Below are 51,949 nucleotides of genomic sequence, written 5' to 3' on the forward strand. Positions count from 1 at the left end.
GAGCGTGACGGGTTACTCGGAGGAGAAGGCGGCGTCGAAGGCGGCGGCAGGCGGGGTGATGGCGTTGAGCGAGCGGATGTAGGCGAGGGATTCCGGCGCGCCGTGCAGCCGGTCCATGCCCGCGTCCTCCCACTCGATGGAGATGGGGCCGTCGTAGCCGATGTGGTTGAGCGCCCGGAAGCACGCCTCCCACGGCACGTCGCCCCGGCCGGTGGACACGAAGTCCCAGCCGCGCCGGGGGTCGGCCCAGGCCAGGTGGGAGGACAGGCGGCCGCGCCGCCCGTCGCGGGTGGCCACCCGGGCGTCCTTGCAGTCCACGTGGTAGATCCGGTCGGCGAAGTCGAGGATGAAGTTCGCCGGGTCCAGGTCCTGCCACACCATGTGCGAGGGGTCCCAGTTCAGGCCGAAGGCCGGCCGGTGCCCGATGGCCTCCAGCGTGCGCACCGTGGTGTGGTAGTCGTAGGCGATCTCGCTGGGGTGCACCTCGTGGGCGAAGCGCACGCCCACCTCGTCGAAGACGTCGAGGATCGGGTTCCAGCGGTCGGCGAAGTCGGCGTACCCCGCCTCGATCATCGACGGCGGCACCGGCGGGAACATCGCCAGCGTGTGCCAGATCGAGGAGCCGGTGAAGCCGACGACGGTCGTGACGCCGAGCGCGGCCGCCGCCCGGGCGGTGTCCTTGATCTCTTCGGCGGCGCGCTGCCGTACGCCTTCGGGCTCGCCGTCGCCCCAGATGCGGGCGGGCAGGATGCCCTTGTGCCGCTCGTCGATGGGGTGGTCGCAGACCGCCTGGCCGACCAGGTGGTTGGAGATCGTCCACACCCCGAGGTTGTACTTGGCCAGGGTCTCCTTCTTGCGTTCGATGTAGGAGTCGTCCGCGATGGCCTTGTCGACCTCGAAGTGGTCGCCCCAGCAGGCGATCTCCAGGCCGTCGTAGCCCCATTCGGAAGCCAGCCGGCAGACCTCCTCGAACGGAAGGTCCGCCCACTGCCCCGTGAACAACGTGACCGGTCTCGTCATGAATCCTCCACAGTCGTGAAGCGGCTGCTCAGCCGCGCTCTGCTCGACGGCCGCCGGCGCCCGCGGACCGCCCTCGAAGGACGGAGCGGGGTCGGTGCCGGCGGCGATCGTCTCCGAAGTCCTTCATCTCATGGACGAAGGCGTGCTCGTAACCGAGGCCGTGACCCGGCGGCCACCGCGCCCCGGCGTACGGGTGGCCGGCTCGGTGACCTGCACCCGCCGGAATCCGTGCTCGGCGCTGGGCGACCATGCTGCGCCACGTCTGGGAACGGGGCCGGCCCGTGAACGAGTAGCCGACCGTGCCGATCCCGATGACGGGTCTCAAGACTCGAACCCGAGGGGCAGGTACTGGGCGGCGTTGTCCTTGGTGATGGTCTCCGAGGCCAGCGTGATCGACTGCGGGACCTGCTGCTCCAGCAGGTCGCTCATGCCCTTGCCCTGGGCGATCAGCCGGGCGATCTTGATCGCCGAGGCGGCCATGGTCGGAGGGTAGGTGACGGTGGCCTTCAGCACGCCGCTGTCGGCCTGGATGTCACGCATCGCGTTGGCCGAGCCCGCGCCGCCGACCATGAAGAACTCGTTCCGGCCGGCCTCCTTGATCGCGGCCAGCACGCCGATGCCCTGGTCGTCGTCATGGTTCCAGATCGCGTCGATCTTCTTGTGCGCCTGCAGCAGGTTGCTGGCCACCTGCGTGCCGGACTCCACCGTGAACTTGGCGTCCTGTTGCGCGGTCACGGTGAAACCGTACGTCTTCAAGGCGTCGGCGAAGCCCTTGCTGCGGTCCTGGGTCAGCGGCAGCGTGGCGATGCCCTGGATCTCCAGGATGACCGGGTTGGAGACGCCCTTGTCCTTCAGCGTCTTGCCGACGTGGTGGCCGGCGGCCACACCCATGCCGTAGTTGTCTCCCCCGATCCAGGCCCGGTACGACAGCTTGTCCGGGAAGATGCGGTCCACGTTGACCACCGGGATGCCCGCGTCCATGGCCTGCCGGGCGACCTGGTTGAGCTGCTGGCCGTCGTTCGGCAGGATCACCAGCACGTTGACCTTCGCCTGGATCAGCGACTCCACCGCCGAGATCTGCTGGTTGATGTCGTTGGTCGGCTCGACCGGCTTGAACTCGACGTCGGTGTACTGCTTGGCCGCGTCCGCCGCGTTCTTGCTGATGGCGGCGATCCAGCCGTGGTCGGCGGCCGGGGCCGAGAAGCCGATGACGACCTTCTCACCGGGGGTGTCGTTGCCGCTGCTCGCCGAGGGAGCGGCGGCCGGCCCGCTCGCCTGCGCCGCCTGCGGGGTGGCGGCCGGCTCGTTGCTGGTGCACGCGCTGACCAGGGCGCCCGCGCCGAGGGCGGCGCCGCTGAAGAGGAAGCCGCGCCGGGCGACGTTCTTGTCCATCTGTTCTCTCCTTGCTGAAGCCGGAAGGGTGACGGTCCGGCTCTGGTGTCAGGGGTGTGTCTTGAGGCTTCACCCGAACCGCCCGCTAGCGCGGACGTCGGACGGTGACCGCGGCACACGGGCCTCCCTCGGTTCGGTGTGGCCGTGCCCCGCCCGCCTGATGGCGCCGGTTGGCACCACCGCGGCAGCACCGAGGTCGGCGTCAACGGTGCCGGTGCGGCTCGGACGGCCGATCAGGCGGGCGGGACGTTCTGGGCGGAAAAGGGCACTGGATGGAAAGGGCGCTGGGTGGAAAAGGCACTGAGGTGGAAAGGCGCTGGTCAGAGAAGGCACGGCAGGGTAAGGGCACGGCGGTGCCCGTCCGCTCGACGGCATACGCCATGGCCGCGGCACGCGGAATGTGCCGAGCCGGTACGGAACGGAACGGTCAGGCGGACGGGGCGGTCAGGGGCGGGCTGTTCAGGGGCGGGTCGGGACCGCGTGGCGGGCGCGCGGGTCAGGGTGAGTGGGGCGACCAGGCCGTCGGGGTTCCCTCGATCACCCCGATGGCCGGAGACATTCGGATGGAGATGCTGGTGGGGTCGGACAGCGCTCGTTCGACGACGACTCCGGCCGCTCCGCGTGAGGCGGCGCCGAAGCCCAGGTCGGAGGCGGCGAACCGGCAGCGCTCGACGGCGTCGCTCATGCCCATGCGGGCGAGCTCCCGCCGCGCCGCGGGGATGAGCGGGTCGGCGAGCCGGGCGAAGTAGCCGCCCAGCACGATCACCCGCGGGTTGAAGAGGTTGATCAGCATGGCCGCTCCGATCCCGAGCCACCGGCCGACCTCCGCGACGGCGGCGTCGACGCGGGGATCTCCTTCGGCTCGCCGCTGCTCGATCTCGGCCAGGCGCTCCTCCGGGTCGCGGACGACCTGCGGGCCCGTGCCGTACGCGCGGTCGGGCGTGGCCATGCGGACCAGCGCGGCCAGCCCGACCTTGGTCTCCCAGCAGCCGACGCGGCCGCACCGGCACCGCTCGCCGGACGGATCGATCATGACGTGGCCGACCTCTCCCGCGAAGCCGTCCGCCCCGCCCAGGAGCCGGCCGCCGGAGATGACGCCGCCCCCGACGCCCACCTCGCCGGTGAGGCAGACCAGGTCGGAGGTGCCCGCCGCGACGCCCGAGGTGTACTCGGCCAGGGCGGCGAGGTTGGCGTCGTTGTCCACCGCGATGGGGATGTCCCCCGCGATGTCCGCTTGCGACAGCCGCTCGGCCACCGCCACCCCGCGCCAGCCGAGGTTCGGGGCGACGACGACGGTGCCGGTGGTGGTGTCGATCAGGCCGGGGACGGCCACGGTGATCCCGGCCGGCGTGACCCCGAGCCGGTCGAGGTCGGCGACGGTCCTCTCGACCATGCGGGCCAGCTCGTCCAGTGAGCGTCCGGGGCCGGAACCCATGGCGTCGAAGCCGATGCGCCGGTCGATGAGCACTCTTCCGGCCAGGTCGGTGGCGATCGCGGCGATGTAGTCGACGTTGACCTCCACGCCCAGGGCGCCGACCCGGGAGCCGTCCAGGCCGAGCGCGACACCCGGGCGGCCGACGGAGCCCGCGTACTGCGGCCCCATCTCCTTGACCAGTCCGCGCGCCTGCAGCTCGTTCACCAGGCTGGTGACGGTGGCCTTGTTCAACCCGGTCGCGACGGCGACGGCCGACCGGGAGCACGGGCCGCACGCGCTCACGTGACGCAGCACGAGGGCGAGGTTGGAGCGGCGCACGGTGGCCTGGTCCGCGGGGGCTCCCGCGGGTCCGCCGCGACTCGCCGAGTCGGTCGCGTGGCCGTCGGCCCGGTCGTGGTCCACGCTCCTCCTCGATTAGTGCGGATGGCTAGCCGAATTAAAGGGGGCGGCTTCTGAGGACACAAGGCTGAAATCGGTTGCAATTTCGGTAACGTTCCGGTAACTGGCCCGGGAATGGCCGCTGAAGTGCACGGAGATCAGCGATGCCAACTCGTTACGAATGTGAGGGGTGCACGGCCGGACATTCGCGTGTTACAACTCCGATTAATTGATCTCGGAGACAAACAAAGGGGCAGGTGGTGCGCATGACGTACAAGCCGCCCAACCGCGCTCCGGGCGGCGCTCCGCCGGCGGGTCCCGCCGCGCTGCGCCGGGCGAACCTGTCTCTGGTGCTGCGCGAACTGCGCGAGCACACGTCCCTGTCCCGCGCCGACGTCGCCGAGGCGACCGGGCTGCATCGGGCCACCGTCTCCAACCTCATGGCCGAGCTCCTGGAACGGCGCCTGGTACGCGAGGTCGGCGTCGAGCACGTGGGGGCGGTCGGGCGTCCCAGACGGGCGGTGGCGCTGCACGGGGCGCACGTCGGCGCCCTGGGCATGGAGATCAACGTCGACTACATCGCGGTCCACGGCACCGACCTCAGCGGCCGGGTCCTGGTCGAGCGCCGGGTCGTCTACGACGCCATGGGCAGCGGCCCGGACAGCTCCGTCCGCCGGCTCGGGCTCGTGGCCAAGGAGGCCGTGGAGGCGATGCGGCGGGCCGGAGCGGCCCCCGCCGGCATCGCGGTGGCCGTCCCCGGGCTCGTGGACGTGGCCCGCGGCGTCGTGACGCTCGCGCCGAACCTCTACTGGCACGAGCTGCCCCTGGCCGACCAGCTGAGCTCCGTGCTCGGCCCGCTGCGCGTGCCGGTCCGGGTGGACAACGACGCGAACCTCGCCGCGCTGGCCGAGTTCACCTCCGGCGTCGCCGCCGGCACGCCCTACCTGGTGTACCTCACGGGCGAGGTCGGCGTCGGCGGGGGAATCATCCTGGGCGGCGAGCTCCTGCGCGGAGCGGACGGATTCTCCGGTGAGGTCGGGCATCTGCAGGTGGACCCGCACGGCACCCAGTGCGGCTGTGGCCGCATCGGCTGCTGGGAGACCAAGGTCGGCCTGGCCGCGCTCGTACGGGCGGCCATGCCGGAGCAGGCGTACGGGCTGCCCGGCATGCCGGTGCCCGACCCCGGCGAAAGGGTGGCCGACATCGCCAGGGGCCTGGCCTCCGGCGACCAGCGGATGACGACGGCGGTGGCACAGGTCGGCGAGTGGCTCGGGCTCGGCGGCTCGATCCTGGCCAACCTGTTCAACCCGCGAGTGATCGTCATCGGCGGCTACTTCGCCTCGCTGGCCGAGTGGCTGCTGCCCCACGCGCAGGACCAGCTGCAACGGCTCATGGTGGCCGCTCCCGCCGCCCAGTGCCGATTCGTCGCCTCCACGCTCGGCTTCGGCGCCGCCTCCCGCGGCGCCGCGAGCATGGTGGTCAGCGACATCATCGACGACCCGACGACGATCATGGATTCGCCACCCAGGCCGGCACCTTACTGACGGCCCCCACAAACCTGGAGACGGCACCCTCCAGCACCCGCAACATCCGCTACCACCAAGTGGCAACAGCGCGGCGGCGCGCGCCTTGCCTGACGTCCCCCCGGTCAGGAAGGGTTTCCATGTCACCACGTCATCGAACGTGGGCCAGGCTGCTCAACGCGGCCCTGCCAGCACGCGGACGACGCCCGAGGCGTCGAATCGCGACGACGATGGCCTTAGCCATCATCGCCCCCTTCATCACGCTCCTCGCGGCGCCCGTGAGCGCCGAGGCCGCCACGGCGGCGGAGCCCGCGTTCAAGGTGCTCGTCTTCTCGAAGACGACCGGCTTCCGGCACGACTCGATCCCCGAGGGCATCGCGGCCGTGCAGAAACTCGGCCAGGAGAACAACTTCGCGGTCGACACCACCGAGGACAGCGCGCTGTTCACGGACCAGAACCTGGCGCAGTACCAGGCCGTGGTCTTCATGTCCACGACCGGCGACCCGCTGGGCACGCAGGACCAGAAGGACGCCTTCCAGCGCTACATCCAGGGTGGCGGCGGCTTCGTCGGCGTCCACGCCGCCGCCGACAGCGGGTACAACTGGGCCTGGTACGGCAAGCTGGTCGGGGCGTACTTCAAGCAGCACCCGGCGATCCAGCAGGCCACGGTCAAGGTCGAGGACCCGGCGCACCCGTCGACCAAGGACCTGCCGACGACCTGGACCCGTACCGACGAGTGGTACGACTACCAGGCGAACCCGCGTGGCACGGTCCACGTGCTGACCTCGATGGACGAGAAGTCCTACACGGGCGCCACGATGGGCGCCGACCACCCGAACACGTGGTGTCAGGACTACGACGGCGGCCGTTCGTGGTACACCGGGCTCGGCCACCTCAAGGAGAACTACAGCGAGCCCAACTTCCTGAAGCTGCTGCTCGGCGGCATCCAGACCGCCGCCGGCGCGGTCAAGGCCGACTGCTCGGCCTCGCAGAGCTCCAGCTTCGAGAAGGTCACGCTCGACGACAACACCTCGAACCCGATGATGGTGGACGTCGCCAAGGACGGCCGGGTCTTCTACATCGACCGGCTCGGCGAAGTCAAGATCATCAAGCCGGCCGGCGGCACGGTGACGGCGGCGAAGCTGAGCGTCTTCACCGCCAACGAGAGCGGCCTGCTCGGGCTGGCGCTCGACCCCGCCTTCGACTCCAACCACTGGGTGTACCTCTACTACTCGCCCACCGGGACGAACGTCGACCGGCTGAGCAGGTTCACCGTCACCGGTGACACGCTGGACCTGACGAGCGAGAAGAGGATCCTCGACGTCCCGGTGCAGCGGGCCGAGTGCTGCCACCACGGCGGCGGCATGGTGATCGACCCCAAGACCGGCGATCTGTGGCTGGCCACGGGCGACAACACCAACCCGTTCGCCTCCGACGGCTACACGCCGATCGACGAGCAGTCGGGCCGCTCCAGCTGGGACGCCCAGCGCACCGCGGGCAACACCAACAGCCTGAGCGGCAAGCTGCTGCGGATCCACCCCGAGGCCGACGGCACCTACACCATCCCGGCCGGAAACCTGTTCGCGCCGGGCACGGCGAAGACCAAGCCGGAGATCTACGGCATGGGCCTGCGCAACCCGTTCCGCATGGGTCTCGACCCCAAGACGGGCCACATCATGCTCGGCGAGTACGGCCCCGACGCCAACTCGGCGAGCTCCACCCGGGGTCCGCAGAACACGGTCGAGTGGAACCTCGTCTCGAAGCCGGGCAACTACGGCTGGCCGTACTGCGTCGGCAACAACACCCCGTACGTCGACTACAACTTCGCCACCAAGCAGTCGGGCTCGCCGTTCAACTGTGCCGCGCCGGTCAACGACTCCCCGAACAACGACGGCCTGGCCGGCCTGCCGCCGGTGGTGCCCGCGACGATCTGGTACCACTACGCGGCCGACCCGCAGAACTTCCCGGAGCTGAGCGGTGGCGCGCCGATGGGCGGCCCGGTCTTCCGCTCCGACCCGAACCTGCAGTCGGACGTGAAGTGGCCGGCGTACTGGGACGGCAAGGCGGTCTTCGGTGAGTGGAACAACGACAAGGTGTGGTCGTTCCAGGTCGACGAGACCGGCACCAAGCTCGTCGAGATGAACCCGATCCTCGGCTCCCTGACGTTCAAGAAGCCGATGGACATGAAGTTCGGCCCCGACGGCGCGCTGTACATGGTCGAGTGGGGCTCCGGCTTCGGCGGCGACAACGCCGACTCCGGCATCTACCGCATCGAGTACACCAAGGGCACCCGCCCGCCGATCGCCCGCGCCACGGCGGACAAGACGGACGGGCCGCTGCCGCTGGCCGTCACGTTCTCCAGCGAGGGCAGCCGGGACCCCGACAGCAAGACGCTCACCTACGCGTGGGACCTCGACGGCGACGGTGACACCGACTCCACCGACCCCGATCCCTCCTTCACCTATGAGGAGGGGGGCGACTACAGCGTGGTCCTGACCGTCACGAACCCCGACGGCAAGACCGCCACCGCCAGCGTGTCGATCAGCGCGGGCAACACCCGTCCCACCGTTTCGGTGGACGTCCCGCCGAACGGCGCCTTCTTCGAGTTCGGCGACCAGGTGAAGTTCAAGGTCACCGTCACCGACCCCGAGGACGCCACGATCGACTGCGACAAGGTCCAGATCCAGGCGATCCTCGGCCACGACAGCCACGGCCACCCGCTCGACCAGCTCAAGGGCTGTGAGGGCGTGCTGCAGACCCAGCAGGCGGGCCACGGCGAGTACGACAACCTCTTCTACGCCATCGAGGCCAGCTACACCGACGAGGGCGCGGGCGGCGCCAAGCCGCTGACCGGGCGGGGCCAGGTCCTCCTGGAGCCCAAGCGCAAGCAGGCCGAGCACTTCTCGCAGACCGGCCGGGTGGCCGACGGCAAGGGCACCGACACCGCGGGCGTCCAGGCGGAGACCACGAGCGACACCCAGGGCGGCAACCAGCACGTCGCGTTCGTCCAGGACGGCGACTGGTGGTCGTTCGACCCGGTGAACCTGTCGAACGTCACCGCGATCCGGCTCCGGGCCTCCTCGGGCGGCGCCGGCGGGACCGTGCAGGTCCGGGCGGGCAACCCGGCGACCGGAACGCTGATCGGCTCGGTCGACGTGACGCCCACCGGCGGCTGGCAGACGTTCACCGACGTCACACTCGACCTGACCGGCGCACCGACCGAGAGCGGACCGCTGTACTTCGTGGTGCGCAAGCCGGCGACTGCGGCCGACAACGCCTACCTGGCCAACTTCAACTGGGTCGACTTCGTCGGCAAGGGCGCCACGGACAACCAGCATCCGGTCGTGACCGCGACGGCGACCCCGGCGACGGGCGTAGCCCCGCTGAAGGTCGACCTCAAGGCGACGGCCACCGACCCCGAAGGCGACCCGATCACCTACAAGTGGAACTTCGGGGTGAACGGTGCGCCGGAGCCCACCACCGCCGAGGCGAGCCACACCTACACCGCGCCGGGCACCTACACGGCCGTGGTGACCGTGTCCGACGACAAGGGCGCGTCGGCCACCGCCCAGGTCCCGATCAAGGTGGACGCGCCGGCCACGGTGTGCTTCACCGGCCGCTCCGACGACTTCCCGGGGAACCAGCTCGACCGTGACCGCTGGTCGGTCATCCGGGAGAACCAGGACCTCAAGGTCGCGGACGGCAAGCTCGTGATCCCGACCTCGACCACCGACATCTACGGCACGGGCGGCAACACGCCGAACATCGTGGTGCAGCCGGCGCCGTCGGGGGCCTGGACCGCCACCGCCAAGCTCACGCTGGACGCGCGTGACGCGTACCAGCAGGCGGGCCTGATCATCTACGGCGACGACGACAACTACGCCAAGATGGTGCTGCAGGCGCGCTCGACCTCGGGTTCCAACCACGCCAGCCGTATCTTCCAGTTCATCCGGGAGGAGAACGCCGCCCCGAACGAGGTGTCGCAGAGCAACACGGCCAACCTCGGGGACTCCTACCCCGACACGGTGTACGTGCGGTTCGTCAGCGACGGCGGCGACATCACCGCCCACTACTCCTCGGACGGCACCACGTTCACCGCGATGCCGCAGACCAAGTCGCTCGCCGGGATCACCAACCCGAGGATCGGCCTGCTCTCGCTGGCCGGGGCCGATCACCCGGTGGTGGACGCGTCCTTCGACTGGTTCCACATCACGCCGGACGACAAGGCGACCGGGCCGGCACCGGACGACGAGTTCGACGGCACCGCGCTCGACGCCTGCCGCTGGAACGCGATCGTGCGCCCCGACGCCACGGCGGCGCGCGTGAGCGGCGGCAAGCTCGAGCTGGACACCCCGCAGGGTGACATCTACGGGACCGGCAACAGCGACCCGAAGAACCTCATCCTGCAGAAGGCGCCGAGCGGCGACTGGACGCTGGAGACCAAGGTGGACGCCTCGGCCCTCAGCGAGCAGTACCAGCAGGGCGGCCTGATGGTGTACGCCGGCGACGACGACTACGTGAAGCTCGACTTCCTCACCACCAACTCCGCGGGGTCGACGGTGGCGCGGAGCATCGAACTGCGCAGCGAGGTCGGCGGCACCGTGCAGAACCCGCAGCCGCAGGTGAACAACCTCACCACCGGCGTGTGGTGGCTGCGGCTGAAGAAGGAGGGCGGCACCTTCACCGGCTCCTACTCCTCCGACGGCCAGACCTGGACGGATCTCGCCGCGCCGGTGGAGAACAGCGCGGTGGCCACCGGCGCCAAGGCCGGCGTGTACGCCATCGGCACCAACCAGTCGGCGTCGAAGACGGTCACGTTCGACTACTTCCACCTGACCAAGGGAGCGTCGGGCGAGGATGAGACCGCGCCGGTGACGACGGCGACGACCGATCCGGAGCAGCCGCCGGCGGGCGGCACGTTCACCGGTCCGGTCTCGGTCACGCTGACGGCCGCCGACGAGGACGGCGGCAGCGGGGTCGACAAGACCGAGTACCAGCTCGACGGCGGCGGCTGGACCGCCTACACCGGACCGGTCACCGTGACCGGCGACGGGCAGCACGAGCTGCGCTACCGCTCGGCCGACAAGGCGGGCAACGTCGAGGAGGCCAAGACGCTGACGCTGACCATCTCGGCGTCCTCGTCGCAGGTCAAGCTGACGGTCTCCGCCTCGTCCCGCTGCATCGGCACCTCGGCGTACGTGGCGGTCACGGCCGTCAACGGCTCCGACGTGCCGGCGACGGTGACGCTGACCACCCCGTTCGGTTCGAAGACCGTGGCCGGCGTGGCCCCGGGCAAGCAGGCGTACCAGTCCTTCAACAGCCGGGCCGGGCAGATCGACGCGGGCACGGCGACCGTGAAGGGGACCGCGACGATCGGCGGCGAGCAGGTCACCTCGTCGTACGAGGCCGCCTACCCGGCGCTCAGCTGCGGCTGACCGCGCCGGCGGTGACCACGGTCCAGGCGACCGGGACACCGCCCCAGCAGAACCGGGGCCGGCCGGCCGATCAGCCGGCCGGCCCCGCCCCCCATCAATGGAGCGAAGACATGAAGATCAACAGGACTACGCAACTGCTCGCCGCGGCGGTGCTCGGTGTCGCGCTCGCCGGCGTCGGCGCCGGCGTGGCCGGTCCCGCGGTGGCGGACGACGACCCCGAGAAGGGCATCGACGTGTCGGTGACGATCGAGCCCAACACCACTCCCGGTCAGGTGTCCATGACCGTCGCCGACAACGGCGGGGTGTCCCTGCAGGAGGACGGCTCCAACGCCGCCGCCCGCCAGTTCGTCGGCACCCTGCCGACGGTCACGGTGACCGACAGCCGCCGTCCCGAGGAGATCCCCGCCGGTGACTTCTGGGCGGTCGTCGGCCAGGCCAGCGAGTTCACCGCGACGAGCGGTTCCGCGCCGCCCATCGGCCCGCAGTATCTGGGCTGGCGGCCGCGCCTGCTGAGCGACTCCTCCACCGGGGCGGTGGAGGCCGGTGAGCCCGTCTCCAGTGTCATCTCCGACGGCTCCGGAGCGCCCACCGTCGGTCTGCAGGGCCAGGAACTGCTGGTGTCGACGGCGAACTCCGCCGACGAGATCGGCACCTGGCAGGTCAACGCCGACCTCGCGCTGCGCACTCCCGCCGACGTCGCCGCCGGCGAGTACCACTCGACACTGACGCTTTCGCTGTTCAACCAGTCCTGAACCGGAGGCAGGACGCCATCGCACGCTGTGGGCGGCCGGGGCCTGTGCCGGCCTGGAACAGGCCCCGGCCGCCCACGATGAGACTGGAGACACCTCTGTTGACCACAAGCCGTAAGCGAGCCGCCCTCGCCCGCCTCGCCGCCTTACCCGCTCTCGGCGTTGCCCTGCTGGTCGCCACTCCGTCCGACGCGGTGGCGTCGGCCGCCCCGTCCGGCGCCGACATCACCTGGTCGGTGGTGCCGGCCAACGCCGGCGGTCCCGACGGCCGCAGCGTCATCGACCTCGAACTCGCCGGCGGCCAGCAGGTGGTCGAGCACGTGGCGGTCATCAACCGCTCCACCCAGCCGGTCGACTTCGCGATCGACGCCAACGACGGCTACCTGACCTCCAAGGGCTACTTCGACATGCGGCCCTCGGACACCGCACCCACCGACGGCGGCTCCTGGATAGCGGTCCCCGAGAAGGTGACCATCGCCGCCGGGGCCACCTCCGTCGTGCCGGTGACGGTGTCGATCCCGCAGAACGCGACGCCGGGGGACCACCCCGCGGGTGTGACCGCGTCCCTGGAGACCGTCTCCGGCCAGGTACGGGTCCAGAACCGGGTGGGCGTCCGCCTGAACATCCGCGTCACCGGCGACTTCGTGGCCAAGGTCGCCGTGACCGACGTGCGGGCCGGGTACACGGGATCGTGGAACCCCTTCGCCGCCGGATCGGTCGAGGTCACCTACACCGTGGCCAACGTCGGCAACGTCCGGCTGGTCACGGACAACCGGGTTCTGACGTCCACGTTCGTGGGTGAGAGCAGCTGGAGCGACCCGTCCGCGGCCAAGGCCAGGGAACTCATGCCGGGCGGCAGCCGCACGTTCGTCGCGCGGGTGCCGGGCGCCTGGCCGCTGGGGCCCGTCGGCACGACGGTCACGGCGATCCCCTCCCCCGCGGGCCAGCCGCTTCCTGGCGTCACCGCCGAGCGGGTGGCGATCGACACCACGGTCTGGGCCCTGCCGTGGCCGCAGCTCGGCTTCCTCGCCCTGCTCGTCCTCGCCTTCCTCGCCATCCGGCTGATCGCCGCCCGGCGCCGCAGGCGTATCGAAGAGTTGATCATGCTTGCCGCCCGAGGCGCGCCTCAGCAGGCGTGAGCACCATCGACATCCGCCCTCAGGAGGTGGCCACCATCAACCGACTCAGGCAACCGCCCCCGGTACGGCGTGCGATGCGGGGCCGCGTGCTCGCCCTCATCGCCGCGTTCACGCTCGGCGCGATCGTCGCCGGCGGTGCGGTGTTCGGCATGACCCGGCCGAGCTCGATCGAGCGGACGGCCGATCGCCTCCGTGCCGAGTCCGCCCTCCGCGACAAGACGCAGATCAAGACCCTGACGGAGCTGGCCCGCAGCACGCGGGCCCGGCTCGTCCCCGTGCTCGACGGGCTGGGCCGGGCCATGCCCGCCGACGGCACCGCGGGGCCCGTCGCGGTGACCGCCGCCGACGTCGAGACCTGGCAGCAGGCGGCGGCCGCGGCCGTCCAAGGCTTCGCCGACCCGCCGTCCGGTGAGACCGCCACCAACGTGGCGCGGTCGAGTCTCGCCTCCGCCGTACGGCAGATCGCCACCACCGTCGACACCTACGCGGCCGCGCGGGACCTCACCGGACCGGCCCGCACCGCCGCCATGGACCTGGCCGTACGGCAGCGCGCCGACGCGCTCTTCACCTGGTCGATCGGAGCCACCGCTCTCGACGCCGTGAACATCGACGCGGGCTACGGCCACCAGCACGTGTTCCTACCGACATCACCCGGCGAAGGGGCGCTCACCCCCGACACCGAACCCGAGGGGAGTCACCACTCGTGAAGAAGGCACCGGCATACGTCCTCACCGTCCTGCTGGCCGGGCTCGCTCTGGTGCTCGGCGCACCGGCGGCCTCCGCGCACGGCGGACCCATCGAGCTGGAGGTGACGGGGGACGGCGCCGACAACGTCAACGTGCTGGTGACGTACAAGAAGGACGGCCATCCCGTCACGGAGATCGTCGAGGCGACGCTGACCGCGACCTCGGCCGACGGCCGGTCCTTCGGCCCGGTGCCGCTCCGGTCGGCGAGCGAGGGCCAGAACCTCTACCGCTCCGCCGAGCCGCTGCCGAGCGGGGAGTGGCGGGTCACCGTGACCGCCACCGAACCCTCCAAGGCGAAGAAGACGGTGAAGGTGAAGGCGGGCGTGGTCGCCGCCGTGCCCGTGAACGCTCCCACCCCGGAGCAGGCGACGGCGCCCGCGCGGAACAAGGCCGCCGCGGCGTCGACCGTGGTGGACGACGAAGGCGCGATGGGGACTCCGCTCAAGATCGGGATCATCGTCCTCGCGGCGCTGGCCGCCCTCGGGGCCTGGATCGGCCTCGCCTGGCGGCACAACCGCGCGGGTGTCCGGCGCTGAAGGACCTCGGCGACGGCCACGCCGGCTCGGTGCGAGAGTTGACTTCTGTCATGCGGGACCCGTGACACAGCGCACTGACCCCCGCCGGGCGGAAGGCTCATGCTGAGCGCCATGACCATTCGTCGATTCAGCACGTTCGCCTCGCGGCTGGGAGCCGCGACCCTGGCCGCCGCGCTGCTCGCGGCGGGACCCGCGGCCGCCGCCGAGGACGGCGGCCTCGACCGGCAGCGGCTGCGCCAGACGCTGGACGCCATGCACGAGGCCGGCATGTACGGCACCTACTCGAGCGTCGTGGACGGCCGGCGGAGCTGGACGGGCGCCGCGGGTGTCGCCGACGTCGAGACCCGCCGCCTGACGCGTCCCGAGATGGTGCACCGGGCCGGGAGCGTCACCAAATCGTTCGTCGCCGTGGCCGTGTTACAGCAGGTCGGCAAGGGCGCGATCGAGCTCGACGCGCCCATCGGCCGCTACCTGCCGGACCTGGTCCCGGGTGAGCGCGGGCAGCGGATCACCGTACGCATGCTGCTCGACCACACCAGCCACATCGCCAACCACACCGAGGTGATCTTCCCGACGATCGAGAGCCTGGACGCCAACCGCTTCCGCGCCTTCCCGCCGGAGGAGCTGGCGCGGGCGGGGCTCGGCGCCCCCGCGACCGGGCAGCCGGGGGTGACACCCGGGGCGTACTCGAACACGAACTTCGTCATCGCCGGCCTGCTGCTGGAGAAGGTGACGGGCACGAGCGCCGAGCGGTACATCACCGACCAGGTCTTCCGCAAGGCGGGGCTGCGGCACACGTCGTTCCCGCGTACGCCGTACCTCCCTGGGCCGAGCTCCAAGGCGTACGAGGCGCTGTTCGGCTACTTCGACCCGCCCAAGGACTACAGCGTCTACAACATGTCCTGGGCCTGGACGTCTGGTGCGGTCGCCTCGACGATGGAGGACCTCAACCGCTTCTTCCGGCTGCTGCTGCGCGGCGAGCTGCTCGACGCTCCCCTGCTCGCAGAGATGCAGAAGACCGTGCCCATCCGGTCGTTCTCGGGCGCCGTGTTCGACTACGGTCTCGGGATCTACCCCCTCGACCTGCCGTGCGGCAGGTTCTGGGGGCACGACGGGAGCATCCCCGGCATGCAGACCTTCGCGTTCTCCGACGCCGACGGCGGCCGCCAGTTCGCCTTCGGCACCAATCTGAGGAACTACCAGCAGCTCGACGAGAGTGGTAGTCCTGTCACGCACGCCATCGACTTCGCGCTCGGGGACCACCTGCTGGAGGCGGCGTGCGGGCCTGACGCCGGGGTGGCGACCAGGGCGGCCCTGCCGCTCCCGGCGATCGGCGTGGACAGGGGCACCGCCACCCCGTGACCGGCGGCGCGGCGCGGGGCGGGTCATCCGCTGCGGCAAGGTCGCAGCGGGCGGGTCACCCGCTACGGCAAGGCCGCCGCCTCCGGTCTTGCCGTCGTCACCATGGCCTGCCTCCCGCGCGGGCTGTGATCATTCGCAGGCAGGTCCTAGGCTGGCGGGGGTGACGGGATCGGCGGCGGGCGCGCGGACGCAGGAGCAGATGCGGCAGCGGAACCTGAGCGAGGTGCTGCGGTGCGTCCACAAGGACGGGGCGGTGTCCCGGGCCGCGCTCAGCCGCCGGATGGGCCTCAACCGCAGCACCATCATGGACCTGACCGCCGAACTCGCCGCGGCCGGGCTCGTCCGCGAGGGCGCTCCCATCGGGCGGGGCCGCGCCGGGCGCCCGTCCATCGTCGTCATGCCCGAGCGGGGGACGGTGTACGGGCTCGCCTTCGACGTCGCCGTGGATCGGCTGCTCGCGGCCCGCGTCGGGCTCGGCGGCCGGGTCCTCGACCGCCGCGAGGCCGTGCGCGCCCGCGCCGGGGTCGACCTGGAGGACGTCGTCGGCGTCCTCGCCGCCTTCGGTCGCGAACTGGTCGTCGGGGCCGGTCCGGGCGCGTTGTGCGTGGGTGTCGGCGCGTCGTACTGCGGGTTGATCAGGCGCGCCGACGGCACGGTCCGGTACGGGCCGCACCTCGGCTGGGTGGACCAGGCGTTCGGCGCGGAACTCGCCGCCGGGCTCGGCCTCGGGCTTCCCGTCGAGGTGGGCAACGAGGCGCACCTGGGTGCGATCGCCGAGCACGTGCGCGGCGCGGGAAGCGACGTCGACAACCTCATCTACCTGCACGGGGACGTCGGCGTCGGCGGCGGGATCATCGTCGGCGGCAAACTCCTGGACGGCGACGCGGGCTACGGCTGCGAGCTCGGGCACATGCTGGTCAACCCGTTCGACGGGCGGCCCTGCCTGTGCGGGTCGCGCGGCTGCCTGGAGGCCGAGGTGGGGGAAGAGGCGCTGCTCGACTACGCGGGACGGTCCGACGAACTCGTCGGGCGCGACGGCATCCGGGCCGTCGTCGCCCTCGCCGGGGCCGGCGACGCCCGCGCGCGGGACGCCCTCGACCGCGTCGGCGACTGGCTCGGCGTCGGCGTCGTCAACCTCATCAACCTGTTCAACCCGGCGCTCGTGGTCTTCGGCGGGATGCTCCGCGACGTCTACCCGGGCGCCGCGCCACGCGTGCACGCCCGGATCGACGCGCATGTCCTGCCGGTGTCGCGCGAACGTGTCCGCCTGGCCGTGACGGCCCTCGGCGACGACACCACGCTCGCCGGGGCCGCCGAACTCGCCTTCGCGAACCTCCTGGACAACCCCCTCAGCACCTTGGCCGCCCTCCGCTGACCCCGGTCACCTTCCCGCACCGTCCGCGGATGGGTGCTGGCACCCATGCCGCCGCCTTCCCCCGGCGTGCTTTCATCGTGCCGACCGCAGGTACGGCGACGCAGAATCGAGGAGTCGGACGGTCCGGGCCCACGGGCGCGGCCGGGACCGTGAGGCTCGTGGAGGCGCAGGGTGGGGCGAAGCAGAGGGTTCGTCGGGTACACGAGCGCGCCCCTGCGCGGCCTGGCGCTGGCAGGGCTCGCGCTGCTGGGACCGCCGCTCCTGGTCGTGATCTTCGTGGGCGCGCACGCGGGGCTGCCGTCCCCGGCGTTCTTCGTCGAGCACGGGCGCCGGCTGCCGACACTGGCCCGGCGGCTGGCCGCCCGGTGGGGTGGCGTGGAGATCGCCTCGCCCTACCGTCCGGCTCCGCCGCCGCCCGTACGCGATGCCGACGGCTGGTACCGCGACGGCGACGCCCTGTTCCGCTCGGCGTTCCTGCCCGCCTACCTGGCGCGGCTGCGGTGGATCGGCCGCGATCCGGCGACCGCGCGCGACCTGTCGTGGATGATGCTCAACCCGCTGGTCGGCGGCGTGCTGGCGGGACTCGCGCCGGCGCTGATCGGCGGCGGGGTCGCGGCGGTGTGGTTCCACCGCCCGGCCGGCGCCGCGGCGATGCTGCTCGGCCTCGCCCTCGGGCCCCGGCTGCTGCACCTGCACGCCCGCTGGACCCGGGTGCTGCTCGCGCCGTCGGCACGCCGCGCGCCGGGTCGCGTCGCGCGGGCCGTCGGGGCGGGGGCCGGCGCCGGGGCCCGTCTGTGCGCGAGCGTCGTGCTGTCCGGGGTGGCGATGGTGTTCGCCGTGGCCCAGGTGGTGTCGATCGGGCTGATGCCGATGCGGCTGTGGCCTGAGACGGTGCTGGGCTCGCGTCGTTTCGTGTCCTGGCGCCGGGCCCGGATCGGCGAGTGGACGGGCGTGCGGATCGCCGAGCCGTACCGCCCCGAGCCGCCGCTGCCCGACCCCGAGCCGGACGGGTCGTACCGGCTGGGGTGGGGGCCGGTCGGGACGGTCCACCAATCGCGGGGAGCCGCCGTGCGGGCGCGGCGCTTCGGATGGATGGTACGCGACCGGGCCTCGTGGCGGGATCTGGCGTGGTTGTTCCTGGAGGTGCCCGTCGCCTCCGTGCTCTTCGCCGGGCCGGCCGCGCTGATCGTCGGCGGGCTGGCCGGGCTGTGCTGGCTGTGGTTGTGGGCCGAGGGGCTGGGCCTCCTCACCGGGCTGACGTGGTCGCCCGACGACCTGCTGCACGCCGCCGTACCGGCGTTGGCGGGCGTCCCGGCTCCGGTGGCCGGCCTGGTCGCCGCCGCCCTCGGCCTGGCGGTCGCCCCGGCGCTGCTGCGCTGCCATGCCCTGCTGAGCCGGTCGCTGCTCGGCCCGACCAGGGCGGCGCTGCTGACGAGCCGGGTGGACACGCTGACCAGCAGCCGCGCCCAGATCCGGGACGCCCAGGCGGCCGAGCTGCGCCGGATCGAACGCGACCTGCACGACGGCGCGCAGGCCCGGTGGGTGGCCGTCGGGATGACGCTGGGGGCGGCGGAAGGGCTCATCGATCGGGATCCCGAGGCGGCCAGGGCGATGATCGCTGGCGCCAAGGACATGTCGGTGATCGCGCTCGGCGAGCTGCGCGAGCTCATCCGGGGCATCCATCCGCCGGTGCTCGCGGACCGCGGGCTCGCCGACGCCGTTCGCACCCTGGCGATGGACGCTCCGCTGGAGGCGGAGGTTCGCGTGCGCCTGCCGGGCCGGGTGGCCGCACCGATCGAGGCGGCGGTCTACTTCGCCGTGTCCGAGTTACTGACCAACGCCGCCAAGCACGCCACCGCGACAAGTGTCCTGGTGGAGCTGCGCCACGCGGACGGCGTGCTGACGGTCACCGTGGCCGATGACGGGCGGGGCGGCGCCGCGGCCGGGCGCGGTGGCGGGCTGCACGGCATCCGCCGTCGGCTCGACGGCTTCGACGGAGTTCTGATCCTGTCCAGCCCACCGGGCGGACCGACCGTTGCCATCTTGGAGATCCCATGCGCGTTGTCCTCGCCGAGGACGTCTACCTCCTCCGGGAAGGGCTCACCCACCTCCTGAGAGCTCACGGCGTCGAGATCGTGGCCGCCGTGGACACCGGCGAGGAATTACTGGACGCCCTGGCCACGCACCGGCCGCACGCCGCGATCGTGGACGTGCGCCTGCCGCCCGGCTACACCGACGAAGGGGTGCGAGCCGCCATCGAGGCCCGCACCCGCCATCCCGGATTTCCCGTCCTGGTCCTGTCGCAGTACGTCGAGCAGATCTACGCCCGCGAGCTGCTGGCCGACGGCGCCGGAGGCGTCGGTTACCTGCTCAAGGACCGGGTGTTCGACACGGGCCACTTCGTCGACGCGCTGCGCCGGGTCGCGGCCGGCGGCACCGCCATGGACCCGGAGGTGATCTCGAAGCTGCTCGGCGGCACCTCTCCCCTGCACCCGGTCGCGTCGCTGAGCCCGCGCGAGCGCGAGGTGCTCCAGCTCATGGCGCAGGGGCGGTCGAACGCCGCCATCGCGGGCCGGCTCTACGTCAGCGAGGGTACGGTCGGCAAGCACATCGCCGCCATCTTCGCCAAGCTCGACCTCGAGGCCACCGACGACACCAACCGCCGGGTCCTGGCCGTGCTGGCGTTCCTCAACCACGCACGGCCGGGGCCGCCGGACCCCGCTGGGCCTTGATCAACGGGTGGGCCGGACCGACAGGGCATGCCGGAACACCCCGCGCGGGTCCCAGCGGGCCTTCACCCGCTGCAGCCGCGGGTAATTGCCGCCGTAGTAGAGCGTGGACCAGGGCACGCCGGAGGTGTTCCACGCCGGATCGGCCAGATCGATGTCGGGATAGTTGACGTAGGCGCCGCCGTTCGCGCCGCCCGGGACCGGTACGCCGCCCGTGTCGGCGTACATCGCCTGGTAGAAGCGCCGCACCCACGCGATGCTCTCGGCGCCCTCCCCTTCCGTCCAGGTGCCCAGATAGAGCGCCTTGAGGATCGAGTCGCGCTCGGCCATGGCGGTCGCGCCGGGGGCCACGGTGTTGACCTGCCCGCCGTACGACGCCAGCAGCAGCACCCCGCTCGAAGAGGCCGGACCGGCCACGCTGAGATGGTCGTAGGCGACCCCGATCTGCCGGTCGGTGAACCGCCGGCGCAGCTGGGCGGATTTGGCCTTGAACCTCCCGGACTCCTGGTCGGCACCGAGCGCTTGCGTGCTGACCGCGTGATACCACGGCAGCCGTCGCACCGGAGGGATGTACGCCCGCGCCCCCACTCCCCGCGTCAGCGCCGCGAAGTACTCGGTGAGCAGGCGTTCGGCGTTCGGAACGGAAGCGTCCATCATGGTCGGCAGGATCATGCCGCCGGGATCCGCCCCCTGGGCGCGGCTCTGGACGATCAGCGCGCTCCAGAGCCCCGCGTACGGCGAGCCGGGGGCGCTGTTGCGCTCATGCCACTCGCCGTGGTTGCGCAGCAAGGTGGTGAAGGACTCCCTGGTCATATCGCTCCACGACCAGGCCGGAGGGCAGACCAGCAGGGCGGGCGGCGGCTTGGGCAGCAGCGCACGGGGGTCCCTCCCCTTCGCCTTCGGGTCGCGCATCCAGTAGCGCGTCACGACGCCGAAGTTCCCGCCTCCGCCGCCCGTGTGCGCCCACCACAGGTCATGGTCGGGGTCGGACGGATCCCTCGTGGCTACCACCGCCCGTGCCCGCCCCGAGCGGTCCACCACCACGACCTCCACGGCATGCAGGTAGTCGACCACCGCCCCCAACCGGCGCGAGTGCTGGCCGTAGCCGCCGCCGGCGATGTGGCCGCCGGCCGCCACCCCGCCGCACTGGCCGCCGGGAATCGTCACCCCCCAGCCCAGGTACAGCTTCCGGTACACCTGCATCAACGTCGCGCCCGCCTCGATCGCGAACGCGCCGCGCCTGTCGTCGAAGTACACCTCCGACATCTCACACATGTCGATCACGACCTGCGCGCCGTCACCGACGAAGTTCTCGTAGCAGTGTCCGCCGCTGCGCACGGTGACCCGTTTGCCGGCGCCGACAGCCTCCTCCACGGCCCTCTCCACCTGCTCGGTCGAGCCGACCACGTGGAAGTACTCCGGTCGGGGGGTGAACCGCTGGTTCGTCCGGCGCACGGCGAGATCCTCATAGCGCGGGTCACCCGCGGCTACCCGGACCGGCCCCAGTTCCTGAGCCCCCGCTCTGGAAGGCGGGCCGAGGCCCAGCACCGCCGTTCCGCCGACTGCCGCCGCCCCGCCCATGAACCCGCGCCGGGTCACCTTGCTCACGATCGACCACCTCCTGCTCGCAGCTGAAATCCGTGCGTTGGCAACGCTAGGAGCGTGGTCACCGGGCGGGGAACCGCCTTGGCACCCGTCTGAGATGGGAGATAACCCCCAGTCAGCCGGCTGTGGCGGATGCCGTACGGGCGCCGCCGGTTTGACGTTGACGCTGCGTCAACTTCTAGCATCGGGGCCATGTCGATCACTGTTCTTGACACCTACGCCGCCATGCGGCGAATCCTGCTGTCCCCGGTCGCGGACCGCGTTGACCTGCTGCGTTCGATGCTGGAGGCCAACAAGGGTATGTACCGCTACCACCCCGGCGAGCTTGACCTGGTAGCCGTACACCTCCAATCGTCCGGGTTCCCCATCGACCGCGACGAGGAACGTTGCCTGGCGGCGCTCGAAACCCTGGCGGCGGCCGGGGCCTGGGAGCGGATGCAACGCGCGCTCGACAACGCTCTCGCCGTACTGCTGGAGGCGACGCCGGGGCTGGAGGCCCCGGACATCACCGTGCTGTTCGTCCTCGGCGATCCGGGTGACGAACACTTCATGGGTCCCTGCCTAGGATTGACTGGGTTCGGCGGCATCTCGGGCAACATCGCCATCACGTGCTGGCCCTTCCCCGAGAACGTGGAGCGACTTGAGGCCACCGCCGTGCACGAACTGCACCACAACCTGCGGTGGAGCCCGGGCGGGGTCGTGTGGGACCCGATGACCGTCACGGTAGGCGAGCACATCGTTGGTGAGGGCCTGGCCGACGCCTTCGCCCGTCAGCTCTACGGCGACGAGCTCGGCCCCGCCCGCATCGGCGTGCCGCACCTGCACGACGACGAGGTCTTCGCCAAGGTGCTCACCGGACTCGACGTGACAGGCATGCACAACTTCACCGCCTGGGTGCACGGCGACCCCGGCGCCGAGCACCTCGGCGTCACCCCGGTGGGACTGCCGATGGGCGCCGGGTACGCCGCCGGCAACCGGCTGGTCGACACCTACCTGGCGGCGACCGGGCGGACGGCGGCGCAGGCCCTGCACGCCGACAGCTCGGAGATCATCGCGACCACGCTGCGCCGCGGGTGACACTGGGACGATGGAGTGGACGATCCAGGAGCTCGCGGCAAGGGCCGGCATCACCAGCCGCACCCTGCGTCACTACGACCGCGTCGGGCTCCTGTCGCCGTCCCGGGTCGGCGCGAACGGGTACCGCTACTACGACTCGGGCGCGGTCGCCCGGCTACAGCGGATCCTGCTCATGCGCCGGCTCGGCATGGGCTTGCCGGCCATCGCCAAGGTCCTGGCGGACGAGGTGGACACGTGCGACGGGCTCCGCGGCCACATCGCCGCGCTGGAGGAGGAACGGGACCGCATCGAACGCCAGATCCGTTCGGTGCGTCACACGCTGGAGGCCCTGCAGGCGGGGGCGGAACCGCGGATGGACGTCATGCTGGCGGGGTTCAACGACCACTACAAGGACGAGGTGATCTCACGCTGGGGCGAGCGCGCGTTCCAAGTGAGCAACGACTGGTGGCACGGCAAGACCCTCGACCAGCAGCGGGCCTGGAAGCAGGACACCGAGGACCTCGTCGCCGCATGGGTCGCCGCGGCGAAGGCCGGGCTTTCCCCGGCATCGGAACACGCTCAGTCGCTGGCCGCCCGGCACGTCCGGTGGCTGAGCCAGATCCCGGGTACCCCCACGGCCGACGGCGACCGGGAGCGCTCGATCGAGATGGTGAAGGGCCTGGGGGACATGTACGTCGACGACCCCCGCTTCACCGGCATGTACGACGACGCCGCGGGGGCGGCGTTCGTCCGCGACGCACTGCACACGTACGCGCGGACCCGGATGTAGCTCGTGCGGTCCGCGGACCGCGACGGCAGGCGGTTCGTGGGAACGCCACGGCCTGAGCGCCTCGTCACCTGCGGGCCGTACCCGCACATCGGATGACGATCAACGATCACCGTCCCGCAGGGCGTCCTGGTCGCGGTCGCCGTCTCCGTCGTCGAGATGCTTGCCCACTTCATGGTCGCCCGGGCGGCGGGTATCCTGCCGTCGATCGTGGCGCGGGCGAGTTAACCGATCTGTGCGTGGCTGGTGTACGAAGTCGTTGATCGAGCGGAGGTTGAGCTGCCTGCCGACGTTGTGACCGGGTTCGTTGGCGGTGGCCTCCTTGGGTGCGTGACCGTCGAAGGCGATTTCCAGACGCCAGCCGTCACGCCGCAGGATGACCGTAGGGCCGGAGGATCGCGGAACGGTCTGCACATCCCAGCCGAGTCGGTTTGCCCGGTGGGTGAGCGCGTGTGGATTCACCGATTCGTACTCCTTATTCGAACGGGGTCCAGCGGAGTTGACCTACGGGCTGTCACGGGAACTGATGCGATGGGTGGGCGGTTGGTCGATCCCTTCTATCGAGAGGACGGTCGAAAGTCCGGTTTCGGTTCCATGGCGAGCTTTGCTGGGCGGATCCTGTTGCCGCATCACCGCGTTGGACCGCCGCCGTAACCCCGGGATCGGGCCCCGCTCGGCCACGGATCGGTGAGGTCTCCACGCGCCATGGCGATGGCCTCCTGGCTTGCCTCCCAGGGGCAGGCGCAGCCGGCCCAAGCCCCGCCTGGACGCAGACGATCCCTAAAGGGTCAGCCATGAATGGCGCTCGGCGTGCGTCGTCCGCGACGCGGATCCCCGTCTGAGGTTAGACAGGGAAACGGCGCCCTACCTGGGGCGATGTGGAGCGACGGAGTCGGGGGCGAGATGGATTCCGCTGTGATGGTGCCCACCGGGTTGCAGGAGGCCGTCGAGGCCCGCGTGGTGGAGCGTAGCGAGGAGCGCCGCCGGAGGATCGAGCTCCTCCAGGAGCCGGGCGGGATCGCCATGGCCGACGACCCGGCGCGGATCGCGACCCGGATCGACCGGCTCAGCCGCTATCACCCGGATGTGCGTCCGGTCAGCCCGGCGGCCATCGCCGCGCACGAGCCGGCGGCGATGGCGGCGGCCGGCGCGATCCTGGAACGGATCATCCAGACCAACGACCTGCTCGGCGTGGCGTACCTGGAGGGCGGCGTCGCCGCCGCACGGGCGGTGGGCCGGATCACGATCCGCGACCGGCGGGGACGGCTCGCGGGGTACGGCACCGGCTCGCTCGTGTCGCCGGAGCTGCTGCTGACCAACCATCACGTCCTGAGCGAGGCCGGCACCGCCGAGCCCAGCATCGTCGAATTCGACTACCAGGACGGTATCGACGGCCGGCCGCGCCCGCTACGGGACCTGCCGCTGGACCCGGGCCGCTTCTTCCTCGCCGACGAAGGGCTGGACATCGCGCTCGTGGCCGTCAAGGCGAGCCCGGCGCAGCTGGCGTCGTTCGGGTTCAACCCGCTGGTGCAGGCGGAGGGCAAGGCGATCGTCGGGGACTTCGTGACGATCATCCAGCACCCACGGGGCGAGAAGAAGCAGATCGCCCTGCGAGAGAACCGGATCGTCGACGTCAAGGACCTGTTCCTGCACTACGAGAGCGACACCGATCCGGGCTCCTCCGGTTCCCCGGTCTTCAACGACCAGTGGGAGATCGTCGCCTTGCATCATGCGAGCGTGGCGGCACCCGGGCATGCGGAGCTCGGCGGCATCGTCAACGAAGGGATCAGGGTGAGCCGGCTGCTCGCCTTCCTCCGCGACCAGCGGCTCCCCTCCACACAGCAGGCCCTGCTCGACAGGGTGTTCGCCGAACAGATCAGACTGACCGGCACCACGCCCAGGGAGCCGCGCCCGCCGCTTGACGGGGCGGCGAGTGACGGGGCGGCGAGTGACGGGGCGGCGCGTCCGACGCCCGCTGGAACGGCGCGGCCCGGCCATGACGGGTGGACGCCCGATGGGTGGACGCCTGACGGACCGGTGCCCGCCGGAACGCCGGCTGAGGGAACGCCGGCTGAGGGAACGGTGCGGCCGCCCTCCGATGGGACGGCGCGGACCCTGGCGGTCACGGCGCCGTTCGACCTGTACATCCGGTGCGAGGCGGCCGATCCCGGCAGACAGTCGCCGACGCAGGAGGCCGTCTCCATCGATCCCGACTACTCCACCCGCCGGGGCTACGACCCGGCCTTCCTCGCCGGGGGCCATCGCGTCCCGCTGCCCGCCCTGCATCCCGACCTGGTGCCGCTGGCGGCGGTCAACCGGTCTCCTTCACCCGCCGCCGGCCCTCCGTACGTGCTGCCCTACCACCACTTCAGTGTGGTGTTGAACAAGCGGCGGCGGCTGGCGTTCTTCACGGCGGTCAACATCGACGGCAACGCCAGTGTCCGGCTGCGCAGGGAGCCCGACCGCTGGACCTTCGACCCGCGGGTGCCCGAGGAACACCAGGCCGGTGAGGAGATCTACCGCGCCAACCCGCTCGACCGCGGTCACCTGGTCCGCCGCCTGGACCCCGCGTGGGGCCCCTCTCGCGGGGTCGCCAAGCTGGGCAACGACGACACCTTCCACTTCACCAACTGCGCCCCGCAGCACGCGGACTTCAACCAGAACCAGACCACCTGGGCCGGGCTGGAGGACTACATCCTGGAGAACGCCGACAACCGGGACCTCACGGTGAGTGTCTTCACGGGGCCGGTCCTGGCGGACGACGACGATCCGTACCGGGGGGTTCAGCTCCCCCGCCAGTTCTGGAAGGTCGTCGTCATGGTGAAGCGGACCGGCGAGTTGTCCGCGACCGGTTACCTGCTCAGCCAGGAACGGCTCATCAACGGCCTGGAGGTCGTGCCCGAGGACTTCTCGTACGGCGAGTACAAGACCTTCCAGGTGCCGGTGCGGCGAATCGAGGGCCTCACCCGGCTGTCGTTCGGTGACCTCGCCGCGGCGGATCCCCTCGACCGCATGGAGGCGGCCACCACCGCGAAGGAGATCTCCGACCCACGTCGGATCCAGCTGTGAGCCTGTCCGGCGGCAACCTCGAGGTGTCAGCGCGGCTTGCCCCACGTCGGGTACGGCAGCGCGAATCGCAGCCACACGGTGACCGTGGTGTTCCTGACCACCTGGACACCCGGTTGAGGGTGCTGACGAGCCACGATGCCCTGCGTGGGAGGTGACTCGGGATCGATGTGTCGAGCGTCCAGATCGACGTGGGCACGCGAGGCCTCGAGCCGGGCGTCGTTGATCGCCATGCCGGTGAGGTCGGGGGTGATGGTCATGTGGCGTGGCAGCGGCCAGAAGGGCGGCCGCGGTGAGCGTGACCCCTCCCGGTGGGGTCCACGGCACATCGCTCGTGGACATGCCGTGGCGCGGGTCGAAGAAGCAGGCCGGTCGTCGCTCGGGAAGCGGGTTTCCGGTACGGCGCGCGTCCAGGAGCGCCAGCGTGAACCTGCCCTCCATCAGGCATTCGGTCACGGCGCTCACGTCCTCCAGGCGCACCACCCGCGCGACCGTTCTCTTCGCGGTCTCGTAGCTGTCGAGAGCCTTGATCATGTCCGCTCTCATGTCCTCGTCGGCTTCGGGTTCCCCGGGCGAGAAGTCCAGCTGATCGAGCTCCTCGCCGAAGCTGGTGATGTCCTCCTCCACGGCGGCGAGTACCCGCTCCAGCTCTGCCCGGCGGGAGAGAATGCGGGACCTTCTTCGCAGGAATCCCAGTGGCCGGCAAGGCAAGCACAGCCAGGGCGAGCGCGACGGCAATTCCCACTTCGGGATTCATCCGGCCTCCGGGCATCGTTGCCGATGCCGACCAGGCTTCCCGGCTCACCCGCTGTCCACGGTAGTTCATGAGCACCGGTGTGTCCCACTATCGTCGTACTGGATCCGTACAAGATCGACGGCAACAGCGCCAGGGATACGGCCGTGAGGATGGCCGGCGGCGCGCCCGTACAGACAAGGAAACCGTATGACCACCACCGCGCTCATCGTCGGAGACCTGCAGGCGGGCATCGTGGACAACTATCCCTTCGCTGCCGGCGTGCTCCCCGTCGTGGAAAAGGTGCTCCCCGCGGCCCGAGCCTCCGGAATCCCGGTGATCTTCATCCGTTTCGGGCTCCGGGCCTCAGGCCTCGATGTGGCCGCGGGAAACCGGTTGATCAGCGGCCTGCACGGGGCGGGGACGCTGTTTCACGAAGAATCCCCCGAGACGCTCGTGCACCCGCGCATCGCGCCGCTGCCGGGCGAGGCCGTCGTCCTCAAGCGCCGCGCCAGCGCCTTCGCGGCGACCGACCTCGATCGGCTCCTGCGCGCCCAGCACATCGACTCGATCGTGCTGACCGGTGTCGCGACCGGCGCGATGATCGCCGCTACCCTCTACGACGCCTCCGACCGCGACTACCACGTGACGGTGCTCAGCGACGCCTGCGCCGACGCGGAACCGGACGTGCACGACTTCCTGATCAACCGCGTCTTCCCGGCCAGGGGTGCTGACGTCCTCACCGGCCACGAGTGGACCGCCCGCCTGTGACCGGCCCTCGGCCGTGGGAGCGCCGGACACCCTGCTGTACTACAGCGGCGACTACACCGACGCCGCTTCCTCCGTACTGCACCCCACGACGAGGACCTGGCCAAGGAGACGAGCGTCGACACGGCCTGGCTCGCCCCGCTCCACGACCTGGTGAGGCGGCGGCTGAGGCGGGCCACGGCGATCACAGCATCTCGGCCCTCACCGAGGTGCTCAGGCAGCCGACACCGCGGCGATGACGGGACCGACCGTCCAGCCGGCCGGACTGCCGCAGCCCCTGGCCAGGCCGCGGGTGCGGGCGACGATGGCCGTGACCCCGCCTCAGCGTTTGAGGACCTGGAGAGGATCGCTCTGCACCAGGCCGGCGTCCGGCTGGAGGACGACGTAGACCATCAGCGCGACCGCGACCACCTGCGGCAGCACCCCGCTCAGGCGCGCCGGCCAGCCGACGAACCCGTAGAGGGCGGCGAGATCGTTCCTGGTGGTCGTGGGCCGGCGTTCGAGCCGGCGCACGGTCTTGACGTCGATCGCGATGGCGGCCATGGACAGCACACCCCAGACGAGCAGCGAGCGTTGCACCGTCCAGACGGCGGGGTCCTGGCCGATCAGCCGCGACACCAGCTGGTGCCCGAGCGCGGCGACGACATAGCTCACGGCGATCGGCAGGACCTTGATCGCGCCGGCCCGGCCGGGCAGATGCCGCCACAGCAGGCCGAGCAGCAGGCCGGGAACGGACCAGAAGAGAATCTCGTGGAGGATCAGCGCGGGCACGCGCAGCCCGCCGAGGGGCTGCCCGCCGGCGACGCTCCAGTACGGCGTGCTGAGCTCGGCGTACAGGAACCAGATCGCGGGAACGCAGCCCAGCGCGCCCGTGATGGCGGCGGCGAAACGGGCCGTCCGCCAGGGGTCGAGGTGGGGCCCGTACGCGAAGGCCAGGCGTACGTAGTCGATGTCGTCCGTCGCGGGCTCGTCCCGCTCATCCTGCTCCGCGCGGGAGGAACGGTAACGCCTGCGGGCCTCGTCGAGCAGCGCGGCGTGCTTCTGTACCGCCGAGCCGGGCAGCCGTTCCACGGCGGCGCGGACCGCCGGCCGGTTCAGCGGCGCCCATGACCGGCTGCAGGCCAGCGCGAGCCAGAGCACGAGCCCGGCCGCGACCACGGACAGGGGCAACGAGGTCCCCAGCAGACTGTCGGTCCAGTCGAACGTGGCCGCCGCGAAGACCCAGATGACCAGCGCGAGGTCGCGCCCGGCCGCGAGCGGGCCGTGCACCGCGGTTCTGGCGTGCAGTTGCGCGATCACGGCGAGGATGGTGACAGCGGCGAGCAGGTCGGTGAGTGTCAGCGCCAGGTCCCAGCTGTACCAGGTGACGCCGGTCACGAGCTCGTCGAAGGGCTGCACCTTGTCGTGGAGCCAGTTCGAGTACGGAACACGCTGTGCGTGATGGTTGACGAAGACCGCGATCGCCGCGGTCGCGATCGCGAGCCCGCCGAGCACCACCCAGCGGCGGACCCGCCCCACCTGTTCGTCCAAGGGGCGATCGCGCATCACGTGGAGGAGCTGGAGCACGGTCATGACGACGGTCAGGGTGACGATGTAGGCGTTCAGCAGGATTCCGGACTCGTCGGCGACAAAGGGACCGAGGACCATCAGCACGATTCCCCACAGGGGGATGCGGAACGCGCCGATCCTGGCCACCACAACGATCATGGACGTCCAGAAGAGCACGTCGAGCAGGATGTACAGCTGCCTCCAAGGCTCCGTGTCGAGGATCCCCCCGGTGTCCAGCGCGTCGTAGAGGACCATGTCGGCGACGACGGCGAGCGACACCACGACCTGCAGCAGGAGGATGCGGTACGCCCGGCGGGAGGTGGCCGCCAGGTACCGCCGGCTGTCGGAGCCGGCCGACCGTCGCGGGTGCTCGGCCCGCCAGGGCTCCTCCGCGCGCGCCCGCCGGACCGCCACCAGGGCCCAGGCCAGCACGGCGGCATAGGACAGGTGTTCCATGGCGAAGGCCCACGTGCTGCCCGGGACCTCCGCCATGGCCACCACCGCGCGGGCCTGGAGGTCAGGCGTCAGGGTGAGGACCGGCTGCTCCCGTAACGCCGTCTTGTCCGTCCAGGTCAGGACGCCGGCCCGGGCCGTGTCCGGGGTGAGTCCCGGGTCGGAGGTCCAACCGGCAGGCAGGTGTACGTCGATCCGCTCCCAGGTCGCCCGGTCCAGCGCCTTGGGGGCGGCGAGAGTGAGGCTCCACACCGCGGGTGTGAGGTCCGTACGCCAGGGGCCGACCGCGGTGGCCGTGCCGGCGTTGTTGGCGGAGGTCTCCACCTCGTCCGCGACCGTCACGGTCGAGTCGCCGATCTCCACCGTGGGAAGGTGCCGCCGCTCCTCCCACTCGCTGCCGGATTCGCCAGCGGGGCCGAACAGGCAGCGCATGGCGTGCCGGTATCCGGCCGATTCGGGATGGGCGAGCAGGTCGCCGGTCCACGGCCAGCTCACCGGTATCGAGACGGTGAACCGGCTGCGGATCGACGGGATGTCCACGTGGTCGGCCACGACCGTCAGCCTGGCCGTCATCCTCGCGTCCGCCAGGACGTCCGCGCGGCAGCCGGCGGCCGTGGCCGGGTGGTTCACGCCGGTGTCGACGATCGCCATCACCGCCCCGGTCAGGGCGAGCGCGGAGAGCAGGAGGGACGCCAGGAGGGCCTTCTCCCCCGGTTTCCACGGGCGCCGGTCCGATCTCCGGATCCGGGTGGGACGGGCGGCGAGGCGGGTCCGTGCCGGGAACGGACCCGTACGCAGGCGGCGCAGCATGAGGCACATGCTGACGGCGAAGAGGTGCGGCGCGGACCCGTCGATCACGAATGATTCGGAATCGTATCCCGGCGGTCACCATGGCTCCCGCCCTCACCACGGTGCGAGCCGCGGGACGATCACGGTTCGCAGTGAGCGAAGCCGCAAAGGTCAGGAGCGGCCGACCGTCGCCCTCACCCGCAGCTCGACGGAAGCGTCCTGGCACTGACAGGTCTCTGGGTGCTCAATGGGCTGATATTCGGGAAACGTCGCCTGCCCCTCCCCGATCTCCCGCCCGGACTGGTCACGTACGACGGCTTTGACTGTCACGCGTGAATAGTCCTGGAGCTTTCCCGGCAGTGAGACGCCGAAGGCTGGGACCGCAGCAGAGGGCGCGCCGGTGCCGGTGGGCACCACCCAGGCGCCTTCCTGGCATGGCCCCCGTCCGTCGCACAGCTCGTAGGTCCGCCCCGCCGCCAGGATCGCCTGGTCCGCGATGAGTCGCACCCTGTTTCCAGGGCACGGCCCGCACAGCACGGGGCTGCCGCGGCCGGCGAGCAGCACGGCGCCCACCGCGGTCATCGTGAGCAGCGACAAAGCGTACGGGGGCGGCGCGGCGACCACGGTCTCCTCCTTGCGGCGAACGAAGCTCACCGGCGGGCAACTCCCCCGAATCCTCCCTCTCTTGGCGTCAAAGCACATCACATCCGGAGCCGCCGCGCTGTGCGCAGGAGCACCAGGCCAGCGGGTAGATGTGCGCAGAACGATCGAAGGCCAGGGGCGATGGTGGGGAAGGCCGGATTCCGTGCTCGCCGAAGGCCGGGGGGCACCCGCGATCCGCAGCAGCCAGACGCATCTGGGCGGCCGTACTCCTCCTCCTCGCGCTGATCGCCACCGTCATGGCGGCCCCGGCCGGCGCGGCACCCTCACATCCCCCAGCCCGAAGGACGAACACATGATGTACCGGCTTCGCGCCGACGCGCCGCCGCGGCATCCAGCCGCCGTGGCGCAGCCGCGCACGCTGGTGACGGACCCGGCAGGCCTCTTCACCGAACTCGCCCGGCTGAACCTCCCGTACGGCGACTACGTGGTGTGCGGTTCCGCCGTCCTGTACGTACGCAATCTGCGGACCTGCATGGGCGACCTGGACGTGCTGGCCCGCGGCGCCGCGTGGGGCATCGCGCTCGCCCTCGGGGTCACGCCCAGGGCGGCCCCGTCCGGCCACGGGCAGGTGATCAACCACCCGGCGTTCGCCATCGAGTTCGTCGACCGCTGGACGCCCGGATGGTCGACGCACCGCCTCATCGAGACCGCCGATCTGATCGACGGGATCCCGTTCATGCGGCTGGGCGACGTCCTCGCGTGGAAGGCATCCGCTCGCCGGCCCAAGGACCTGCCGGACATCTCCGCCATCGACAACCTGCGGCGGCTGTGGAGCGAACCTCTGACCGGGCCGGTATCCGGCCGGCCGCTCCAGGGCCGGCCGAGCTTGGCGGTCCCGGCATGACGGCGCACCGTCACCGCTGACCGAACCCCGTCCCCCTCTTGATCTCACCCGGCGCGTTCGTCACCCGCCATCAGTAGTGGATTGACGGAATTGCGCCTTGCGATGGCCGCAGCGACACTACACTTCTCTTTGTATGCGATCGATAACTATGAGCAATCTTCGGTCGTGTGGCAGCGCGTGTTGCGTGCGCAGCTGCCCGTGCCGCCCAGACCTTGCGACACGCACCTCGAGCAAACAGCCGAGCCCGCTGGTGGGGAGACCAAGGGGCCGGTGACGGAGGCGGATCCGCAGGCCATCGACGTGCGGGCGGGACGCCGGAGGGGGCGTCTCGTCCGGTCCCCTCACGGAGAGGGCGGAGCGGCGCGGTGGGTGGCGTGACGATTGAGGACGGCCGGCGACCGGGCACGCTGGTGGTGTCCGGGGAACTGGACATCGTCGGCAAGCCGGCGCTGTGCACGGCGGTGCGCCGGGCGCTGCGGGAGCGGCGGGCCGATGTGGTGCTGGATGTGGCCGGGGTGTCGTTCATCGACGCGCAAGGGCTGTCGGCCCTGGTGGTGAGCCGGCTCATGGCCGTACGGGCGGGAGGGCGGTTGCGGCTGGTGGCGGTGCCGGTGCTCATGGCCCGGCTGCTGCGGCTGACCGGGCTGGATCGCGTCCTGCTGTGACCTTCGCGGTTCGCCGCCGGGCCGGAGCCGGTCGCCCACCCGCGAAAGTCCTCACAGTCCTGGCGCGGCGAGCACGGCACTGATCGCCGCGCTCAGCAGCAAGGTCGCGCCCATGATCGGCCCGGCCGATCGGCTGGTCGGCGTGGTGGCGCCGCGCAGGCTTCGTGCCGCCGCACCGAGCGCGACCAGTTGCACGACACCGACGACCGCCACACCGAGGTCCTCCAGCAACAGCGCCAGGGGCAGGAAATGCGCCGCCACGACCAGCGCGACCCACCACGCCATCCACCGGGACGCCCCGCGCCTGGCCAGCACGAGGCACCCGGCTCCCGCGGCGACGACCTCTGCCGCGACCAGGACGCCGAACCAGGCGTACTTCCCCTCCAGCGCGCTCGGCTGGTCCCAGTTCGCGGCGGTCAGCACCCCGAAAGCCACCGCGAACCCGACGCCCAGCACCGACCCCGCGCCCAGCCAGATCCTCCAGCGGCGATCCGGGTCCTCCTGAGCCCAGCCGAACCACACGAAGGCCATCAGTCCGAACCACGCCGTCGTGAAGCACTGGTCGCGTAAGAACCCTGTCAGCATCAGCACTCATTTCCCGTGGGCGACCGTCGGAGGGCGGAGCGGAGCGTTCACGTCTGGCGAAACGCATGCCACACCCTAGCGATCTCTCCCATGAGCGCGTGACGGCGCCGCCTACCGCGTGTCTCCGCCGCTCTTCCTGGCGGATCTCGCGATGTGCCGCTCGGCCCAATAGACGACGTGATCGGCTACTCGCTCCCATTGGGGGGCGCCGAGGGAGAAGTGCGGCATGCGGGCGAACTCCTGGTAGTCGGTGACCGCACGGGACTTGCGATAGCGCTGGTAGGTCTCCCGTACGAGCGTGACGGGGACGGTGTGGTCGGCGCCGCCGGCGATCAGGAGCAGCGGGGCGCGGGTGTCGTTGTGCACGTTCACCCTGGTGGCGGGGTGCCGTCGCAGGTTGGCGGTGGCGGCCTGGAACAGCGGCCGGCCGGGGGCGGGCACGTGGTAACGCTGGTAGATCGCCTCCGACTCCTGCGCGGTCAGCGTGTTGGTGAACGCGTAATGGAACCGTTTGGCGCTCAGCGCCACGGTCCTGGAGCGGTTGCCGGGGTTGGACAGGACCGGGAAGGCCGAACGCAGGCTGCTGATCGGCAGCCGCCACACGCCCTGGATCGGGGCGGGGTGGATCGCGACGCCGGCGACGCCGAGGCCGCGGTCCAGCAGGATCTGCGTGATCAGGCCGCCGAAGGAGTGGCCGACGATGATGGGCGGCCGGGTCTGCTCGCGGACGATCTTCTCGTAGAAGTCGGCCACTTCGGTGACGCCCAGGCCGTTCATGACCTCCGGGTTCTTGCGCAGGGCTTCGACCTCGATCTCCATGCCGGGCCAGGCCGGGGCGGACACCTGGTGGCCGAGCCCGGTGTAGCGCTCGATCCAGTGTTCCCAGGCGCGCGGGGTCAGCCACAACCCATGGATGAGGACGATGGGGGGCTTGGTCTCTGTGTTGTCGGTCATGGGGCTCTCCTGCAAGGTCATTGGTCAGGCTGCCGGCAGCCGTGGAGGTCGCCGGGTGCCGGCCACCTTCAGGGGATGGGGGTTGGCTGCCACGAGTGCCTCCGAGATCCGTGTCGTCGCCTCCAGCGGACAGCAGTACGCGGCCCGAGGAAACGGGCAATACACGCGAGGCTCATCTCCTCAGCTGATAACCGGAGGAGACCGACATCACCCCGTCACGGGGTACGATAAGGAAACCGAGGACTCTTCGAGCGTTGGCACTCAGGTCGGCGTCGCCCGCGGCGAACCACCACCGGCCCTTCGACGGGCCCGGACAGGTCAGGCGAGCATGACGTCGACGCTTCTTCCTCAACCGGCACCGCTCGGCTCCCCCTCGTCGTCTGTCCCGCAGGTTGATTCCGCGGCACGGCTCACCCTCCACCCGCTGCCGAACCACCGGTCCGTGGTGGACGGAGCCTGGTGGCCCCACTCCTCCGACGCGGCGGCCGAACTGCCCGGCCTCATCGCCGCCGCCGACCGGCTGCTCGATCGGGTCACGCTCCGCATCGGCGTCCATGGGGATGCGTGGCAGAACATCCCGCCCCGCGTTCCGGCCCGCGGGCGGCAGGTCCGCATCGGCTGGTTCCGCTACACCGACCCGCGCGTGATCACTCTCAGCTTCGCCTCGGGCGATCCGGTCGTCTTGCTGGTCATCCCGCCGGGCACGCCAGCCGGGGCCGCCGAGGCGACGCTCCGGCTCTCCGCCCAGGACATCGCCGGCCTGGCGCTCGACGGCATCCTCGACAGGGTGAACGAGGGCCGGACGGCCACCTCGACCGGCGAACGGTCAGCACCCGTGTGACCCCACATACCGCCTGCCGGCCGGATTGAGCGGCTCAGGGCACCGCCGGTAATGGCGGCGGGCCGATCTCCGGCCGGCAGGCTTCCCATCCGTTCCAGTTTCTCCAACGAGGAGACGCCCATGACCGTCATCGACACCGCCTCGCTCGGTCAGGGCAGGTTGGAGAGATGAAATCAGCGCCAAGGGGTAGGGGGCATTCCCCCTGTCAGCTCCTCACTACGGCGCGGTGAGCCATTTTCTGTGACACGACCCCGGCGCGCGATCACGGCCGGATCCCGCCGACGTACCGGGTGCGGCCATGAACGCCGCGCGCCGCTGGGCCGGCCGGATGGCGGCAGGCTGGGAGCGTGCGAGGAGCCGGCACGGCTGGCTCGATCACACGGTCCGCGCGCTGATCCGCTACGACAAGGCCGACGCCGGCCGGCTGTCGGCCGCGCTCACCTACTACGCCTTCTTCGCCACTTTCGCCCTGGCCCTGCTGGGATTCGCCATCCTCAGCCGCATCCTGGACTATCCGCCGGCGCTGACCGAGATGCAGCGCTACCTGAGCGACACCTTCCCGCGCCTGGACGTGCAGGCGTTACGCAACGCCGGAGGCACGGCCGGGCTGGTGGCCTGCGTGGTGCTGCCGCTGACGGGCCTGTTCTGGATGGACACGCTGCGCTCGGCGACCAGGGCGATCTGGCGGCTCGAGGAGTATCCGGGCAACTTCTTCCTGCGCCAGGTCATCGACCTGGGCATCGTGGCCGGGCTCGGGGTGCTGCTCTCCCTGTCGCTCACCGTCGCCTTCGCCGCCGAGTGGGTGCTGACCTGGCTCGCCGTGAGCACCGTGGGTGTGGACGCCACCCCGGCCCGGGGGGTGCTGTCGGTGACGGCGTTCGTACTGGGACTGGCCGTCAACACCTTGCTGGCCATGGCGCTGCTGACCGCGCCACCACGGCTGCACCTGCCGCTACGGCGGTTGATCGCGCCGGCGCTCGTCATCACGATCGGCCTGGAGATCCTCAAGACGCTCGGCCAGGCCCTGCTCAACCTCACCGCCGCCAACCCCGCCTACCAGGTCGTCGCCGGGGCGGTGGCGATGCTGCTCTTCCTCAAGGTGCTCAACCAGCTCATCCTGTTCGCCACCGCGCTGGCGGCCACCAGCGCCACCGGGGACGTCACCGACCTGGCCACGCGGCCAGACCGATCGGGACCCGCGTAGGCGGGCCGCGCCGTCCATACCGAGGTCAGACGGTGGGGCCCAGCCCGGCGATGCGCTGCTCGCGCACGTCCTGCAACGCCCGCAGGTAGCCGATCTCCAAGGCGCGGCAGATCAGGTTGTTCATCTCGGCGGAGCCGTCGAGTCGCCCCCAGCTGGAGAACTCGTTGGACACCGCCTCGTCGGCCACCCGCTCGTCGCCGGCGTCACCGGGACGTGGCCCGTCGTAACGGATCCGGCCGATGAACTCGCTCCATTCCTCCAGCTCGGCGCGCGCGTCATCGTCGTCGTTGCTCATACTGGCCATCGTGACCCATGATCACTCTCTTCGCGAGCCATCCGGCGTACTCGGCGATGCTGCGCTCTTTGATGAGCCACTGCCAGGACCGCCGCCAAGGCGGTGTCCGCCCCTTCATTGGAGACAGCTTCTTGGGAGGGAGGCCCCGGCATCGTGCAGGGTGATGCCGGGGCGCGACGTCGTAGGTCGGCGCCAGTCGGGTCGCTGGGGACCACCGCGTGAGGTCGGGGGGAGTGCCCACGTAGCGGGCACTCCCCCGTGATCTCCTACGCGGTGTCCAGACCGGAGTGAGCGGCGGGCTCCCGGCTCGGGACGGCTGTGCCGCCGGGGTCGGCTCCTGGGTCGGCTCCTGGGTCGGCTCCGCCGAGATCGAGACGGAAGGGCGGGTACCGGTCGGTCATCAGGGCCGCGTAGCCGGCGACCCGCAGCCCCCAGCGGTTCAGACCGAGGATGAGATCGAACAGTGGCCGGGGGTACCGGCCGGTGACGGCGAGTGCGACCCCGGCGATCAGGACGAGCAGTGCGACCAGACCGCCGCCGCCCCAGCTCCATATCTCGCCGCCGGCCTGCCGGCTCAACCACGCGCTGCCGCTGAACAGGATCCCGACGACCAGGAGGTGCGGGACGGCCAGGAGCCACTTCACCAGAACGAGACCGCGGTGCAGCCGCGCCGGGTACTCGACGCGCAGTCCGGCCGGGTATCCGGGGATCTCCCGCAGCGCGAACGGCGGGTAGCGGTCGGTGCCGAGCACGTTGTAGGCGTAATAGCCCGCTCGCCAGCTCCAGCGGAGAACACCGACGTTGAAGTCGAAGATCGGCCGCGGAAACCGGCCGGTGATCACGATCGCGACCAGCGCGATCAGGGTGAGCAGGCAGAAGGCGATCCACAGCGGGATCAGAATCAGCACGTGCGGAACGATCAGCAGCCATTTCACCAGCCATAACCAGCGGGACAGAGAAACGTCCTGCTGGGCGTGCACCCGGATCGGGTACGGCCGGACCGCGGGTGTGGGGGCTCGCGTGGCGAACGGGGTTGTCGAGCTCATGGTCGGTTCCTCTCTTGTCAGAGAGCCGGAGGAAGGCGGGGGTCGCACATGAGCGCCCGGCTACGGGCGTCCCTGGTCGCGCCGAGGGACCGGGTAGTGTCCGTCTTCGTCGGAAGTCGGTGAACGCCGGGAACGGCGCCGCGGCGCAGGCTCAGGTTACGGCGGGTCGCGCGGGCTCGAGATCGGTGAGGCGGCCACCCTCGTTCTCCCAGGAGGCCGAGCCGTCGCGGCCGGGTGTGCCCTCGTCCGCGGCACCGGGCTGGAGGATGTCAGCGGGACGGACACCGACCGTGCCTGCGGCGGCGAGCGTGAGCGCGGCCATGGCCTGGACGTTCGCGGTGCCGGGGGGAATGACCAGCAAGGTGATGGGCGCGGTCCCCGCGACGCTCAGGGTGATCAGGTGTGGGTCGGCGCTGAGGAACCAGCCCACCCTGACCTGGCGGCCGCGGGCCGGGATGCGGGCCGGGATGTTGTCCCATGCGTCCCGATACAGGCCCACACGCAGAACGGCCCTGCCAAGCCGCTCGTCGACGGCCGAGATGAGGGCGGGCAGCTCGCCGGCGGTGTCGCGGCTGCGGGGCCACCACGCCCCGTCGACGGTGCCTCTCCGGTCAAGGAGGGCGTTCAGGCTGAGCCTGAGCGCGGAATGAGCCGGGGGGACGGCAGCGGTAATGGGGTTCGACGGTGTGCGGAATGTTGTTGTTGTCATCATCGCTGCCTGGCCTGTCAAGCCCGAATCATGGGCCGGAAGTGGTCTATCGCCGCGGGCGACGCCAACTGAATGCCAACGCACGAAATGTCCTCGGTATTTTCATTGTACCTCTTTTCGCGAGAAAAAGGAACGAAATCAAGTCGTTATCGGTGAAATCAGCACGGTTATCGATCGTGGTGATAACAAGGTCGGCGATTACTTGTTTCCTGCTCCCGGTCCGGAGAGCATCCTTGGGACAGCTCGGAGCCCTGCATATTGCCGTTTCGAGCGATGAGCAAATAGCCGGTCCAAATATGGAGGAGCCATGAATCGTGTCATTGTCGTGGGAGCCGACGGGTCGGAAGCCGCGACCGCGGCCGTCGAATGGGCGGCCGACGCCGCCGCACGCGCGGCCACCCGGCTCCGCATCGTGCACGTCGTGGACCGCTCGCCGTACGAGATCGCCAAGTTCTCCACCCCGGACCAAGGTGATGCCATCGCGCTCAGCGCGCAGAGCGTTCTGAGCGAGGCAGAGGAGGTCGCGCGCAAGCGACAGCCCGGCCTCGACGTCGCCGGCGAGCTCCATGAGGGTGCCGCCGCCGCGGTGCTGCGTGGTCAAGCCGGCAACTCCGCCGAGATCGTGATCGGCGCCAGAGGCCTTGGTGGCTTCCCCGGAGCCGTGCTGGGCTCGGTGAGCACCCACGTGGCCGGGCACGCGCACGGTCCCGTGGTCGTCGTCCGCGCGGCTCCCGACGTCGCCCATGGGGAGGTCGTCATCGGGCTGGACGACTATCACGCCGGTGAACCGGCCCTCGCGTACGCTTTCGAGCAGGCGATGCTCCGCGCGAGCAGGCTGCGCGCCGTGTACGCGTGGCAACCGCCGCCCCACGCCCACATCCCCGAAAGCGCCCATGACCTGGACGAGATCCACGCCGCCCAGTGTCGGACCGCTGCCGGCATCCTCCTGGGATGGCGGCAGCGATATCCGCAGGTCCAGGTGATCGAGGACGTCCGGCGCGCCCACCCGGTCGACGCCCTCGCCCGCGCCTCCGAGAAGGCGGATCTGGTCGTCGTGGGCTCCCAGGGCCGAGGAGCGATCGGCACCGTGATGCTCGGATCCGTCACCCTCGGCGTCCTGCACCACGCGCGCAGCTCCGTCGTGGTGGTACGGCCATGACGGCGCCCTGGCCGGAGACCTGAGCCCCGGCCGGCGGCCGGCAGAGCAGGTCAGCCGGCAGGATCGCTGCTGACCAGCGGCTCGGGCGGCGCCGGCGATACGTCGGACCGGGCTACCGGGCCGAACACGAGCTTGTCAGATGGCGGCGGCAGCCTGCTCTTGCCTTCGTTGCCGGGCCTCGGCACGGGCACGAGCGGGAGCGGCGGCAGGTCAGCGGTTTCGTGGTGGTGTTCGTGTTCGTCGTCGTTGTGCAGGTTCATGTCGTGTCACCTTTTCGCGAGACGGTCCGGGGGTCTCCCTGGAGCGTCGGCTGGTCGTAGCGGGTGCCCTCGGCGAGCTGAGGGTGGTGTTCGCCGGTGTCGTCGAGAAGGTCCTGGAACAGGACGTGGTAGTGCACCATGGCCTGTCGCAGGTCCTCGGTGGAGACACTGCCTTGGGCGGCGCGGGCGCTGATCTCGTGGGCCTGCCGGTAGCGGTGCAGCGTCCGGCCGTGCACCACCGGCCATTCCGGTTCCCGGTTGACGAGGTCCTCGGTGGGATATCCCCGTTCGGTCATGGTGGCCGTGACCAGCCGGTGAGCCGCGCTCATTGCCGGGCCCGGCGCGATGGCGAACTGCTTCTGGATCGTTGTCCAGCGTTCGATGCAGGCCTGCCGTGACTCGGAGGTGAGCGGCTTGATGTCGAGGGTGGCGATTCGCCCTGGCCGGGCTCGTGGATCCTGCTCGGCCCCGCTGCGGTCGTCTGCTTCGTTCGGCACGGCCTGGTTTCGGCGGGTGACGTGCCGGAGAATGCGTTCCCAGCGCTGCTGCACCATGACGAAACCGATGGCCGCGACCAGGATCGCCACCACAGCGACCGCGACGATTGTGGTCATCGAGGGCATGTCTGTCTCCACGAGTTGCATGAGGATCCGGTCAACCGTCTCTCCCGGCTGGTCAGGGCGGGCGACTACCGGGAGGTCCGTGGCCGCGAGCTCGCCTGGCGGCGTGGCCTACCGGCTCTTTCCGATTCGGGCGTGGCCGGTGGTCGATGGCATCCTGCCGGCTGCGGGCGGTCGACTGGCTCCAGCGTGACCCGGTGCGGAGCAAGGCCAGCAACAATCCGAGAGCACCGCCGAGCATCAGGACGATCCCCGCGCCACGCAGTGCGAATCCGCCCACCGACCCGTCGTCCGGCGCGAAGGTGAGGATGGCGCCGAAGGCGATGACCGCGATGGCTCCGGCGATGACCATCACGCGAGCTTTCCGCCACAGCCGGGGCGCGAGCTTCGCAGGGCGCTCGGCGGGCTCATCGGCGGCCTGCCCGGCGATTCGAGCGTCTGCCGGTGATCAGGTGGTGGCCGGGCGGCACGACTGCCGGCATTCCGGCCACGGCACCGGCGACCGGTCCGAGGATGTTCCAGGCGATGATGTCCATGGCCGTACTCCTCTGGCGGTGCATCGATGGCTGCACGGGATCGGTCTTCCGGACCGGTCGAAGCAGGGGGCCGCGGTCCGGCAGGCTCACGCCGAGTGCTCGTTCCAGCCGCTGGATCTGCCGGCAGAGCGGCTGCCAGGCTCGCTACCGTGGCGGAGTGGGAACGTCCTTGCTCGCGACCTGGCGACGCTGGTTACCGGTCGCGCGGCCGAAGCGCCGCCTGACCCAGCCCTTGAGGGCCTGTACCTTGTTGTCGATCTCCCATCGCAAGCTCATCGCGCTTTCCTTTCACCGCGCAGCTCGGTCATCCGGCCCGGGCGTGGATCTCGTTGATCCGTACACGTCCATGAGCCATGAGCCTGCGGATTCGCCGCGGATACGCGGCGTAGAGCCCCAGTGTGCTTCCCGGCCGACGATGCGGAAACGAGCAATCACGGTCGCGGTTATCACTGGAATCGATGAGCATTCTCGTACGCGGGACGCGGCACAGGACTGGGGCGGTGGCCTCGCCCGGCCGATCACCACGACAACGCGACACCGGTGGGCGGCCATGAAGGCGGCGAAGCCGCAGGCTGCATCGATCAGTCTCCTGCCGGGGCGCGGGCGGGTGGTGGCGGGCCGGCGCGGCGGCGCTGGGTGCGCTCGTGGTCGGGCCAGTGCACGTCGCTCACCCAGCCGGCCCGCTCGAACAGGCGGATCATGGCGGCGGACGGGTCGACCTGGCCGCGATCCACACCGTGCCGGGCGCAGCTGGGCTCGCTGTGGTGGCCGTTGTGCCAGCTCTCGCCGAAGGACAGCAGGGCCAGCGGCCACACGTTGGTCGAGCGGTCGTGGCGCCGGGTCTTGAAGGGCCTGTCGCCGATGACGTGGCAGAGCGAGTTGACGCTCCAGGTGACGTGCTGGAGCAGCGCGATGCGGATCAGCCCGGCCCACAGGAAGGCGGTCAGGCCGCCGTACAGGGTGCCGGAGAACGCCCATCCGGCCAGGAACGGCAGCGCCAGCGACAGCGCGCACAACGCGGGGAAGGCCCGGGCGACGCGTCGCATGGCCGGCTCCGCCAGCAGATCCGGGGCGTACCGGTCGGCCGGGGTCCGGTCGTCGGTGAACAACCAGCCCAGATGGGCGTGGGCAAGCCCCCGAAGCTGCCCGCGCAGGCCGGTGCCGTACCGGTAGGGGGAGTGCGGATCGCCCGGCCGGTCGGTGAACGCGTGATGGCGGCGGTGCACGGCCACCCAGTCGATCACGTTCCCCTGGAAGCCCATCGACCCGGCGACCGCCAGCGTCACGCGCAACCACGGCCGCGCGGTGAAGGAGGCATGGGTGAGCAGCCGATGGAACCCGACCGTCACCCCCAGACCGGTCACCACGTACAGGATCGCCGCCAGCAAGAGGTCGGTGAACGTGACTCCCTGCCCCCATGCCAGGAAGATCGCGACGCCGAGCGCGATGAACGGCAGGACCACGATCGCGGCCGTCAGCCCCACCTGGGCCCTGCCGGCAGGAACGTGCTCTTCCGCCCCGGGGAAGGGCGACGTGCCGTCGTAGTACTGGCGGCGTTCCGCCGCCTGCTCGGAAATGGTCACATGGCTTCTTTCGTCTCGTCTACACGGTCCGGCGGTGCACGTAGCACCAGCGCCAGGTCGACCTCGGTCCCAGGGTGGCGACCACCGGGTGGTCGGTCTCCTGGTAGTGGGCGCGGGCGTGGCCGCCGCGCGAATCGTCGGAACAGGCCACCCACCCGCAGGTCAGGCACACCAGTAGCCGCATCCAGGTCTGTCCGAGGGCCAGGCATTGCTTGCATTCGGGCAGTCCGTACACCACAGCCGAGAACTGGTCGACGTGATCGCAGCGTGGGGCCTGACCGTTCAGGCCCGAGCGGTCGGTGGCGTCTGTTCCTTGTATGTCCAGGGTCATGACGACCCCCTCACGGTGACAGCGACGCAAGCTGCGCCGTCTGGTCACCGACCAGTCAAGGTGACCCGCGAGCGGACGGAAACACGCAATCCCAGCTAAGCTCATCAGCTACCGCGATAGCGAGCCTGCAGCACGTTCCCGATATGCCGTGGAATTCGACGCCGAACGCGCCACGGAAGCCGAGTCGGTCTTTGACCGTCCGCATGGCATGCCGTTCGAGGCGCGTAGAGCCGGGCATTCGGGAACGCCGCGTCCGCGCCGCTTTCGCACCGGGTCCGGGCCATCTTCTGAGACGGCCGCAGCCCGTCATCCCTCCCTTCTGGCGAGCGCCTGCTCGGCCTCGGTGCTGAGCAAGCGGGCGGCGGCGGCCACCTCGGCGAGCTGACCGGGCGTCATCGCATCCAGGCAGGCGGCGAGCCGCTGCCGGTCATCGCGGCACGCCATGCTCACCGCGCGCCGAAAGGCGAGCGTGCGCGCGGCGACGCCAATCTCCTTCAAGACCTCGGCCAGTGCCTGAACCATGTCGGCGTTCGGGTCCGGCGGCCGCGAAGGTCGGGCATTCAACGTCGTTCACCTTGCCGTCCTCGATCCCACGACACACGCCATGAGGGGCAGCCGTCGAACCGGCCCGGTCGCCATGCCGGCGTCCACGGGGTGTTCACACCTGGTGATAAGCAGGACACAGATTGCCGCCTTCCGTCTGGTCGACCCTCTTGGACGATCACATCACGGCACCCGACTGCTCTGCTCACGACGGCCACAGCGATCGTGTTCATGGCCGCCTCCCCCTGGCCGCGTCGTCCCCTACCACCCGACCGCAGGAGACAGCATGACCACCGCGACGATCTCACACCAGAACGAATTCCGACCGGCTCCCGCACATCACGCCGCTCGTCGAGCTCGCGGGCCCGCGGATCGAGGGCGATCCGCGGGTCCGCCACATCCCGGCGACCGCGGTGGCCGACCACACCCGAAAGGCGTTTTCGCGAAAGTCCAAACTCTTGTCGGCTACGGGACTCCAGTCGGCGATGGAGGGAAGTTGACCTCCGAAGCAGACGAATTTGGTCCCTTTCGGGAGGCAGAGTGAGAGATCGTGATGGCGGGCGGTCCATCCTGGTGGGCTACGACGAATCACCGGGAAGCGAGCAGGCGTTGCGATGGGCGGCCGAGGAGGCGCAGCTAAGGGACTGTCCGGTACTGGTCTGCCACGCGTGGCAGTGGCCATACCCCTTGCGCCCCATCAGCGAGGAGATACTGGCGCAGGTCGAGCACGTCGCCACCACCGTGGTGCAGAACGGGGCCGACCACGTACGCGAATATCGGACCGGCATCAAGGTCCGGCCGCTCCTGACCAAGGGCCCGGTCTCGGCGGTGTTGCTGGAGGCCGCGCACGAGGCCGAACTCGTGGTGCTGGGCTCCCGGGGGGTGGGCGGATTCGAGGACCTGAGGGTGGGGTCGGCGGCCGTGCAGGTGCCCGCGCACAGTGCCCGGCCGGTGGTGGTCGTCCGCCCCGCGGCCGAGCCGGCGGACCAGTACGGCGCCCGGATCGTTGTCGGCGTCGACGGCTCCCCCGCGAGTCAGGAGGCCTTCGGCTTCGCCCTGCGCGAGGCAACCTTGCGTGGCGGCACGGTGACGGCCGTCTGCGCTTGGTGGGATCCCGGCGCCCTGCCCGGGCCTGACCGGCTCCCCTTCGTGGACGCCGCGGCGGTGCGGGCCGGAGCGGAGACCCGCTTCCAGCAGGTGGTGTCGGCGCTGACCGCTCAGTACCCGGACGTGCCGGTGACCACCGAATTCGTGGCCGAGCGGCCCCCGCGCGCGATCGTCGAAGCCGCCAGGGGCGCGACGTTGCTCGTACTGGGGCGCAGCGGGCTCGGCTCCGGAAAACGCACCCTGCTGGGGGCCGTCACGCAGGCTGCCCTGTCCGAGGTTCACTGCCCGGTGGCCGTGACCCCGCCACCGGACTGACGACCACGGTCACGGGTCAAACCGGTACGTCGCCGCATACCAGCCGCGGGCCGACCGGCGACGGCGCGACGACCCGGATCGGCCGCATCGCCTGCGGCCTGTCCCGCATCGCCGCGGGCGGGATCGGATCGGGGCCCGGAATGCCGCCGACGGCGCCCTGGGCGAGCGGCGGATCGAGGATGGGTGAGGGGCGGACAGAAACGACGGACTTGCGCCTACCGTGCATCAGCAACCTTCATGCACTCCACGCGATCGGTACGCGATCGCAGATGAAGGACCACCGGGGGACGGGGCAGCCCATTGGCCTCCGCCACCTTTGCCCTCAAATTTCCCCATCATGCCAAGCCGGTCCGCCACCACCGATCTCGTCCCCGGGAGCGGCCGGACCTCTGGTGATCAGTTGTGGTGATGGCGCCTTGCGAAATCGGCTGTTTCCGTCCGGCCCCCCGTGGCGTTGGCTCGGGACGGACGAGCGTCGGAAGGAGTGAGGGTGCCCATGTCGCGGCAGATGAGGGTGGCGCTGCTGGGACCGGTCGCCTGGCGTACGCCTCCGCACCACTACGGCCCATGGGAGCAGGTCACGAGCCTGCTCGCCGAGGGGCTCACCGCCGCCGGGATCGATGTGACGCTGTTCGCCACGCTGGACTCCGTCACTTCCGCATCGCTGGACGGAGTGTGCCCGCGCGGGTACGCCGACGATCCATCGCTCGACGGGCGGGTGTGGGAGGCGATGCATGTCGCGCACGCGTTGAGCCGTTCGGGCGAGTTCGACCTCGTGCACAACCATCTCGACTGGCTGCCCCTGGCCTTCGCCGAGCATTGCCGGGCCCCGTTGCTCACCACCGTTCACGGATTCTCCGGAAGGGGAATCCTGCCGGCCTACGCCCGTGCCGGGTCCGCCTACGTGTCCATCTCGGACGCGGACCGGGCCCCGGAGCTGGACTACGTCGCCACGGTGCACCACGGCATCGATCTCGACGCCTTCCCCTTCGACCCGGTGGGCGGCCGGCGGCTGATCGCGTTCGGCCGCATTCATCCCGACAAGGGCACACACACGGCCATCGAGATCGCCCGGCGGGCCGGCATGCCGCTGACCATCTGCGGGATCGTCCAGGACGAGCGGTACTTCGAGAAGGAGGTCGCTCCGAAGATCGACGGAGAGCAGGTCAGGTACCTCGGATCGGTGGGACCTGGACGGCGGGGCGAGATCCTCGGCGGCGGGGCCGCCCTGCTGCATCCCATCGCGTTCGACGAGCCCTTCGGCCTGTCGGTGGTCGAGTCGATGGCCTGCGGCACACCCGTCATCGCCTACCGGCGCGGATCCATGGCCGAAGTCGTGGACCACGGAGTGACGGGTTTCCTGGTGGACGGCCTCGACGAGGCGGTCACCGCGCTGGCGCGCATCTCGACGATCGATCGCGCGGGCTGCCGCGCGCGGGCCGAACGCAGGTTCAGTGCAGATCAGATGGTGGCCAGTTACTTGCGCATCTATCGCGAAAAATTAGGACGAAGTTAGCGGCTGATACTGTCAGGTGGACGTAGACCACGCCATCGGCCGAGGGTCGCGACAGCCGGGCCCCCGCATGAGGACGGGCCCCCGGTGAAGGCTCCGGGTTCCACCGCACATCCTGACGGGGTAGCCGTCTTCACCGAAAGAGCCGCATCGGCATCCCTTCTGGTGCGGCCGACCGAAAGGCATGGCAGTTGGCCTTCACATACGGCTTTCTCAGCACCCATCCGCCCACCCAGTGCGGTCTCGCGACCTTCAACTCCGCGCTGGCCGCCCATCTCACCGGGGGCGGCTTGTTCGGCGGCATCGTCCGTGTCACCGCGGAAGGCGACGACGAACGCCCGCAGCCCGGGGTCGTGCACACCTGGACCCCCGGCGGACTCGGCGGCTGGAGAGCCGCGGCCACCGCTCTGGAGAGCTTCGATGTGGCCATCGTGCAGCACGAGTACGGCATCTACCCCGGTCGCGACGGCCAGGACGTCCTGCCGCTGCTCCGGTGCCTCACCGTGCCGAGCATCGTGGTCCTGCACACCGTCCTGGCCAGGCCCACTCCCCGGCAGAAGGCCCTGCTCGAGGAGATCGCCGCCGCCGCCGACGCGATCGTGACCATGACCGGCACCGCTCGTGACCGGCTGACGGCCGGCTACCGGGTGGACACCGGCAAGGTGTTCGTCATTCCGCACGGGGCCGCCGACCACATGCGGGTCCCGGCCCAGCGCCGCTCCCGTCCGCACCTGCTCACCTGGGGACTGCTCGGCCCCGGCAAGGGCATCGAGTGGGCGTTGCGCGCGCTGGCCCTCCTGGGAGGCCTCGACCCGCCACCGATCTACACGATCGCCGGAAAGACCCACCCCAAGGTGCTGGAGCACCAGGGCGAGGCCTATCGTGACGGGCTGTACGAGCTCGCCGCCCGGCTCGGGGTGTCCACGGCCGTCCGGCACGACCCTGTCTACCGGGACCAGGACTCGCTGAGCCGGCTGGTCCGCTCGGCAGACGTCGTCGTCCTGCCCTATGACTCCGCGGAGCAGGTCACCTCCGGTGTCCTCATCGAGGCCGTGGCCGCGGGCGTGCCGGTCGTCGCCACCTCGTTCCCGCACGCCGTGGAGCTGCTCTCCAGCGGTCCTGGACTGCTCGTTCCGCACGGGGACCCCACGGAGCTCGCCTCCGCCGTACGCCGGGTCCTCACCGAACCCGGGCTGGCCGGCAAACTCACCGGGCGTACCCGCGGCCTGATCCCGACCCTGTTGTGGCCCGCGGTCGCGGCCCGGTACGACGGCCTCGTCCGCGCGCTCGTCGCCGGGCGGCCCGCCCCGGCGGTCGCGATGCAGCCATGAGCGCCCTCACCCCCGGCTACCAGCACCTGCTCCGGCTGAGCGACGACACCGGGCTGTTCGAGCACGCCCGGGGCGCTCTCGTCCGCCGCGATCACGGTTACTGCACCGACGACGTCGCCCGCGGGCTCGTCGTCGTCAGCCGCGAGCCGCACCCCGCCCACCGGCTGACCCGGCTTGCGGAGTCCTACCTCGCCTTCCTCACCCACGCTCAGGACCGTACCGGCGCGTTCCGCAACCGGCTCTCCTTCGACCGGCGCTGGAGCGACCGGCCGGGCGTCGGCGACTGGTGGGGACGGGCGATGTGGGGCTTGGGCACCGCGGCGGCCCGCAGCCCGGCTCCGTGGATCCGGGAGGAGGCGCTGCTCGCCTTCGCCCTCGGCGCCGAACAGCGCTCCCCGCATCCGCGCGCCATGGTCTTCGCCGGGCTCGGCGCGGCCGAGGTCCTGCGTGCCAGTCCTGACAGCACCGTGGCCGCCGGCCTGCTGACGGACGCCGCGGCGGCGATCGGCGCTCCCTCGGAGAACCCCTCCTGGCCGTGGCCGCAACCGCACCTGACCTACGCCAACGCCGCTCTCGCCGAGGTGGCCATCGCCGCCGGAGAGCTGAGCGACGACCGGCAGCTGCTCGCCTCCGGCCTGCACATGCTCGCCTGGCTGTGGGAGATCCAGACGACGGACGGCCGGCTCGCGGTGGTTCCCGCCACCGGCTGGCGCCCGGACGCGCCGCGATCCCGCTTCGACCAGCAGCCGATCGAGGTGGCCGCACTCGCCGACGCCTGCGCCACCGCCGCCCGCGCGACGGGTGACCAGGCTTGGCGGGAGAAGGTACGGCAGGCGGTGGCGTGGTTCCAGGGCGCCAACGACGCCGGTGCCCTGATGTGGGACCCGGCGACCGGCGGAGGCTACGACGGTCTGACCGAGCACGGCCCGAACCTCAACCAGGGCGCGGAGTCGACCCTCGCGCTGATCTCCACCATGCAGTACGCCGAGCGGCGCCCATGACCGGCGGAGATCTGGCCACGCGGCTCGGCCCGACGCTCGCTCCCGACCCGCGAAGAGTGATCATCAAGCTCTTCGTGCCCGGCGAGGACGCCGCGCTCACCCGGACACGAGCCGCTGCGCTGATCGACCGCATCATGCTCCTCGACGACGACCAGACGACCGGGATGCTCCAGGAGACCCTGCGGCGATTCGGCGGCCGGCACCACGACCTCGAAGCGGTCTTCGCCCATCACCACGACCTGGTCCGCCATCGCATCCCGCGCGAGGCGGACCTGTCCCTGCCGGCCCGCCTCCTCGTGGGCGCCTACTTCAGCCACGAGTACGCCGTGGAGGCCGCGGCGGTGTGCAACCCCTCGATGGTCCCCCATCCCGACCAGTCCGGTCTGGGCCCCGGACAGCTGCGCGTGGCGATCAGCCTGCGGCAGATCGGCGAGGGACACCTGTCCTCCATCGGCTTCACCGCGGCGGTGCTCGGTCCGGGCTCCGACCTGGCCCTCGCCGACCGCTCCGGGGTCCTGTCCGTCGGACGCCGGCACCGGACCCACCACCGGCGCGACCTGCTCGCCGCGGGGCTCTCCGACGACGCCTGGGACAACGAGGTGACGGCGACCATGCTGGAGTCCCTGCCGGAACGCTTCGACGACGACGACTTCGAGCAGGCGATCGGCCGGTTGCCCGCCGACCTGCTCACCCGAACCACCACCCAGCGAACCGTGGAGGAGATGCGCCGCGCGACGCGCTCCGACTACGGCGTGGCCTTCCCGGCCGACCTTCCCCTTCACCGGCGGGTGCTCTGGCCGGGGAGCGCGGACGAGAGCAACGGCATGGAGGACGCGCGGTTCGTACGGGTCGTGGACGAGGACGGCCGGCCGTCGTATCGCGCGACCTACACCGCGTACGACGGGCGGCACATCCGTTCCCACCTGATCGAAAGCGATGATCTCCGGCATTTCGCGGTCACCCCCATGCGCGGCCCGGCCGCCGTCAACAAGGGGATGGCCCTGTTCCCGCGGCCGGTCGGGGGACGCCGGCTGGCGCTGTGCCGTTCCGACGGCGAGACCATCGGCCTGACCACCCTCGACGGGCACAACAGATGGCAACGGCCGGTCCCGCTGCACACCCCTCGCCGCGGCTGGGAACTGATCCAGGTGGGCAACTGCGGGTCCCCCATCGAGACCGGGTTCGGCTGGCTCGTCCTGATCCATGGCGTCGGCCCCATGCGCGACTACGCCATGGGCGCCCTGCTGCTCGACTCCGACGAGCCGCATCGCGTCATCGCCGAACTCCCCGGCACGCTCCTGACCGCCGGTGGCACCGAGCGCGACGGATACGTGCCCAACGTCGTCTACTCCTGCGGCGGCCTGCTCCATGACGACGCCGTGTGGCTGCCCTACGGGGCGAGCGACACTCGCATCGGATTCGCCCGCGTGCCGGTCCCCACTCTCGTCGGGGCGATGCGTCCACCACACTGAGCAGGCCGCCCCGCACGCGAGTGCCTCGTTCGGCCGGTGGCTTAATCAGCAGCAATCACCGTAATGGGTACTAAGCTGGCAATTGGGCGGGACACCCGCCGGAGCCCCGACGAGGTCTCCCTCGCAGACCCATGCCAAGGCCAGCAGTCGCCGACTCAGTACGCCGGACGATGTCGCGCGGTGATCACACCGCCCGTTCCGTGGAACGCGTGGGAACCACCTGGGGGCATCATGGCCGACGGCCGGCACCGAAGACCCGCTGATCGAGCACGGCCCGAAGCCGAGGCCGTGCGCCCCGCCGACACGGTGCCCCGCTGACAGACGGCCGCGCTCACCCGGCATACCCCGTTCGGCCAGGAGGCTTGAGATGTTCGAGAAGTTCACCGACCAAGCGAGGCATGCCGTCGTCCTGGCCCAGCAGGAGGCCCGGACGCTCAACCATAATTTCATCGGCACCGAGCACATCCTGCTCGGTCTGCTCCATGAGGGTGAGGGTTTGGCCGCGAAGGCTCTGGGGAGTCTCGGCGTCAGCCTTGAGGGGGTTCGCCGGCAGGTCGAGGAGATCATCGGCCAGGGCCGGCCGGCCGAGTCTGAGCACATTCCGTTCACCCTGCGTGCCAAGAAGGTCCTCGAACTCTCGGTCCGCGAGGCTTTGCAGCTCGGTCATGACCACATCGGCACCGAGCACATCCTGCTCGGGCTGATCCGCGAAGGCGAAGGCGTGGCCACCCAGGTGCTGGTCAAGCTCGAGGCCGATCCCGGGCGGGTCCGGGACTGGATCCTCCAGTCGCTCTCCGGCGGCACGACCGAGCAGCCGGCCGCGCCCATGGCCTTCCAGGAGGCGCCCCGGCCGACCTCCGCGATGCTCGACCAGTTCGGCCGCAACCTGACCCAGGCCGCCCGCGACAGCAGGCTCGATCCGGTCATCGGCCGCGAGAAGGAGATCGAGCGGCTCATGCAGGTCCTCTCCCGGAGGACCAAGAACAACCCGGTTCTCATCGGCGAGCCCGGCGTCGGCAAGACCGCCGTCGTCGAGGGCCTGTCACAGAAGATCGTCAGCGGCGAGGTCCCCGAGACGCTGAAGGACAAGCAGCTCTACACGCTCGACCTCGGCGCCCTGATCGCCGGCTCGCGCTACCGCGGTGACTTCGAGGAGCGCCTGAAGAAGGTGCTCAAGGAGATCCGCACGCGCGGCGACATCATCCTGTTCATCGACGAGCTGCACACGCTCGTGGGTGCGGGCGCCGCCGAGGGCGCGATCGACGCCGCCAGCATCCTCAAGCCGATGCTGGCCCGCGGCGAGCTGCAGACGATCGGCGCGACCACGCTGGACGAATACCGCAAACACTTCGAGAAGGACGCCGCGCTCGCCCGCCGCTTCCAGCCGGTCCTGGTCGCCGAGCCCTCGCTCAGCCACGCGATCGAGATGCTCAAGGGCCTGCGCAAGCACTACGAGGCGCACCACGCCGTCACGATCACCGACGACGCGCTGGTGGCCGCCGCGCAGCTGGCCGACCGCTACGTCAGCGACCGCTACCTGCCCGACAAGGCCATCGACCTGATCGACGAGGCGGGGGCGCGGCTGCGGATCCACCGGATGACCGCCTCGGACGGCGCGCACGTCGAGGACGTCGTCACCGAGGAGCTGGTCGCCGAGGTCCTGGCGACCGCCACCGGCATCCCGGTCTTCAAGCTGACCGAGGAGGAGTCGCAGCGCCTGCTCCGCATGGAGGACGAGCTGCACAAGC

46 protein-coding genes are annotated in these 51,949 nt (G+C 70.8%); 25 read left to right on the forward strand and 21 right to left on the reverse strand.

All coding sequences use genetic code 11. The features are described 5' to 3' along the window. Positions 1-12: 12 nt before the first annotated feature. The 3 genes from ACTWPW_RS43775 to ACTWPW_RS43785 form a co-directional block, all read right to left on the reverse strand. Positions 13-1,020: a sugar phosphate isomerase/epimerase family protein gene (locus ACTWPW_RS43775; RefSeq protein WP_375108079.1), complete on the reverse strand. Its 1,008-nt coding sequence runs from the start codon at positions 1,018-1,020 to the stop codon at positions 13-15. Positions 1,021-1,341: 321 nt separating this feature from the next. After that, on the reverse strand, positions 1,342-2,412 hold the full coding sequence (locus tag ACTWPW_RS43780) for an ABC transporter substrate-binding protein (protein WP_443172195.1): 1,071 nt from the start codon (positions 2,410-2,412) through the stop codon (positions 1,342-1,344). A gap of 496 nt (positions 2,413-2,908) precedes the next feature. Next, positions 2,909-4,249 (reverse strand): ROK family protein, encoded by a 1,341-nt coding sequence (locus ACTWPW_RS43785; protein ID WP_375108081.1) that lies wholly within the window; start codon positions 4,247-4,249, stop codon positions 2,909-2,911. A 242-nt stretch (positions 4,250-4,491) separates the two neighbouring features. On the opposite strand from ACTWPW_RS43785, the gene ACTWPW_RS43790 reads away from it, so the two are divergent. The 10 genes from ACTWPW_RS43790 to ACTWPW_RS43835 all read left to right on the forward strand — a co-directional run bounded on the left by ACTWPW_RS43790 (position 4,492) and on the right by ACTWPW_RS43835 (position 19,822). Beyond that, a complete protein-coding gene (locus ACTWPW_RS43790) occupies positions 4,492-5,769 on the forward strand; it encodes an ROK family transcriptional regulator (protein ID WP_375108082.1) in 1,278 nt (425 codons plus the stop codon). Positions 5,770-5,978: 209 nt separating this feature from the next. Further along, a complete protein-coding gene (locus tag ACTWPW_RS43795) occupies positions 5,979-11,183 on the forward strand; it encodes a ThuA domain-containing protein (protein ID WP_443172196.1) in 5,205 nt (1,734 codons plus the stop codon). A gap of 110 nt (positions 11,184-11,293) precedes the next feature. Next, a complete protein-coding gene (locus ACTWPW_RS43800) occupies positions 11,294-11,935 on the forward strand; it encodes a hypothetical protein (protein WP_443172197.1) in 642 nt (213 codons plus the stop codon). Positions 11,936-12,033: 98 nt separating this feature from the next. Then, positions 12,034-13,071, forward strand: a complete 1,038-nt coding sequence (locus ACTWPW_RS43805) for a COG1470 family protein (protein ID WP_443172198.1) — start codon at positions 12,034-12,036, stop codon at positions 13,069-13,071. Next, on the forward strand, positions 13,068-13,778 hold the full coding sequence (locus ACTWPW_RS43810) for a hypothetical protein (protein WP_443172199.1): 711 nt from the start codon (positions 13,068-13,070) through the stop codon (positions 13,776-13,778). The genes ACTWPW_RS43805 and ACTWPW_RS43810 overlap by 4 nt, the downstream gene beginning before the upstream one ends. Beyond that, positions 13,775-14,353, forward strand: coding sequence for a hypothetical protein (locus tag ACTWPW_RS43815; protein ID WP_443172200.1), 579 nt, complete (start codon positions 13,775-13,777; stop codon positions 14,351-14,353). The genes ACTWPW_RS43810 and ACTWPW_RS43815 overlap by 4 nt, the downstream gene beginning before the upstream one ends. A 111-nt stretch (positions 14,354-14,464) precedes the next feature. Further along, complete coding sequence (locus ACTWPW_RS43820) at positions 14,465-15,715, forward strand: serine hydrolase domain-containing protein (protein WP_443172201.1); 1,251 nt, start codon at positions 14,465-14,467, stop codon at positions 15,713-15,715. Positions 15,716-15,866: 151 nt separating this feature from the next. Then, on the forward strand, positions 15,867-17,090 hold the full coding sequence (locus ACTWPW_RS43825; RefSeq protein ID WP_375108849.1) for an ROK family protein: 1,224 nt from the start codon (positions 15,867-15,869) through the stop codon (positions 17,088-17,090). Positions 17,091-17,261: 171 nt separating this feature from the next. Beyond that, on the forward strand, positions 17,262-19,205 hold the full coding sequence (locus ACTWPW_RS43830) for a sensor domain-containing protein (RefSeq protein WP_443172202.1): 1,944 nt from the start codon (positions 17,262-17,264) through the stop codon (positions 19,203-19,205). Continuing rightward, positions 19,145-19,822, forward strand: a complete 678-nt coding sequence (locus tag ACTWPW_RS43835) for a response regulator transcription factor (protein ID WP_443172203.1) — start codon at positions 19,145-19,147, stop codon at positions 19,820-19,822. The genes ACTWPW_RS43830 and ACTWPW_RS43835 overlap by 61 nt, the downstream gene beginning before the upstream one ends. Here ACTWPW_RS43835 and ACTWPW_RS43840 read toward each other — a convergent pair whose 3' ends face one another. Beyond that, the gene (locus ACTWPW_RS43840) at positions 19,823-21,427 is read right to left on the reverse strand and encodes a BBE domain-containing protein (RefSeq protein WP_443172204.1); all 1,605 of its coding nucleotides are present in this window, start codon (positions 21,425-21,427) and stop codon (positions 19,823-19,825) included. It lies immediately after the preceding gene. Between the two features lie 189 nt (positions 21,428-21,616). Here ACTWPW_RS43840 and ACTWPW_RS43845 point away from each other — a divergent pair, with 189 nt between their 5' ends. Together ACTWPW_RS43845 and ACTWPW_RS43850 are read left to right on the forward strand one after the other, a co-directional pair. Further along, positions 21,617-22,501, forward strand: coding sequence for a DUF2268 domain-containing protein (locus tag ACTWPW_RS43845; protein ID WP_375108092.1), 885 nt, complete (start codon positions 21,617-21,619; stop codon positions 22,499-22,501). 10 nt (positions 22,502-22,511) lie between these two features. Then, positions 22,512-23,270 (forward strand): MerR family transcriptional regulator, encoded by a 759-nt coding sequence (locus ACTWPW_RS43850; RefSeq protein ID WP_375108093.1) that lies wholly within the window; start codon positions 22,512-22,514, stop codon positions 23,268-23,270. A 99-nt stretch (positions 23,271-23,369) separates the two neighbouring features. Here ACTWPW_RS43850 and ACTWPW_RS43855 read toward each other — a convergent pair whose 3' ends face one another. Next, a complete protein-coding gene (locus ACTWPW_RS43855) occupies positions 23,370-23,729 on the reverse strand; it encodes a hypothetical protein (protein ID WP_443172205.1) in 360 nt (119 codons plus the stop codon). A gap of 441 nt (positions 23,730-24,170) precedes the next feature. Here ACTWPW_RS43855 and ACTWPW_RS43860 point away from each other — a divergent pair, with 441 nt between their 5' ends. Continuing rightward, complete coding sequence (locus tag ACTWPW_RS43860; RefSeq protein ID WP_443172206.1) at positions 24,171-26,336, forward strand: DNA/RNA non-specific endonuclease; 2,166 nt, start codon at positions 24,171-24,173, stop codon at positions 26,334-26,336. Positions 26,337-26,362: 26 nt separating this feature from the next. On the opposite strand, the gene ACTWPW_RS43865 is transcribed toward ACTWPW_RS43860, so the two are convergent. Next, positions 26,363-26,593, reverse strand: coding sequence for a PASTA domain-containing protein (locus ACTWPW_RS43865; RefSeq protein ID WP_443172207.1), 231 nt, complete (start codon positions 26,591-26,593; stop codon positions 26,363-26,365). A gap of 683 nt (positions 26,594-27,276) precedes the next feature. Here ACTWPW_RS43865 and ACTWPW_RS43870 point away from each other — a divergent pair. Next, on the forward strand, positions 27,277-27,837 hold the full coding sequence (locus tag ACTWPW_RS43870; protein ID WP_375108097.1) for a cysteine hydrolase family protein: 561 nt from the start codon (positions 27,277-27,279) through the stop codon (positions 27,835-27,837). A gap of 318 nt (positions 27,838-28,155) precedes the next feature. Here ACTWPW_RS43870 and ACTWPW_RS43875 read toward each other — a convergent pair whose 3' ends face one another. After that, positions 28,156-30,693: a DUF6185 family protein gene (locus tag ACTWPW_RS43875; protein WP_443172208.1), complete on the reverse strand. Its 2,538-nt coding sequence runs from the start codon at positions 30,691-30,693 to the stop codon at positions 28,156-28,158. Positions 30,694-30,795: 102 nt separating this feature from the next. Continuing rightward, positions 30,796-31,278 carry a hypothetical protein gene (locus ACTWPW_RS43880; protein WP_443172209.1) on the reverse strand — a complete coding sequence of 161 codons (483 nt, stop codon included), beginning with the start codon at positions 31,276-31,278 and terminating at the stop codon, positions 30,796-30,798. 301 nt (positions 31,279-31,579) lie between these two features. On the opposite strand from ACTWPW_RS43880, the gene ACTWPW_RS43885 reads away from it, so the two are divergent. Both ACTWPW_RS43885 and ACTWPW_RS43890 read left to right on the forward strand, forming a co-directional pair. Next, positions 31,580-32,131: a hypothetical protein gene (locus tag ACTWPW_RS43885; RefSeq protein ID WP_375108100.1), complete on the forward strand. Its 552-nt coding sequence runs from the start codon at positions 31,580-31,582 to the stop codon at positions 32,129-32,131. A gap of 374 nt (positions 32,132-32,505) precedes the next feature. After that, entirely contained in the window at positions 32,506-32,796 is a 291-nt protein-coding gene (locus ACTWPW_RS43890) for an STAS domain-containing protein (RefSeq protein ID WP_364137241.1), read from the forward strand. A gap of 51 nt (positions 32,797-32,847) precedes the next feature. Here the strand turns inward: ACTWPW_RS43890 and ACTWPW_RS43895 are convergent, their stop codons facing one another. Further along, positions 32,848-33,381, reverse strand: coding sequence for a hypothetical protein (locus ACTWPW_RS43895; protein ID WP_443172210.1), 534 nt, complete (start codon positions 33,379-33,381; stop codon positions 32,848-32,850). A 111-nt stretch (positions 33,382-33,492) separates the two neighbouring features. Continuing rightward, on the reverse strand, positions 33,493-34,335 hold the full coding sequence (locus tag ACTWPW_RS43900) for an alpha/beta hydrolase (RefSeq protein ID WP_375108102.1): 843 nt from the start codon (positions 34,333-34,335) through the stop codon (positions 33,493-33,495). Positions 34,336-34,663: 328 nt separating this feature from the next. Here ACTWPW_RS43900 and ACTWPW_RS43905 point away from each other — a divergent pair, with 328 nt between their 5' ends. Next, a complete protein-coding gene (locus tag ACTWPW_RS43905) occupies positions 34,664-35,176 on the forward strand; it encodes a DUF5994 family protein (protein WP_443172211.1) in 513 nt (170 codons plus the stop codon). A gap of 298 nt (positions 35,177-35,474) precedes the next feature. After that, entirely contained in the window at positions 35,475-36,380 is a 906-nt protein-coding gene (locus tag ACTWPW_RS43910) for a YihY/virulence factor BrkB family protein (protein ID WP_443172212.1), read from the forward strand. Between the two features lie 25 nt (positions 36,381-36,405). Here the strand turns inward: ACTWPW_RS43910 and ACTWPW_RS43915 are convergent, their stop codons facing one another. The 3 genes from ACTWPW_RS43915 to ACTWPW_RS43925 form a co-directional block, all read right to left on the reverse strand. Further along, positions 36,406-36,675, reverse strand: a complete 270-nt coding sequence (locus tag ACTWPW_RS43915) for a hypothetical protein (RefSeq protein ID WP_375108105.1) — start codon at positions 36,673-36,675, stop codon at positions 36,406-36,408. 266 nt (positions 36,676-36,941) lie between these two features. Continuing rightward, positions 36,942-37,721, reverse strand: coding sequence for a DUF4389 domain-containing protein (locus ACTWPW_RS43920; RefSeq protein WP_443172213.1), 780 nt, complete (start codon positions 37,719-37,721; stop codon positions 36,942-36,944). Positions 37,722-37,872: 151 nt separating this feature from the next. After that, positions 37,873-38,451: a DUF5994 family protein gene (locus ACTWPW_RS43925; protein ID WP_443172214.1), complete on the reverse strand. Its 579-nt coding sequence runs from the start codon at positions 38,449-38,451 to the stop codon at positions 37,873-37,875. Between the two features lie 286 nt (positions 38,452-38,737). Here ACTWPW_RS43925 and ACTWPW_RS43930 point away from each other — a divergent pair, with 286 nt between their 5' ends. Then, positions 38,738-39,589: a universal stress protein gene (locus ACTWPW_RS43930; protein WP_375108108.1), complete on the forward strand. Its 852-nt coding sequence runs from the start codon at positions 38,738-38,740 to the stop codon at positions 39,587-39,589. A 50-nt stretch (positions 39,590-39,639) separates the two neighbouring features. Here ACTWPW_RS43930 and ACTWPW_RS43935 read toward each other — a convergent pair whose 3' ends face one another. The 8 genes from ACTWPW_RS43935 to ACTWPW_RS43970 form a co-directional block, all read right to left on the reverse strand. Beyond that, the gene (locus ACTWPW_RS43935; RefSeq protein WP_375108109.1) at positions 39,640-39,849 is read right to left on the reverse strand and encodes a hypothetical protein; all 210 of its coding nucleotides are present in this window, start codon (positions 39,847-39,849) and stop codon (positions 39,640-39,642) included. Further along, positions 39,846-40,463: a hypothetical protein gene (locus ACTWPW_RS43940; protein ID WP_375108110.1), complete on the reverse strand. Its 618-nt coding sequence runs from the start codon at positions 40,461-40,463 to the stop codon at positions 39,846-39,848. The genes ACTWPW_RS43935 and ACTWPW_RS43940 overlap by 4 nt, the downstream gene beginning before the upstream one ends. A gap of 61 nt (positions 40,464-40,524) precedes the next feature. Continuing rightward, on the reverse strand, positions 40,525-40,824 hold the full coding sequence (locus ACTWPW_RS43945; protein WP_375108111.1) for a hypothetical protein: 300 nt from the start codon (positions 40,822-40,824) through the stop codon (positions 40,525-40,527). Between the two features lie 52 nt (positions 40,825-40,876). Beyond that, positions 40,877-41,005 (reverse strand): hypothetical protein, encoded by a 129-nt coding sequence (locus ACTWPW_RS43950; RefSeq protein ID WP_375108112.1) that lies wholly within the window; start codon positions 41,003-41,005, stop codon positions 40,877-40,879. Between the two features lie 144 nt (positions 41,006-41,149). Continuing rightward, entirely contained in the window at positions 41,150-41,281 is a 132-nt protein-coding gene (locus tag ACTWPW_RS43955; protein ID WP_375108113.1) for a hypothetical protein, read from the reverse strand. 305 nt (positions 41,282-41,586) lie between these two features. Then, positions 41,587-42,588: an acyl-CoA desaturase gene (locus ACTWPW_RS43960; RefSeq protein ID WP_443172215.1), complete on the reverse strand. Its 1,002-nt coding sequence runs from the start codon at positions 42,586-42,588 to the stop codon at positions 41,587-41,589. A gap of 19 nt (positions 42,589-42,607) precedes the next feature. Then, positions 42,608-42,919, reverse strand: coding sequence for a UBP-type zinc finger domain-containing protein (locus ACTWPW_RS43965; protein ID WP_375108115.1), 312 nt, complete (start codon positions 42,917-42,919; stop codon positions 42,608-42,610). Between the two features lie 306 nt (positions 42,920-43,225). Continuing rightward, positions 43,226-43,483 (reverse strand): hypothetical protein, encoded by a 258-nt coding sequence (locus tag ACTWPW_RS43970; RefSeq protein WP_443172216.1) that lies wholly within the window; start codon positions 43,481-43,483, stop codon positions 43,226-43,228. 519 nt (positions 43,484-44,002) lie between these two features. On the opposite strand from ACTWPW_RS43970, the gene ACTWPW_RS43975 reads away from it, so the two are divergent. The 6 genes from ACTWPW_RS43975 to ACTWPW_RS44000 form a co-directional block, all read left to right on the forward strand. Further along, complete coding sequence (locus ACTWPW_RS43975) at positions 44,003-44,884, forward strand: universal stress protein (protein WP_443172217.1); 882 nt, start codon at positions 44,003-44,005, stop codon at positions 44,882-44,884. Between the two features lie 496 nt (positions 44,885-45,380). Then, positions 45,381-46,400, forward strand: a complete 1,020-nt coding sequence (locus ACTWPW_RS43980; RefSeq protein WP_443172218.1) for a glycosyltransferase family 4 protein — start codon at positions 45,381-45,383, stop codon at positions 46,398-46,400. A 188-nt stretch (positions 46,401-46,588) separates the two neighbouring features. Beyond that, positions 46,589-47,728, forward strand: a complete 1,140-nt coding sequence (locus tag ACTWPW_RS43985; protein ID WP_443172219.1) for a glycosyltransferase — start codon at positions 46,589-46,591, stop codon at positions 47,726-47,728. Further along, positions 47,725-48,729 carry a glycosyltransferase gene (locus ACTWPW_RS43990; RefSeq protein ID WP_443172220.1) on the forward strand — a complete coding sequence of 335 codons (1,005 nt, stop codon included), beginning with the start codon at positions 47,725-47,727 and terminating at the stop codon, positions 48,727-48,729. Before ACTWPW_RS43985 ends, ACTWPW_RS43990 begins: the two co-directional genes overlap by 4 nt. Beyond that, on the forward strand, positions 48,726-50,201 hold the full coding sequence (locus ACTWPW_RS43995) for a glycoside hydrolase family 130 protein (protein ID WP_443172221.1): 1,476 nt from the start codon (positions 48,726-48,728) through the stop codon (positions 50,199-50,201). Before ACTWPW_RS43990 ends, ACTWPW_RS43995 begins: the two co-directional genes overlap by 4 nt. Positions 50,202-50,568: 367 nt before the next feature. Then, positions 50,569-51,949, forward strand: a 1,381-nt coding sequence (locus ACTWPW_RS44000; protein WP_443172222.1) for a Clp protease N-terminal domain-containing protein, incomplete at its 3' end; no start/stop codon positions are given.

It is taken from the genome of Nonomuraea sp. KM90 (assembly GCF_052246675.1).
In the GTDB taxonomy this organism is placed as follows: Bacteria; Actinomycetota; Actinomycetes; order Streptosporangiales; family Streptosporangiaceae; genus Nonomuraea.

Excerpts from the sequence above, each read along its gene's own strand:
- ACTWPW_RS43835 (WP_443172203.1), top strand. The coding sequence starts at position 19,145 with ATGCGCGTTGTCCTCGCCGAGGACGTCTACCTCCTCCGGGAAGGGCTC.
- ACTWPW_RS43845 (WP_375108092.1), top strand. The coding sequence starts at position 21,617 with ATGTCGATCACTGTTCTTGACACCTACGCCGCCATGCGGCGAATCCTG.
- ACTWPW_RS43900 (WP_375108102.1), bottom strand. The coding sequence starts at position 34,335 with ATGACCGACAACACAGAGACCAAGCCCCCCATCGTCCTCATCCATGGG.
- ACTWPW_RS43895 (WP_443172210.1), bottom strand. The coding sequence starts at position 33,381 with ATGCTGACAGGGTTCTTACGCGACCAGTGCTTCACGACGGCGTGGTTC.
- ACTWPW_RS43990 (WP_443172220.1), top strand. The coding sequence starts at position 47,725 with ATGAGCGCCCTCACCCCCGGCTACCAGCACCTGCTCCGGCTGAGCGAC.
- ACTWPW_RS43940 (WP_375108110.1), bottom strand. The coding sequence starts at position 40,463 with ATGACCACAATCGTCGCGGTCGCTGTGGTGGCGATCCTGGTCGCGGCC.
- ACTWPW_RS43965 (WP_375108115.1), bottom strand. The coding sequence starts at position 42,919 with ATGACCCTGGACATACAAGGAACAGACGCCACCGACCGCTCGGGCCTG.
- ACTWPW_RS43995 (WP_443172221.1), top strand. The coding sequence starts at position 48,726 with ATGACCGGCGGAGATCTGGCCACGCGGCTCGGCCCGACGCTCGCTCCC.
- ACTWPW_RS43795 (WP_443172196.1), top strand. The coding sequence starts at position 5,979 with ATGGCCTTAGCCATCATCGCCCCCTTCATCACGCTCCTCGCGGCGCCC.
- ACTWPW_RS43885 (WP_375108100.1), top strand. The coding sequence starts at position 31,580 with ATGATGTACCGGCTTCGCGCCGACGCGCCGCCGCGGCATCCAGCCGCC.
- ACTWPW_RS43865 (WP_443172207.1), bottom strand. The coding sequence starts at position 26,593 with ATGACCATCACCCCCGACCTCACCGGCATGGCGATCAACGACGCCCGG.
- ACTWPW_RS43955 (WP_375108113.1), bottom strand. The coding sequence starts at position 41,281 with ATGAGCTTGCGATGGGAGATCGACAACAAGGTACAGGCCCTCAAGGGC.
- ACTWPW_RS43870 (WP_375108097.1), top strand. The coding sequence starts at position 27,277 with ATGACCACCACCGCGCTCATCGTCGGAGACCTGCAGGCGGGCATCGTG.
- ACTWPW_RS43780 (WP_443172195.1), bottom strand. The coding sequence starts at position 2,412 with ATGGACAAGAACGTCGCCCGGCGCGGCTTCCTCTTCAGCGGCGCCGCC.
- ACTWPW_RS43850 (WP_375108093.1), top strand. The coding sequence starts at position 22,512 with ATGGAGTGGACGATCCAGGAGCTCGCGGCAAGGGCCGGCATCACCAGC.
- ACTWPW_RS43790 (WP_375108082.1), top strand. The coding sequence starts at position 4,492 with ATGACGTACAAGCCGCCCAACCGCGCTCCGGGCGGCGCTCCGCCGGCG.
- ACTWPW_RS43920 (WP_443172213.1), bottom strand. The coding sequence starts at position 37,721 with ATGAGCTCGACAACCCCGTTCGCCACGCGAGCCCCCACACCCGCGGTC.
- ACTWPW_RS43905 (WP_443172211.1), top strand. The coding sequence starts at position 34,664 with ATGACGTCGACGCTTCTTCCTCAACCGGCACCGCTCGGCTCCCCCTCG.
- ACTWPW_RS43820 (WP_443172201.1), top strand. The coding sequence starts at position 14,465 with ATGACCATTCGTCGATTCAGCACGTTCGCCTCGCGGCTGGGAGCCGCG.
- ACTWPW_RS43800 (WP_443172197.1), top strand. The coding sequence starts at position 11,294 with ATGAAGATCAACAGGACTACGCAACTGCTCGCCGCGGCGGTGCTCGGT.
- ACTWPW_RS43775 (WP_375108079.1), bottom strand. The coding sequence starts at position 1,020 with ATGACGAGACCGGTCACGTTGTTCACGGGGCAGTGGGCGGACCTTCCG.
- ACTWPW_RS43930 (WP_375108108.1), top strand. The coding sequence starts at position 38,738 with ATGAATCGTGTCATTGTCGTGGGAGCCGACGGGTCGGAAGCCGCGACC.
- ACTWPW_RS43860 (WP_443172206.1), top strand. The coding sequence starts at position 24,171 with ATGGATTCCGCTGTGATGGTGCCCACCGGGTTGCAGGAGGCCGTCGAG.
- ACTWPW_RS43910 (WP_443172212.1), top strand. The coding sequence starts at position 35,475 with ATGAACGCCGCGCGCCGCTGGGCCGGCCGGATGGCGGCAGGCTGGGAG.
- ACTWPW_RS43915 (WP_375108105.1), bottom strand. The coding sequence starts at position 36,675 with ATGAGCAACGACGACGATGACGCGCGCGCCGAGCTGGAGGAATGGAGC.
- ACTWPW_RS43935 (WP_375108109.1), bottom strand. The coding sequence starts at position 39,849 with ATGAACCTGCACAACGACGACGAACACGAACACCACCACGAAACCGCT.
- ACTWPW_RS43950 (WP_375108112.1), bottom strand. The coding sequence starts at position 41,005 with ATGGACATCATCGCCTGGAACATCCTCGGACCGGTCGCCGGTGCCGTG.
- ACTWPW_RS43980 (WP_443172218.1), top strand. The coding sequence starts at position 45,381 with ATGTCGCGGCAGATGAGGGTGGCGCTGCTGGGACCGGTCGCCTGGCGT.